Annotated in this window: 54 protein-coding genes and 1 tRNA gene (1 of these 55 cut by a window edge); 10 read left to right on the top strand and 45 right to left on the bottom strand. The window is 64.9% G+C overall.

Annotation, left to right across the window (positions count from 1 at the left end):
• Positions 1-186: the 3' end of an amino acid ABC transporter ATP-binding protein gene (locus BTN82_RS00510; RefSeq protein WP_075117232.1), read on the top strand. Its footprint begins 579 nt before the window's first position; only the last 186 of its 765 coding nucleotides appear in the window; its start codon lies beyond the left edge, outside the window; it ends in the stop codon at positions 184-186.
• Between the two features lie 119 nt (positions 187-305).
• Positions 306-1,598, top strand: coding sequence for an amidase (locus BTN82_RS00505; RefSeq protein WP_075117231.1), 1,293 nt, complete (start codon positions 306-308; stop codon positions 1,596-1,598).
• Positions 1,599-1,782: 184 nt separating this feature from the next.
• On the opposite strand, the gene BTN82_RS00500 is transcribed toward BTN82_RS00505, so the two are convergent.
• Positions 1,783-2,856, bottom strand: coding sequence for a fatty acid desaturase (locus BTN82_RS00500; RefSeq protein WP_075117230.1), 1,074 nt, complete (start codon positions 2,854-2,856; stop codon positions 1,783-1,785).
• 100 nt (positions 2,857-2,956) lie between these two features.
• Between BTN82_RS00500 and BTN82_RS00495 the strand changes: the two genes are divergently transcribed.
• Positions 2,957-3,961, top strand: coding sequence for an AraC family transcriptional regulator (locus BTN82_RS00495; RefSeq protein WP_075117229.1), 1,005 nt, complete (start codon positions 2,957-2,959; stop codon positions 3,959-3,961).
• 106 nt (positions 3,962-4,067) lie between these two features.
• Here the strand turns inward: BTN82_RS00495 and BTN82_RS00490 are convergent, their stop codons facing one another.
• On the bottom strand, positions 4,068-4,754 hold the full coding sequence (locus BTN82_RS00490) for a Crp/Fnr family transcriptional regulator (protein WP_075117228.1): 687 nt from the start codon (positions 4,752-4,754) through the stop codon (positions 4,068-4,070).
• Positions 4,755-4,856: 102 nt separating this feature from the next.
• Here BTN82_RS00490 and BTN82_RS00485 point away from each other — a divergent pair, with 102 nt between their 5' ends.
• Positions 4,857-5,381 (top strand): DUF962 domain-containing protein, encoded by a 525-nt coding sequence (locus BTN82_RS00485; protein ID WP_075117227.1) that lies wholly within the window; start codon positions 4,857-4,859, stop codon positions 5,379-5,381.
• Positions 5,382-5,451: 70 nt separating this feature from the next.
• Here BTN82_RS00485 and BTN82_RS00480 read toward each other — a convergent pair whose 3' ends face one another.
• The 6 genes from BTN82_RS00480 to dibA form a co-directional block, all read right to left on the bottom strand.
• Positions 5,452-6,441, bottom strand: coding sequence for a sulfate/molybdate ABC transporter ATP-binding protein (locus BTN82_RS00480; RefSeq protein ID WP_075117226.1), 990 nt, complete (start codon positions 6,439-6,441; stop codon positions 5,452-5,454).
• 3 nt (positions 6,442-6,444) lie between these two features.
• A complete protein-coding gene (cysW, locus tag BTN82_RS00475; protein WP_075117225.1) occupies positions 6,445-7,314 on the bottom strand; it encodes a sulfate ABC transporter permease subunit CysW in 870 nt (289 codons plus the stop codon).
• Between the two features lie 13 nt (positions 7,315-7,327).
• Positions 7,328-8,146 carry a sulfate ABC transporter permease subunit CysT gene (gene cysT / locus BTN82_RS00470; protein WP_007921521.1) on the bottom strand — a complete coding sequence of 273 codons (819 nt, stop codon included), beginning with the start codon at positions 8,144-8,146 and terminating at the stop codon, positions 7,328-7,330.
• 152 nt (positions 8,147-8,298) lie between these two features.
• Positions 8,299-9,309 carry a sulfate ABC transporter substrate-binding protein gene (locus tag BTN82_RS00465; protein WP_075117224.1) on the bottom strand — a complete coding sequence of 337 codons (1,011 nt, stop codon included), beginning with the start codon at positions 9,307-9,309 and terminating at the stop codon, positions 8,299-8,301.
• 174 nt (positions 9,310-9,483) lie between these two features.
• Positions 9,484-9,666: a sulfur starvation response protein OscA gene (gene oscA, locus BTN82_RS00460; protein ID WP_009041629.1), complete on the bottom strand. Its 183-nt coding sequence runs from the start codon at positions 9,664-9,666 to the stop codon at positions 9,484-9,486.
• A gap of 299 nt (positions 9,667-9,965) precedes the next feature.
• Positions 9,966-11,885, bottom strand: coding sequence for a phosphodiesterase DibA (gene dibA / locus BTN82_RS00455; RefSeq protein WP_075117223.1), 1,920 nt, complete (start codon positions 11,883-11,885; stop codon positions 9,966-9,968).
• 145 nt (positions 11,886-12,030) lie between these two features.
• Between dibA and desA the strand changes: the two genes are divergently transcribed.
• Positions 12,031-13,215, top strand: coding sequence for a delta-9 fatty acid desaturase DesA (desA, locus tag BTN82_RS00450; RefSeq protein WP_075117222.1), 1,185 nt, complete (start codon positions 12,031-12,033; stop codon positions 13,213-13,215).
• A gap of 242 nt (positions 13,216-13,457) precedes the next feature.
• Positions 13,458-14,450 carry a GGDEF domain-containing protein gene (locus tag BTN82_RS00445; RefSeq protein WP_075117221.1) on the top strand — a complete coding sequence of 331 codons (993 nt, stop codon included), beginning with the start codon at positions 13,458-13,460 and terminating at the stop codon, positions 14,448-14,450.
• An 88-nt stretch (positions 14,451-14,538) separates the two neighbouring features.
• Here BTN82_RS00445 and BTN82_RS00440 read toward each other — a convergent pair whose 3' ends face one another.
• From BTN82_RS00440 to BTN82_RS00390, 11 genes are all read right to left on the bottom strand, one after another.
• Positions 14,539-15,753 carry an HDOD domain-containing protein gene (locus BTN82_RS00440; protein ID WP_075117220.1) on the bottom strand — a complete coding sequence of 405 codons (1,215 nt, stop codon included), beginning with the start codon at positions 15,751-15,753 and terminating at the stop codon, positions 14,539-14,541.
• Between the two features lie 151 nt (positions 15,754-15,904).
• Positions 15,905-17,182 (bottom strand): 4-aminobutyrate--2-oxoglutarate transaminase, encoded by a 1,278-nt coding sequence (gene gabT / locus BTN82_RS00435; RefSeq protein ID WP_075117219.1) that lies wholly within the window; start codon positions 17,180-17,182, stop codon positions 15,905-15,907.
• A 192-nt stretch (positions 17,183-17,374) separates the two neighbouring features.
• Positions 17,375-18,817 carry an NADP-dependent succinate-semialdehyde dehydrogenase gene (gene gabD, locus BTN82_RS00430; protein WP_075117218.1) on the bottom strand — a complete coding sequence of 481 codons (1,443 nt, stop codon included), beginning with the start codon at positions 18,815-18,817 and terminating at the stop codon, positions 17,375-17,377.
• Positions 18,818-19,271: 454 nt separating this feature from the next.
• Positions 19,272-19,583, bottom strand: a complete 312-nt coding sequence (locus tag BTN82_RS00425; protein WP_075117217.1) for a RebB family R body protein — start codon at positions 19,581-19,583, stop codon at positions 19,272-19,274.
• Positions 19,584-19,633: 50 nt separating this feature from the next.
• A complete protein-coding gene (locus tag BTN82_RS00420) occupies positions 19,634-19,948 on the bottom strand; it encodes a RebB family R body protein (RefSeq protein ID WP_044460562.1) in 315 nt (104 codons plus the stop codon).
• Positions 19,949-20,032: 84 nt separating this feature from the next.
• On the bottom strand, positions 20,033-20,497 hold the full coding sequence (locus tag BTN82_RS00415) for a hypothetical protein (protein WP_075117216.1): 465 nt from the start codon (positions 20,495-20,497) through the stop codon (positions 20,033-20,035).
• Between the two features lie 34 nt (positions 20,498-20,531).
• Positions 20,532-21,170, bottom strand: a complete 639-nt coding sequence (locus BTN82_RS00410; RefSeq protein WP_075117215.1) for a hypothetical protein — start codon at positions 21,168-21,170, stop codon at positions 20,532-20,534.
• Positions 21,171-21,271: 101 nt separating this feature from the next.
• Positions 21,272-21,901: a hypothetical protein gene (locus BTN82_RS00405; protein WP_075117214.1), complete on the bottom strand. Its 630-nt coding sequence runs from the start codon at positions 21,899-21,901 to the stop codon at positions 21,272-21,274.
• Between the two features lie 18 nt (positions 21,902-21,919).
• Positions 21,920-22,147 (bottom strand): RebB family R body protein, encoded by a 228-nt coding sequence (locus BTN82_RS00400; protein WP_075117213.1) that lies wholly within the window; start codon positions 22,145-22,147, stop codon positions 21,920-21,922.
• 119 nt (positions 22,148-22,266) lie between these two features.
• The gene (locus tag BTN82_RS00395) at positions 22,267-22,797 is read right to left on the bottom strand and encodes an RNA polymerase sigma factor (protein WP_075117489.1); all 531 of its coding nucleotides are present in this window, start codon (positions 22,795-22,797) and stop codon (positions 22,267-22,269) included.
• An 89-nt stretch (positions 22,798-22,886) separates the two neighbouring features.
• The gene (locus BTN82_RS00390; protein WP_075117212.1) at positions 22,887-23,600 is read right to left on the bottom strand and encodes a Crp/Fnr family transcriptional regulator; all 714 of its coding nucleotides are present in this window, start codon (positions 23,598-23,600) and stop codon (positions 22,887-22,889) included.
• 233 nt (positions 23,601-23,833) lie between these two features.
• Here BTN82_RS00390 and BTN82_RS00385 point away from each other — a divergent pair.
• Positions 23,834-23,910: transfer RNA gene (locus tag BTN82_RS00385), tRNA-Arg, on the top strand.
• Between the two features lie 252 nt (positions 23,911-24,162).
• Here BTN82_RS00385 and BTN82_RS00380 read toward each other — a convergent pair.
• Positions 24,163-24,420: a hypothetical protein gene (locus BTN82_RS00380; RefSeq protein WP_075117211.1), complete on the bottom strand. Its 258-nt coding sequence runs from the start codon at positions 24,418-24,420 to the stop codon at positions 24,163-24,165.
• 355 nt (positions 24,421-24,775) lie between these two features.
• Here BTN82_RS00380 and BTN82_RS00375 point away from each other — a divergent pair, with 355 nt between their 5' ends.
• Complete coding sequence (locus BTN82_RS00375; protein ID WP_075117210.1) at positions 24,776-25,327, top strand: hypothetical protein; 552 nt, start codon at positions 24,776-24,778, stop codon at positions 25,325-25,327.
• Positions 25,328-25,338: 11 nt separating this feature from the next.
• Here BTN82_RS00375 and BTN82_RS00370 read toward each other — a convergent pair whose 3' ends face one another.
• From BTN82_RS00370 to BTN82_RS00275, 20 genes are all read right to left on the bottom strand, one after another.
• Complete coding sequence (locus tag BTN82_RS00370; RefSeq protein WP_075117209.1) at positions 25,339-25,518, bottom strand: hypothetical protein; 180 nt, start codon at positions 25,516-25,518, stop codon at positions 25,339-25,341.
• An 84-nt stretch (positions 25,519-25,602) separates the two neighbouring features.
• Positions 25,603-26,316, bottom strand: a complete 714-nt coding sequence (locus BTN82_RS00365) for a hypothetical protein (RefSeq protein ID WP_075117208.1) — start codon at positions 26,314-26,316, stop codon at positions 25,603-25,605.
• On the bottom strand, positions 26,313-26,894 hold the full coding sequence (locus BTN82_RS00360; RefSeq protein WP_075117488.1) for an RNA polymerase sigma factor: 582 nt from the start codon (positions 26,892-26,894) through the stop codon (positions 26,313-26,315). The genes BTN82_RS00365 and BTN82_RS00360 overlap by 4 nt, the downstream gene beginning before the upstream one ends.
• A gap of 37 nt (positions 26,895-26,931) precedes the next feature.
• Complete coding sequence (locus BTN82_RS00355) at positions 26,932-28,686, bottom strand: vWA domain-containing protein (protein WP_075117207.1); 1,755 nt, start codon at positions 28,684-28,686, stop codon at positions 26,932-26,934.
• An 87-nt stretch (positions 28,687-28,773) separates the two neighbouring features.
• Entirely contained in the window at positions 28,774-29,334 is a 561-nt protein-coding gene (locus tag BTN82_RS00350) for a YbhB/YbcL family Raf kinase inhibitor-like protein (protein WP_075117206.1), read from the bottom strand.
• A gap of 188 nt (positions 29,335-29,522) precedes the next feature.
• Positions 29,523-29,999 carry a poly-beta-1,6-N-acetyl-D-glucosamine biosynthesis protein PgaD gene (gene pgaD / locus BTN82_RS00345; protein WP_075117205.1) on the bottom strand — a complete coding sequence of 159 codons (477 nt, stop codon included), beginning with the start codon at positions 29,997-29,999 and terminating at the stop codon, positions 29,523-29,525.
• Positions 29,999-31,348 (bottom strand): poly-beta-1,6-N-acetyl-D-glucosamine synthase, encoded by a 1,350-nt coding sequence (gene pgaC, locus BTN82_RS00340; protein WP_075117204.1) that lies wholly within the window; start codon positions 31,346-31,348, stop codon positions 29,999-30,001. The genes pgaD and pgaC overlap by 1 nt, the downstream gene beginning before the upstream one ends.
• Before the next feature lie 3 nt (positions 31,349-31,351).
• A complete protein-coding gene (gene pgaB / locus BTN82_RS00335; RefSeq protein ID WP_075117203.1) occupies positions 31,352-33,349 on the bottom strand; it encodes a poly-beta-1,6-N-acetyl-D-glucosamine N-deacetylase PgaB in 1,998 nt (665 codons plus the stop codon).
• Between the two features lie 12 nt (positions 33,350-33,361).
• Positions 33,362-35,839 (bottom strand): poly-beta-1,6 N-acetyl-D-glucosamine export porin PgaA, encoded by a 2,478-nt coding sequence (gene pgaA, locus BTN82_RS00330; RefSeq protein ID WP_075117202.1) that lies wholly within the window; start codon positions 35,837-35,839, stop codon positions 33,362-33,364.
• Positions 35,840-36,153: 314 nt separating this feature from the next.
• The gene (locus tag BTN82_RS00325; protein WP_075117201.1) at positions 36,154-37,662 is read right to left on the bottom strand and encodes a YdgA family protein; all 1,509 of its coding nucleotides are present in this window, start codon (positions 37,660-37,662) and stop codon (positions 36,154-36,156) included.
• Positions 37,663-38,043: 381 nt separating this feature from the next.
• A complete protein-coding gene (locus BTN82_RS00320; protein ID WP_075117200.1) occupies positions 38,044-38,688 on the bottom strand; it encodes an NADH:ubiquinone oxidoreductase subunit N in 645 nt (214 codons plus the stop codon).
• A 93-nt stretch (positions 38,689-38,781) separates the two neighbouring features.
• Positions 38,782-40,230, bottom strand: coding sequence for an efflux transporter outer membrane subunit (locus BTN82_RS00315; RefSeq protein ID WP_075117199.1), 1,449 nt, complete (start codon positions 40,228-40,230; stop codon positions 38,782-38,784).
• Positions 40,227-41,123 (bottom strand): HlyD family secretion protein, encoded by an 897-nt coding sequence (locus BTN82_RS00310; RefSeq protein WP_075117198.1) that lies wholly within the window; start codon positions 41,121-41,123, stop codon positions 40,227-40,229. The genes BTN82_RS00315 and BTN82_RS00310 overlap by 4 nt, the downstream gene beginning before the upstream one ends.
• On the bottom strand, positions 41,120-41,329 hold the full coding sequence (locus BTN82_RS00305; protein ID WP_075117197.1) for a DUF1656 domain-containing protein: 210 nt from the start codon (positions 41,327-41,329) through the stop codon (positions 41,120-41,122). The genes BTN82_RS00310 and BTN82_RS00305 overlap by 4 nt, the downstream gene beginning before the upstream one ends.
• Entirely contained in the window at positions 41,326-43,410 is a 2,085-nt protein-coding gene (locus BTN82_RS00300) for an FUSC family protein (RefSeq protein WP_075117196.1), read from the bottom strand. Before BTN82_RS00300 ends, BTN82_RS00305 begins: the two co-directional genes overlap by 4 nt.
• Positions 43,407-43,835: a MarR family winged helix-turn-helix transcriptional regulator gene (locus BTN82_RS00295; RefSeq protein WP_075117195.1), complete on the bottom strand. Its 429-nt coding sequence runs from the start codon at positions 43,833-43,835 to the stop codon at positions 43,407-43,409. The genes BTN82_RS00300 and BTN82_RS00295 overlap by 4 nt, the downstream gene beginning before the upstream one ends.
• A 129-nt stretch (positions 43,836-43,964) precedes the next feature.
• Positions 43,965-44,195 carry a type II toxin-antitoxin system RelE family toxin gene (locus BTN82_RS00290; RefSeq protein WP_261792924.1) on the bottom strand — a complete coding sequence of 77 codons (231 nt, stop codon included), beginning with the start codon at positions 44,193-44,195 and terminating at the stop codon, positions 43,965-43,967.
• Between the two features lie 40 nt (positions 44,196-44,235).
• Positions 44,236-44,481 carry a type II toxin-antitoxin system prevent-host-death family antitoxin gene (locus tag BTN82_RS00285; protein ID WP_075117194.1) on the bottom strand — a complete coding sequence of 82 codons (246 nt, stop codon included), beginning with the start codon at positions 44,479-44,481 and terminating at the stop codon, positions 44,236-44,238.
• A gap of 64 nt (positions 44,482-44,545) precedes the next feature.
• Positions 44,546-44,791 (bottom strand): DUF2789 domain-containing protein, encoded by a 246-nt coding sequence (locus BTN82_RS00280; protein WP_044460525.1) that lies wholly within the window; start codon positions 44,789-44,791, stop codon positions 44,546-44,548.
• Positions 44,792-44,919: 128 nt separating this feature from the next.
• Positions 44,920-45,381, bottom strand: a complete 462-nt coding sequence (locus tag BTN82_RS00275; protein WP_075117193.1) for an aminoacyl-tRNA deacylase — start codon at positions 45,379-45,381, stop codon at positions 44,920-44,922.
• Between the two features lie 204 nt (positions 45,382-45,585).
• Here BTN82_RS00275 and BTN82_RS00270 point away from each other — a divergent pair, with 204 nt between their 5' ends.
• Both BTN82_RS00270 and BTN82_RS00265 read left to right on the top strand, forming a co-directional pair.
• Positions 45,586-46,971 (top strand): NfeD family protein, encoded by a 1,386-nt coding sequence (locus tag BTN82_RS00270; RefSeq protein ID WP_075117192.1) that lies wholly within the window; start codon positions 45,586-45,588, stop codon positions 46,969-46,971.
• 1 nt (position 46,972) lies between these two features.
• A complete protein-coding gene (locus BTN82_RS00265) occupies positions 46,973-47,731 on the top strand; it encodes a slipin family protein (protein ID WP_075117191.1) in 759 nt (252 codons plus the stop codon).
• Here the strand turns inward: BTN82_RS00265 and BTN82_RS00260 are convergent.
• From BTN82_RS00260 to BTN82_RS00240, 5 genes are all read right to left on the bottom strand, one after another.
• On the bottom strand, positions 47,697-48,683 hold the full coding sequence (locus BTN82_RS00260) for a sulfotransferase family protein (protein WP_075117190.1): 987 nt from the start codon (positions 48,681-48,683) through the stop codon (positions 47,697-47,699). The two genes, BTN82_RS00265 and BTN82_RS00260, sit on opposite strands and share 35 nt — an antisense overlap.
• Complete coding sequence (locus BTN82_RS00255) at positions 48,671-49,462, bottom strand: aspartyl/asparaginyl beta-hydroxylase domain-containing protein (RefSeq protein WP_075117189.1); 792 nt, start codon at positions 49,460-49,462, stop codon at positions 48,671-48,673. The genes BTN82_RS00260 and BTN82_RS00255 overlap by 13 nt, the downstream gene beginning before the upstream one ends.
• Complete coding sequence (gene cysC / locus BTN82_RS00250; RefSeq protein WP_075117188.1) at positions 49,459-50,061, bottom strand: adenylyl-sulfate kinase; 603 nt, start codon at positions 50,059-50,061, stop codon at positions 49,459-49,461. Before cysC ends, BTN82_RS00255 begins: the two co-directional genes overlap by 4 nt.
• Complete coding sequence (locus BTN82_RS00245; RefSeq protein ID WP_075117187.1) at positions 50,045-51,559, bottom strand: TolC family protein; 1,515 nt, start codon at positions 51,557-51,559, stop codon at positions 50,045-50,047. Before BTN82_RS00245 ends, cysC begins: the two co-directional genes overlap by 17 nt.
• Before the next feature lie 42 nt (positions 51,560-51,601).
• Positions 51,602-55,888: beta strand repeat-containing protein (locus BTN82_RS00240; RefSeq protein WP_261792921.1), on the bottom strand; the 4,287-nt coding region annotated here is incomplete at its 5' end.

Raw genomic sequence — 55,888 nt, 5'->3', positions numbered from 1 at the left:
GGCCTGGCCGAAGACGGCATGACCATGCTCTGCGTGACCCACGAAATGGGTTTCGCCCGTACCGTGGCCAACCGGGTGATCTTCATGGACAAAGGCGAAATCGTCGAACAGGCCGCGCCGAACGACTTCTTCGACAACCCGCAGAACGACCGCACCAGGCTGTTCCTGAGCCAGATCCTGCACTGAATAACCGAATACACATAGTGGCCGACCCCCTATTGGAGATGGAACTCGAAACTCCATCAGTTGGCTACAAGACAACCATTTAATTAGTCGTCGGGTTATCAGTGGCCCAAAGGAACAATATGCATAATTTTAGTAATTTTGATGCAACTGCCATTTCGCAACTGGTACGTTCGGATGTCGTGAGCAAAGAGACGGTAGTCGAATATTTTCTTGAACGTGTTGAGTCGCGAGAGCAGAGCATAAATGCTTTCGTTTCATTCGCCCCCGACTGGGTGCGGGCTCAAGCTAGCCAATTAACAACGACTAGAACAAAAGGTCTCCTGGAAGGTGTTCCAGTGGGGATCAAAGATAACTATGACACTGTGGATCATCCCACCCGTTTTTACTCTCCGATCTATGATGACAACTGCCCATCGCGGGATGCGCATGTCGTCTCACTCCTGCGCCAGGCTGGGGCAGTCATTATGGGTAAGACCCACACCACCGAATTTGCTTACATGCATACCGGCCCCACCCACAACCCACATGATCTAGACAGAACGCCTGGAAGTTCCAGTGCCGGATCGGCAGCGGGGATGGCTGCTGGTTTTTTCCCGGTTGCCTTGGGAACACAGACGGCAGGATCACTGATAAAACCCGCATCCTATTGTGGACTTTATGCCTTCAAGCCTTCGTATGGGTTGGTTTCTCTTGAGGGGGTAAAACCATTAGCACCAAGCTTCGACACGGTGGGCTGGTATGGCCGCTCCGTTCGTGACCTGGACCTGATCGCTCGAGTCTTGATTCCCGGTTTTCCGGAGCGCACTCATGAAAGCCGTTTACGGTCGTTCGGATTTTGTCGTACGGCCCGTTGGGATCAGATGGACAAGGATGTGGCCAAATCACTGGAAGCCGCTGTAGAAACTCTGCGATCGGCAGGACATCAAGTGAGCGAGGTACTGCTGCCCGAGGAGTTTTCCACTGTATTTGATGACCATCAAATAATAAACGATTGCGAGGGAGCCAGATCTCTCTCCACAGAACTAAAAATGCATCCGGACAAACTGAGCGTAGAACTGTTAGCAATGTTCGAGCGCGCTAGCCTAACAACCTGGGAGCAAGAGTCAGCGGCAAAAAGGCGTTTAGCAAAGTTGGCCACCGTTTTGGAAGAGATATTCAAGCCTTTTGACGCCGTCTTAGGCGCGAGCTGTGGCATCGTCGCCCCATTGGGCCTTGGAGCTACCGGGCCTTCCGATTTCATCAAGTTTTGGATGGCCTTTGGATTGCCTCAAATCAATATTCCTCTGGTTCGGGAAACAGGGGCACTTCCGGTAGGACTTCAAATGGTTGGAGGATTTAGAAACGACAGCACCCTGATACAAGCTGCCGAGCAGGTTGATGCGGTGCTGAGGGGGGGCCGGCTAATCGGTTGAACTCGGAATGCGCGGCCATTGGCAGCGGTATGCGGAGGAAATCGGGGTGGTCCTTAGCACGTCGCCGTTTCAGCCGGATTGATGGTGGCCGGTCAACCGCCATCGCGAGCAAGCTCGCTCCTACAGGTTATCCATGTACCTGTAGGAGCGAGCTTGCTCGCGATTGGCCCTCAACACCGCTACATCACGCCCTGACTCCCCTCGCCTCCTGCGGTGCCTCCAGCTCCTTGCGGGTAAAACGGTTGGCCCGGCCGAAGGTGCCGAAATCGTTGAAGCGCACCCCCATCTCGGCCATCACCTGGTGCGCCACCGGCGCGGTCAGCTGGCGGATGTAGAACGGTTCCTTGACCACGAAATGGTGGATGCCGTGGGTGCTGCCGAAGTTGCAGCAGAACGCCTGCAACGGCCACAGCCACCAGGGGTTGAGCACCTGGGTCTGCTGGATCACGTTGCCCGCTTCGATGTCGCCGTAGTAGTGCATGTTCGAGCTGACGAAGTGCAAGCAGAAGGTGCGCAGCACATTGGGACCGATGATCACCACCACGGCGATATCGATCACCTGCATCACGGCCAGGGTATTGGCCGACCAGTCGATAGGCGCGCCCAGCAACGCGGCAACGCCATTGACGGCGTGGAAACCGAGAAACACGTACCAGGCGCCCCAGTGCAACAGCGCCAGCGGCGCATAGACCTTCAGCGTGCGCTTGAGGATGTTGCGCTTGTGCGCCCAGGTCTTGGCCCGCAGGGTGCGGATCAGCGACGACATGACGTTGTCGCCGACCATCAGCAGGCGAGCAAGGCCCCAGGGCTCGCCGTTGGTGATCGCGCGCTCCTCCATGTCGGCCTCGGTGCCGGAGACCTTGTGGTGGTTGAGGTGCAGATGGCGGCGAATCCACGGGTTGATGGTGCTCGGCCGCGCCAGCCAGACCAGGCCCAGCATCAGGTTGTGGGGGATGCGCTGCTTGCGGAAATACATGCTGTGGATCAGGTCGTGTTCCAGCTCGTGGGTCAGCGAGGCGAAAAATGCGTTCAACAACAGGCACGCCCACCAGGCCATATAGCCGCCGACATAGAGCAGCGCCGAACCGCACATCCCGGCCAGGGCCAAGGCCAGGATGCCCGCGCCCAGGGCGTCCTGATGCTTGAGCACGGGGTAGCGCTCGCGCAGCTCGACGCCCCTGGCCAGCACCACCTCACGAATATGCGCCGATCGTTGCTGTGCATTCAGCCGGTCGGGACTTGCAGAAGTACCGTGCATGCTTCCATCCTCTGGTTATTGATGTTCGCATCCTGCCCTGCGCCCGTGCGCCGGGCGCTAGCCGCGGACGCCAACCTGTTGACCGGACGCGCCAACCGCCATGACCGAACCCACTTCCCTCGCCAGCTGGACCCGCGCCCTGCGCAAGCAGCTCGATGCCTTGGGCCTGGACAGCAACGCCCTGTGCCAGCAGGCCGGGCTCGACCCGCAACTGATGGACGACCCCAACGCCCGCTACCCGCTGTCGGGCACCACCCGCCTGTGGCACTTGGCGGTGCAGGCCAGCGGCGACCCGGCCATCGGCCTGCGGGTTTCGCGCTTCGTCAGCCCGACCACCTTCCATGCCCTGGGGTATGCGCTGGTGGCCAGCGGCAGCCTGCGGGAAGTGTTCGAGCGCATCGTGCGTTACCACCAGGTGGTCAGTGACGCCCTGGAGCTGGAACTGACCCGCACCGAGGACCGCTATCGCTTTCGCCTGAAGGTCCCCGAGGGCAACCCGGAGCCGGCGCCGGAGGCCATCGACGCCTTCGTCGCGATCTACGTGCGCACCTGCCGCAACCGCCTGGGCCGCGACTACGCGCCGCTGGCGGTGTACCTGCGGCGCGCCGAGCCGGCCGACCCCAAGCCGTGGCATACGGTGTTTCGCTCACCGGTGTTTTTTGCCGCCGACGAGGACCGCCTGGAATTCGGCCTGCACGATTTCGATAGCCACCTGGACGACGCCAACCCGGAGCTGGCCGAACACAACGAGGCGGTGCTCAAGCGCACCCTGGCCCAGCTGCAACCGCTGACGTGGGAGCGCAAGGTGCGCGGGGTCATCGAGGCCCAGTTGCCGGAAGGCGAACCCTCGGCCGAGCGCGTGGCCCAGGCCCTGCACCTGAGCCTGCGCAGCCTGCAACGGCACCTGGCGGACGAAGGCTGCCGCTTCGACACCCTGCTCGCCGAATGCCGGGAAAACCTCGCCCTGCTGCACCTGCGCGACCCGCAATGTTCCCTGAGCGAGATCAGTTACCTGCTGGGTTTCGCCGACGCCAGCAGCTTCAGCCGCGCCTTCAAGCGCTGGACCGGGATGACCCCGGGGCAGTTTCGCGATGGGTTGCGTTAGGCCGGGATTGGCGTTGGCAGTGCCGGCCTCATCGCGAGCAAGCTCGCTCCTACAGGTTATTTATGTACCTGTAGGAGCGAGCTTGCTCGCGATAGCGATCTGCAGGTCACCCCCCGGCCAGGAGCCGCAACCGATCTTCGTCGAGGATCTCGATCTCGCCGTAACCGAGCTTGAGAATGCCTTGGCCCTGCAAGTCCTTGAGGATCTGGTTGGTGGTCTGGCGCGACAGCGAGAGCATCAGCGCCAACTGCTCCTGGGGCAGGTGCAGGACCCGGCGCGGGGTGTCGGTCTCGCCGTAGCCGCGGGCGATCATCCACAGCCGGTTGGCCACCCGCGCCGGGGCCGGCATCAGGCTCAACTGTTCGAGGTTGATAAAGGTCAGGCGCAGTTTGTGGCTCATCAACAGCGCCAGTTGTCGCCAGTACTGCGGGTGCGCGTCGAGCAATTCGAGCAGCACCGTGTGCGGCACGTTGAGCAGCGCGCACTGGCCCACGGCATAGGCGTCGTGGGTGCGCGGCTGGCCGTCGAACAGGCAGATCTCGCCGAACCAGTGCGGCGCTTCCACCAGGCTCAGCAGCGCTTCCTTGCCCTCTTCGCTGACCGCGCCGATGCGCACCGTGCCTTCCAGCACCGCATACAGGCCGCAAGGCGGATCGCCGCGCTGGAACAGGCGCTGGCCCGGGCCCAGCACGCGCAGACGGGCGCTGCCCAGCAAACTATTCTGTAAATCAGCGGGCAAGTGGCTGAACCACTGGCCGCTTATCAGGCGCTCGCGCCAGACCTGCATATTCATCGATGGTTTTATCCAAACGGGCCGCGCGCCGATTGTCGCCTAGCCGACAGAACCGGCGACCGGCACAGGGCATGATTCGATCACCCTACAGGAGGAACAACAATGAAAAGCCTCGTCGACCATCTCAGTCAATACGCCGCCTACCATCGAGATCCGCGCAATATCGCCAGCCACTTTATCGGCATTCCGCTGATCGTGGTGGCGGTGGCGGTACTGTTGTCGCGCCCGGCCTGGCCGGTCGCCGGCCTATGGCTGTCGCCGGCGGTGCTGCTGGCCCTGGCGTCGTGCTGGTTCTACCTGCGCCTGGAACTGCGCCTGGGTGTGCTGATGAGCGTGCTGATGGGCCTGTCGGTGTGGGCCGGGCAGGCGCTGGCGCAATACAGCACCCCGGTCTGGCTGGCCAGCGGCGTGGGCATGTTCGTGGTCGGCTGGGCGATCCAGTTCGTCGGCCATTACTACGAAGGGCGCAAGCCGGCCTTCGTCGACGATGTCTCGGGGCTGATCGTCGGGCCGTTGTTCGTGGTGGCGGAACTGGCGTTCATGCTCGGGCTGCGCCAGGCGCTCAAGCAGGAGATCGAAGCGCGGGCGGGGGGTGTGCGGGTCAATCCGAAGCGCGCTGCCATTTAGATCGTTATCGCGGGCAAGCCTCGCTCCTACGGGAGCGAGCGGGCGGCGATCCGACTTGCCCGCAATGCTTTTAGATATTGGCGACTTTCTGCCAGACCTTGGGCTTGAAGAACAGCGTCTCGCCCTTGGCCAGCCCGACCAGGCTGTCATGGTCCTTCACCACTTCGGCCTCGATCAGCTCGCTCTGCCCTTCGACCTTCAGGGTCACCCGCGTGGTGGCGCCCAACGGACGGATATCGCGCACTTCGGCGGCGTGATGGTCGGCCAGTTCGGAGCGCGACAGCGACACTTCGTGCGGGCGGAACAGCACATGGTTGTCTTCGCCCAGGTGCAGGCGATTGGAGTCGCCGAGGAAGTGGTAGACGAAATCGCTGGCCGGGTTCTCGTAGACCTCGCCCGGCGAGCCGATCTGCTCGATCACGCCCTTGTTCATCACCACGATGCGGTCGGCCACTTCCATGGCTTCTTCCTGGTCGTGGGTGACGAACACCGAGGTCAGGTTGATGTCTTCGTGCAGCCGCGCCAGCCAGCGCCGCAGCTCCTTGCGCACCTTGGCGTCGAGGGCACCGAACGGTTCATCCAGCAGCAGCACCTTGGGCTCCACCGCCAGGGCGCGGGCCAGGGCGATACGCTGGCGCTGGCCGCCGGACAGCTGCTCCGGGTAGCGGTCGGCAAGCCAGTCCAGCTGCACCATGTTCAACAGCTCGTGGACCTTCTCGGCGATCCGGCTTTCGCTCGGACGCTGGTTTTTCGGCTTCATGCGCAGGCCGAAGGCAACGTTGTCGAACACGCTCATATGACGGAACAGCGCGTAGTGCTGGAACACGAAACCGACGTTGCGATCGCGCACGTCGTGGCCGGAGACGTCCTCACCGTGGAACACGATATTGCCGGCATCCGGGGTCTCCAGGCCGGCGATGATCCGCAGCAGGGTGGTCTTGCCGCAGCCGGACGGGCCCAGCAGCGCTACCAGCTCGCCGCTCTGGATGTCCAGGTTGATGCTGTTCAGGGCCTTGAAGGCATTGAAGTTCTTGCTGACGTTACGGACTTCGATCGACATGAATTATTCCTCCGCGGCGCTGGCGCGCAGGCGGTTGATTCGGGATTCGCTCCACTGCTTGAGCAGCAGGATGAACAGCGCAAGGATCAGCAACAGGCTCGCGACGGCGAACGCGGCGACGTGGTTGTACTCGTTGTAGAGGATCTCGACGTGCAGCGGCAGGGTGTTGGTCACCCCGCGAATGTGCCCGGAAACCACCGACACCGCGCCGAACTCGCCCATCGCCCGCGCGGTGCAGAGCACCACGCCGTAGATCAGGCCCCACTTGATGTTCGGCACGGTCACGTGCCAGAACATCTGCCAGCCGTTGGCCCCCAGCAGCCTGGCGGCTTCCTCTTCCTGGGTGCCCTGCTCCTGCATCAGCGGGATCAGCTCGCGGGCGACGAAGGGCACGGTGACGAAGATGGTCGCCAGGACGATGCCCGGCAGGGCGAAGACGATCTGGATGTCGTGGTCCGACAGCCACGGGCCGAACAGGCCCTGGGCACCGAACATCAGCACGTAGACCAGGCCGGCGATCACCGGCGAGACCGAGAACGGCAGGTCGATCAGGGTCACCAGGATGCTCTTGCCGCGGAAGTTGTATTTGCTCACGCACCAGGCGGCGCTGACGCCGAACACCAGGTTCAACGGCACCGAGATCAGCACCGCGATCACTGTCAGCTTCAGCGCCGACAGCGCATCGGGCTCGAAGATCGCGGCAAAGAACGCGCCGAAACCAAGCTTCAGGCCCTGGGACACCACGATAAACAGTGGCAGCAGCAGGAACAGGGCGAACACCAGCCAGCCGAGGCCGATCAGCACCCGCCGCGCAGCCGGGCTGCCACGACGGGCAGCGTTGACCGAAGAGGCCGCAATAGACGATTGGGACATGGTTCGCGCCTCCTTAAGGTCGTTCGATGCGCCGCTGCAGCAGGTTGATCAGCAGCAACAGGACAAAGGACACCACCAGCATCAACACGCCGATGGAGGTGGCGCCGGTGTAATCGTACTGGTCGAGCTTGACCATGATCAGCAGCGGCAGGATCTCGGTTTTCATCGGCATGTTGCCGGCGATGAAGATCACCGAACCGTACTCGCCGACGCCCCGGGCAAAGGCCAGGGCGAAACCGGTCAGCCAGGCCGGCAGCAGCGCCGGCACCAGGATATGGCGGAACACCTGCCAGGGCTTGGCGCCGAGGCAGGCGGCGGCTTCCTCGACTTCCCGGGGGATGTCGGCCAGTACCGGCTGCACGGTGCGCACCACGAACGGCAGGGTGACGAAGGTCAGCGCCAGGGTGATGCCCAGCGGGGTGTAGGCGATCTTGAAACCCAGGTCGGTGGCGAACTGGCCGACCAGGCCGGTCGGCGCGTACAGCGCGGTCAGGGCGATACCGGCCACGGCGGTGGGCAGGGCGAACGGCAGGTCGATCATCGCGTCGATGATCTTGCGTCCGGGAAAGCTGTAGCGCACCAGCACCCAGGCCAGCAACGTGCCGATCACGCCGTTGATGATCGCCGCGTACAGCGCCGTGCCGAAGCTCAGCTTGAGCGCGGCCAACACCCGCGGCGCCGAAACGATGGCCCAGAATTGATCCCAGGTGAGTTGGGCGGCGTGCACGAACATCGCCGCCAGGGGTATGAGCACAATCAGGCTGAGGTACACCAAGGTGTAGCCCAGCGTCAGCCCGAAGCCGGGTATGACGGGGGAGATACGACGCGACATAAAAGTCCTTGGTTAGCGGATAGTGACCACTACTGTAGGAGCGAGCTTGCTCGCGAAGCTCGTCAACGATACCGCGTGCATTCTGAACGATTGCGGTGCCCTTGCGTTCTTCGCGAGCCAGCTCGCTCCTACAGTTCGGTGGTTAATGCTGCTTACTGCGCCTGGTAGATCTGGTCGAACACCCCGCCGTCATTGAAGAATTTGGGTTGGGCAGTTTTCCAGCCGCCGAAGTCCTTGTCGATGGTCACCAGGTCCAGTTTCGGGAACTGCTGGGCATATTTGGCGGCGATATCCTTGTCCCGCGGACGATAGAAGTTCTTCGCCGCGATTTCCTGGCCGGCCGGGCTGTACAGGTGCTTGAGGTAGGCCTCGGCGATCTCGGTATTGCCCTTTTTCTCGGCGTTCTTGTCCACCACCGCCACCGGCGGCTCGGCGAGGATCGACAGCGAAGGCACGACGATATCGAACTTGTCGGCGCCGCCGTCTTCCTTCAGGGCCAGGAAGGCTTCGTTCTCCCAGGCCAGCAACACGTCGCCCTGGCCGTTGTTGACGAAGGTGATGGTCGAACCGCGAGCGCCGGTATCCAGCACCGGTACGTGCTTGAACAGTTCCTTGACGTATTCCTGGGCCTTGGCTTCGCTGCCGCCGGCTTTCAGGCCGTAGGCCCAGGCCGCGAGGAAGTTCCAGCGGGCGCCGCCGGAGGTTTTCGGGTTCGGGGTAATCACCGACACATCTTTCTTGATCAGGTCGCCCCAGTCCTTGATGCCCTTGGGGTTGCCCTTGCGCACCAGGAACACGATGGTCGAGGTGTAAGGCGTGCTCGCGTCCGGCAGGCGTTTCTGCCAGTCGGCCGGCAGGGTCTTGCCGAGCTTGGCGATTTCGTCGATGTCGCCGGCCAGCGCCAGGGTCACCACGTCGGCGCGCAGGCCGTCGATCACCGCGCGGCCCTGCTTGCCCGAACCGCCGTGGGATTGCTGGATCTTGACGTTGTCGCCCGGGTGCTCCTTTTTCCAGAAGGCGGTGAATTCGGCGTTGTAGTCCTGGTACAGCTCGCGGGTCGGGTCGTACGACACGTTGAGCAACTCGTAATCCTTGGCAACGGCGGAACCGGCAAAAACGGCGCTGGCGAGGGCGGCCAGGGCATAACGGCGAATCGACGACATGATGGAGCTCCCGAAAATTTTTTAGTGTGCTGGCATTTTTCTTATGGCGAATCAGGCCCGCATTCGCGAACGAACGCTGGGGCAATCATTGCTGGGGGTCATGAAGACGCCCTCCGGTGGTCCAGTCGGGCCTCTGCGGGCTCCTGCGAAGAGCCCGAGAGGGTGACGCGGAATTCAGCTCGGTTTATTGCCGGGGTTTTGCAGGCGGAATTTTTCCTTGCGCTCGATCTGCACGACCTGGGCGTTGTGCACGGTGATTTCCACCGCGCCAAAACGCAGGTCGCGCAATGCGCTTTGAATCTCGCGCAAGATGGTTTGTTCGTCCTGGCCGTCAACGCTACGAAGAGATGCGCTCATGGTGCTGCTCCTGAATGAGATGTGCCCCGGCAGTGGCGGCACTGCTTGTGGCGTGAGGGCAATAGTAGATAGGCGCGGATATTCTTAAAAATACTATTTAAGAATGTTTATATAACCAGAAAAAATTATTTGCCGTGGCGCGGGGTTGCGTCACTTCAGACGCCGAGAACCCTGTAGCCGCTGCCGCAGGCTGCGATCGGCCGGAACGGCCGCGGCAGTCATGAGGATGATGGAGGACCTGCGGTCCTGGCGCAGCCTGCGGCAGCGGCTACAGGGATGGAATCCATGCCGGCAAGGGGTCAACGGATCTCCGGCGCCCGCCCCCACTCCAGCCGTTCGGCCGGCACCGGGCGGCCGAACCAGTAGCCCTGGGCCAGGTCGCAGCCCTGGTCGAGGAGGAACCGCGCCTGCTCCACCTGCTCGATGCCTTCGGCGTGCACCTGCATGCCCATGCTCTGGGCCAGGGCGATGATCACCCGGGAAATCGCCGCGTCGTCTTCGTCCCACGGCAGGCCGGCGACGAAGCCCTGGTCGATCTTCAACTTCTGCACCGGCAGGCGCTTGAGCCGCAGCAGCGAGGAATATCCGGTGCCGAAGTCGTCGATGGCCAGGCGCAGCCCCAGCTCGCGCAGGCGATGCATCTGTTCCAGGGCCACCTCGGGGTCTTCCATGACCGCGCTTTCGGTGACTTCCAGCTCCAGGTAGGCCGGGTCCAGGCCGGTGTCGTGCAGCACCTGCGCCACCTGCTGGTACAGCTCGCGCCGGGCGAACAGGCGGCTGGACACGTTCACCGCGACAAAGGACAGCGCCACGCCCTCCGCCAGCCATTGGCACATCTGTCGGCAGGCCTGCTGCATGACCCAGGCATCGACCTCGGCGATCAACCCGGTGCGCTCGGCAATCGGAATGAACTCGCCGGGCGGCACCAGGCCGCGCTGCGGATGCTGCCAGCGCACCAGTGCCTCGACGCCGACCATACGGCCGCCGGCGAGGTCGTGCACCGGCTGGTAGAACACCCGCAGCTCCTGCTGCTCCAGGGCGCGGCGCAACTCGAAGGCGATCTCGACCCGTTGCTGGGCGTGGGCCGTCAGTTCCTCGGTGTACAGCGCGTAACTGTCGCGCCCCGCGCTCTTGGCCTTGAACAGCGCCGTGTCGGCATTGCGCAACAGTTGCTCGGCGCTCAGGGCGTCGCTGGGAAACAGGCTGATGCCGATGCTGGCATTGATGAACAGCTGGTTGTCGTCCATCAGGAACGGCTGCTTCAGGCCGTCGATGATGCGCTGCGCCAGTACCGCGGCCTGCCCCGGTTGGGCGCAGCTTTCGACCAGCACGGCGAACTCGTCGCCGCCCAGCCGCGCCAGGGTGATGCCCGGCCCGAACATGCCTTGCAGGCGCTGGGCCACGGCCTTGAGCAGACGGTCGCCGACGTTGTGCCCGAGGCTGTCGTTGATCATCTTGAAATGGTCCAGGTCGACCATCAGCAGCGCGCAGCCGCGTTTGTGGATCTGCGCCGACGCCAGGGCCTGCTCGGCCCGGTCGGTAAACAGCAGGCGATTGGGCAGGTCGGTCAGCGGGTCGTGGTGCGCCAGGTGGGCCAGTTCGTGCTCGGAGTCCTTGATCGCGCTGATGTCGGAAAACACCGCGACATAGTGGCTGAGCTGGTCGTCGTCATCGTGGATGGCGCGGATGGTCTGCCACTGCGGGTAGATCTCGCCGCATTTGCGCCGGTTCCAGATCTCGCCGCTCCATTCGCCCGTGGCCTTCAGTGTGTCGAACATCGACTGATAGAAATCCGCGCTGTGGTGCCCGGACTTGAACAGGCTCGGCTGGTGCCCCAGCACCTCGTCGCGCTGATAACCGGTGATCTCCATGAAGGCTCGGTTCACATGGACGATCTTGCCGCGGCGGTCGCTGACCAGTACCCCTTCGCGGGTGCAATCGAACACGGCGGCCGCCTGGCGCAGGCGCTCGCGGTCCTCTCGGCGGTGATGCAGCCAGGCGTCGGCCCCCAGCACACGCAACAAACGGCCCCGCGCGGCGAAGATCAAGGCGGCGCTGACCAGGGCCCAGGCATACCCGTTGATCTGCTGCCAGCGCGCCAGCTCGTTCGATTCATCGAAGAAACTGTTCAATAAATAACCACTGAACTGCAACCACGCCACAGACAGCAAGAAATAAAGCAGGGCGGCACGCAGAGCGTCGCGAGCAGAAACCGACATAAGGTCGTCAATGTCCTTACGAAAAACTTGGGATTATAGAGGAAGAAACATCTCGCCACTCTTATCTGAAAGGGCGACTGGTTTTCTGTGTCCGCTTGGTGATAATGCGACTGCTGTTTTTTCTTTATCGAGGGCCCTACAGCCTATGTGGTACGAAGGTTTTCTTGGCTTGTCGGCCTGGCAACTGGTCGCAGTCACCCTGGTCATGACCCACATCACCATCGTGGGCGTCACGGTTTACCTGCATCGCTATTCAGCCCATCGCTCCCTGGAGCTCAATGCCGGCCTGAAACATTTCTTCCGCTTCTGGCTGTGGCTGACCACGGCGCAGAACACCCGCGAGTGGACCGCCATCCACCGCAAGCACCACGCCAAATGCGAAACCGAGGACGACCCCCACAGCCCGGTGATCAAGGGCCTGTCCACGGTGCTGCGCAAAGGGGCCGAGTTGTATCGCGAAGAGGCGAAGAACCCGGAAACCCTGCGCATCTACGGCAAGAACTGCCCGGACGACTGGATCGAGCGCAACCTCTACTCGCGCTACAAGCTGGGCGGCGTGGCGCTGATGGCGGTGATCGACCTGCTGCTGTTCGGCACCATCGGCATCACCATCTGGGCGATCCAGATGATGTGGATTCCGTTCTGGGCCGCCGGCGTGATCAACGGCCTGGGCCATGCGGTCGGCTATCGCAACTTCGAGTGCCGCGACGCGGCGACCAACCTGGTGCCCTGGGGCATCCTGGTGGGCGGCGAAGAACTGCACAACAACCATCACACCTACCCCAACTCGGCCAAGCTGTCGGTGAAGAAGTGGGAGTTCGACCTGGGCTGGGCCTGGATCAAGGTGTTCAGCTTCCTGCGCCTGGCCAAGGTGCAGCGCGTGGCGCCGATCGCCCACCGGGTCGAAGGCAAGGGCCACCTGGACATGGACACGGCGATGGCGATCCTCAACAACCGCTTCCAGATCATGGCGCAGTACCGCAAGCTGGTGATCGCGCCGCTGGTCAAGCAGGAGCTGGACAAGGTCGATCACTCGGTGCGCCACCAGTTCCATCGCGCCAAGCGCCTGCTGTCGCGGGAAACCAGCCTGCTGGAAGAGCGCCACCATGCGCGTATCCAGAACATGCTGGAGCACAGCCAGGCACTGAAAGTGATCTACGAAAAACGCCTGGCGCTGCAACAGATCTGGGCCAAGACCAGTTCCAACGGCCACGACATGCTGGCCGCGATCAAGGACTGGGTCCACGAAGCCGAGGCCAGCGGGATCCAATCGCTGCGCGACTTCGCCAACCAGCTGAAGACCTACTCGCTGCGCCCCGCCAACGCCTGACGCCAAGCCCCCCGCCCCGCCATTGCGCCTCACCGGCCGTGGCGGGCGGACCTGGCCGCCAGGCCCCGGTTTTCAAGGGATTCCCCCCGGCGGAGTGACCGCCCAGCGGGAGCCTGCTTCCCGGCCACGGCCAACGGGAACTTCATCGCCAATCCCCTATCTCAAGCAACACTTCGCCATCCAGGCGGGCTTTGCGTGACCGCTGCATTTGTCCAGCGGCGTGCGTTTCGAGATCTGTGCCGATGGTCAACAAGAACCCACAACTCCCATCCGCGTTTCCCCAGTGGCCCGAGGCCGCACAAACCCTGATGGCGCTGATGCACGCCCAGGGCGAGGTCGCCCGGCTGACGGAGCGCGAACAGCTGTTCAGCTCCTTGCTGGTGAGCGTCAATGCCGTGCTCTGGGCATTCAACTGGGAAACCCGCCAGGTGCTGTATGTCAGCCCGGCGTACGAACGCATCTTCGGTCGCTCCGCGGGCCTGCTGCTGGCCGACTTCAACGAGTGGCGCGACAGCATCTACCCCGACGACCTCGAATACGCCGAGCGCAGCCTGGCCCAGGTGCTGGAAACAGGCGCGGTGGAAGACCGCGAGTACCGGATCATCGACGCCCAGGGCGACATCCGCTGGCTCAGCGACAAGTGCTTCATCAATCGCAATACCGAGCCGGGGGACCCGGTGATCATCGTCGGCCTCGCCGAAGACATCACCGAGAAAAAGCAGCTGGAAACCGAGCTGCAACGCCTGGCCACCACCGACGTCCTGACCCAGAGCAGCAACCGCCGGCACTTCTTCGAGTGCGCCAACCAGGAATTCGAGCAGGCGCGCCTGCAAGGCACGCCGCTGGCCTTCCTGTTGCTGGACATCGACGATTTCAAGGTGGTCAACGACACCTACGGCCACCCCGAAGGCGACAACGTCCTGCAACGTATCGCCGAGACCGGCCGCGCCACCCTGCGCCGCGGCGACCTGTTCGGACGGATCGGCGGCGAGGAGTTTGCCGCGATCTTCCCCGGCTGCGCCCCGGACATGGCGCGCCAGGTCGCCGAGCGCCTGCAACGGGAAATCCAGCGCTTGGTCTTCAGCCATGGCGAGGAGCCGTTCAGCATTACCGTCAGCCAGGGCCTGACCAGCCTCACCGCCGACGACGAAAACCTCGACAGCCTGTTCGCCCGCGCCGACGCGGCGATGTACGAGGCCAAGCGCCAGGGCAAGAACCGGATCGTTTCGGGGTAGGTTGCCGCGAGGGGCGCGGCGCCGGTATCGCGAGCAAGCTCGCTCCTACAGGTTATCCACGTACCTGTAGGAGCGAGCTTGCTCGCGATCAGCCTTTGCGCAGGCGAACCAGCTCCGGCAGACCGATCTTCAGCAGCCGCGCGGTCTTGCTGCTGGCCAGTTCTTCGAGGCCCTCGGAGGGCTGCAGGCGGGCGAGCTGGGCGGAGAGGTTCATCACCAGCGCCTCGCGCGAATAAACCCCACCGCCCAGCAGGTAGACCGAGGCAATCAGATCGCGCAACTCCAGCGGCAGGCGCCAGCGGGTGCGCAAGGCCGAACCGTAGCCGGCGCCGAACCGGGCCAGGGCGTCGCCAATTTCTTCCATGTCGTCCAGCGCGCCGCCGGCCTGCTTCCATTCTTGCAGGCAACGCAGCAACGCCAGGTCCCCCAGGCGATGCAGCATGCCCGCGCAATAGCAGCGCTCCTGGTCCAGATCCAGCAGCCGGGCCAGGGTCCGCCCATATTCCGCGGTGTGCAGCGACAGGTCCCAGTAACGCTCGGCATAGTCGGCCAGCGCCGGATCGTTCAGGTGTGCGCTGCGCTTGAGGGTCAGGCCGAGGATCAGGTTCATGCTCTGCCCGGAACCCAGCCGGTGCAGGGCCTGAGGCAGGGTCTGCACGGCGCTGCCATGGTGCTGGGCGGCGCTGTTGGCCGCGGCGATCAACACCGCGGTGATCTGCGGATCGGTACGCACTTCCTCTTCCAGCAACTTGAGGTCGAGGCCGTCGGGGTTGAGGCTGCGTTTCACCGCCAGCTGCACATCGGTGAGCAACGGCGCACCGTCGGCCTGATCGCGACGGCGTTCGAGAAAGGTCCACAAGGTCATGCCCGGCGCCAGGGCCGGAACCTCGCACGACACTTCCTGGCCAGCGTCCAGCAGCAGGTCCTGCAAGCGCTGGGTCAGGCCGTCCATGTCCAGCGGCTTGGTCAGGTAGGCCGTCGGCGCCAGCGGCAAGGCTTCGCGCACACTGGCGCTGTCGCTGCGATGGCTCAGGAGGATAAAGGGCAACACCGGATTGCGCTTGCGCTGGCGCACGCTGCGCAGCACGCCCAGGCCATCGACGCCGGGCAATTCCCAGTCGGCGATCACCAGGTCGTAGGGTTTTTCGGCCAGCAGCTGCAGGGCTTCCTGACCGTCGGCACAGACATCCAGCCGGGCATCGCAACGTACGTTCAGCAACACCTGTTTCAACAAGTCGCGTGCCCAGGGGTCCGCCTCGGCAATCAACACTCGCGGTACAGCGGGTAAATCCACAGCAGTCATGCAGCACGCTCCTTGGGCAATCCCTGCACCTTAGTCAAAGCCGACCGATCCATACAGCGCAAATGCCCTCGAACGGGCAGCCCGGCATAAAAAAACCCGCCGTAGCGGGTTTTTTGTCGATCGGCTCACAGGCAACCAGGCCCCTGCGGGATCAGAGCTCCGAGAAGCACTCTTCGATGATCGCCAGGCCTTTATCCAGTTGCTCGTCCGGCGAGGTCAGCGGAACCAGCACGCGCAACACGTTGCCGTAGGTGCCGCAGGACAGCAGGATCAGGCCCTTGTCGCGTGCCTTGGCCACCACGGCAGCCACGGCAGCGGCGTTCGGCTTGTGGAAGTCGCCGTCGTCGAACAGCTCGACCGCGATCATCGAGCCCAGGGCGCGCACTTCGCCGATCACCGGGTACTTGGCCTGGATGGCCTTGAGGCCGGTCACCAGACGCTCGCCGACAGCCTTGCAGCGATCCAGCAGGTGCTCTTCCTCGAACACGTCCATCACGGCCAGGGCCGCGGCGCAGGCGATCGGGCTACCGGCATAGGTGCCGCCCAGGCCGCCTGGAGCGATGGCGTCCATGTATTCGGCCTTGCCGCAGACACCGGCCAGCGGGAAGCCGCCCGCGATGGACTTGGCGAAGGTGGTCAGGTCGGCGGCGACGCCCATCTGTTCCATGGCGAAGAAGGTGCCGGTACGGCCAGCGCCGGTCTGCACTTCGTCGGCGATCAGCAGGATGCCGTGCAGGTCGCACAAGGCGCGCAGGCGCTTCATGAACTCTTTGGGCGCGATGTAGAAACCGCCTTCGCCCTGCACCGGCTCAATGATGATCGCGGCGATGTCTTTAGGCTCGGCATCGTTCTTGAAGATGCGCTCGATGCTGGCGATCGAATCGTCGACGCTCACACCGTGCAACTCGTTCGGGTACAGCGCGCGGAAGATGCCGCCTGGCATCAGGCCCATGCCGGCCGAGTACGGCACGACCTTGCCGGTCAGGCCCAGGGTCATCATGGTGCGGCCGTGGTAGGCGCCGGTGAAGGCGATCACGCCGGCGCGGCCAGTGGCGGCACGGGCGATCTTCACGGAGTTTTCCACGGCTTCGGAACCGGTGGTCACCAGCAGGGTTTTCTTGGCGAAATCGCCAGGCACCTTGGCGTTCACTTTTTCGCACAGTTCCACGTAAGGCTCGTAGGCCAGGACCTGGAAGCAAGTGTGGGTCAGCTTGTTCAGCTGCTCGGTCACCGCGGCGATGATTTTCGGGTGCAGGTGGCCGGTGTTGAGCACGGCGATACCGCCGGCGAAGTCGATGAACTCACGACCTTCAACGTCGGTTACCGTGGCGTTCTTCGCGGAATCGGCGAAGATCGGGTGAATCTGCCCTACACCGCGTGGAACAGCGGCAACACGGCGGGCCATCAAGTCAGCGTTAGTCTTGCTCATTACAGTCCTCATTCGCCGCTCATCGGTCGGCGTGGTTCAAGGATGACGCGGCGGGAAGACGAACTGCGACAGCATGCGATGATCGACTGCCACAGGGTTACCGGCCACAGAGAAAATTCAATCGGTGAAACGGCGCAAAGGGACAGCGCTCTCGTGCCCTTTGCGCTTGCAGCAATGCCTTGCCCTTCGAACTTAGATGCCCAGGCAGAGGTATTTGATTTCCAGGTAATCCTCGATGCCGTACTTGGAGCCTTCGCGGCCCAGGCCCGAGGCCTTGATGCCGCCGAACGGCGCAACTTCGTTGGAGATCAGCCCGGTGTTGACCCCGACCATGCCGTATTCCAGGGCCTCGGCCACGCGGAACACACGGCCCAGGTCGCGGGCATAGAAGTAGGAAGCCAGGCCGAATTCGGTGTCGTTGGACATGGCGATCACTTCGGCCTCGTCCTTGAAACGGAACAGCGGCGCCAGCGGGCCGAAGGTTTCTTCCTTGGCCACGGCGGCGTCTTTCGGCACGTTGACCAGGATGGTCGGCTCGAAGAAGTTGCCTTCGATGGACTTGCCGCCGGCCAGCAGGGTCGCGCCTTTGCCCAGGGCGTCGGCGATGTGTTCCTGGACCTTGGCCACGGCTTTTTCGTCGATCAAGGGACCGGTGGTGGTGCCCTCTTCCAGGCCGTTGCCGATCTTCAGCTTGGCCACCGCCGCTTTCAGTTTTTCGGCGAAGGCGTCGTAGACCGAATCCTGGATGTACAGGCGATTGGCGCAGACGCAGGTCTGGCCGTTGTTGCGGTACTTGGAGATGATCGCGCCTTCGACGGCCTTATCCAGGTCCGCGTCGTCGAACACGATGAACGGCGCGTTGCCGCCCAGTTCCAGGGAAACCTTCTTGATGTCCTTGGCGCATTCGGCCATCAGCTGGCGACCGATTTCGGTCGAGCCGGTGAACGACAGCTTGCGCACGATCGGGTTGCTGGTCAGCTCGCCGCCCACTTCGCCGGCGCTGCCGGTGACCACGCTCAGCACGCCTTTGGGGATGCCGGCGCGGTGGGCCAGCTCGACCAGGGCCAGGGCGGAGAACGGGGTCTGCGAAGCCGGCTTGATCACCATGGTGCAACCGGCGGCCAGGGCCGGGCCGGCTTTACGGGTGATCATCGCCGCCGGGAAGTTCCACGGGGTGATGGCCGCGGTCACGCCGATCGGCTGCTTGATCACGATCAGGCGCTTGTCTGGCTGGTGGCCGGGGATCACGTCGCCGTAGATGCGCTTGGCTTCTTCGGCGAACCATTCGATGAAGGACGCGGCGTAGGCGATTTCGCCCTTGGCTTCGGCCAGCGGCTTGCCCTGTTCCAGGGTCATCAGGCGGCCCAGGTCGTCCTGGTTTTCGATCAGCAGCTCGTACCAGCGACGCAGCTTGGTCGCCCGCTCCTTGGCGGTCAGCGCGCGCCAGGCCGGCAGGGCCTTGTCGGCGGCTTCGATGGCGCGACGGGTTTCCGCGGCGCCCATCTTCGGCACGCTGCCGATGATCTCGCCCGTGGCCGGGTTGTTCACTTTGATCGTCTGGCCATTGTCCGCGTCGACCCAAGCCCCATCGATGAAGGCTTGCTGGCGGAACAACTGGGCGTCTTTAAGCTGCATGTCGGTTTCCTTAACAGCACCGCGCGGGGCGGAGCGAATTGTGATTGTTGAAAGGCGCCTTGACAGGCTGCCGTCAGGAAAATCTTTTACCGGGCTCAAGTACAGAAACAGCGCCTATCAGAATAGACGTGTGGGTCGGCTCTTGGACAAGAGCGTTTGAAATCTCAAACGAATCCTAGGGTCAACCTCGGTAAAGGACAATAGTCCGTTCAAAAAAAAGAACGAAAACGCCGCTTTAGCAGAATTTTTCGGATCAACGACACCCCGCCTCCACGGTTGCAGCCCCCCTGTAGGAGCGAGCTTGCTCGCGATGGCGGCCTGACGGTCGACATCGCTGTTGAACGGGCGTTCTTTATCGCGAGCAAGCTCGCTCCTGCAAAGGGCTAGGGTGGCGATGCCGAAACGCAAAAACCCCGCAGCCGTGAGGCTGCAGGGTTCCGGGCGAGGCCAGGCCTTAAGTGAACGACTTGAGGATCGTCAGCAGGCTGGTGAGGTTATCGCCCACACCGCCCTGGGCCACTTTTTCGGTGGCCGCCGCGCCGGCGGTGGTGTCGACGCTGTAGATCTGCATCACGCCCTGGTTGGTGGCTGCCTGGGCCAGGGTGTTTTGCTGTTGCTGGGCCGATACCGAGTTCTGGAACAGGATCGCGACGGATTGCCCCAGGGATTGGTAGATGGTGCCCATCGACATGGCGGGCGCTTCGGCCACGACCTTGACGTTGGTCTGGGTGACGGCATCGGTGATTTGCGGACTGACTGTGCTCATAAGTGAAACTCCAGGTTAAAAAAGAACAACTTCCGTTAACGCTCACCCGATCAAGGGTTGAACGACTTGAGGACCGTCAGCAGGCTGGTCAGGTTGTCGGCCACGCCGCCCTGAGCCACTTTTTCGGTAGCCGCCGCGCCTGCGGTGGTATCGACGCTGTAGATCTGCATCACGCCCTGGTTGGTCGCCGCCTGGGCCAGGGTATTTTGTTGCTGCTGCGCAGAAACGGCGTTCTGGAACAGAATCGCCGTGGCCTGGGCCATGGACTGATAGATGGTACTCATCGCCATCGCTGGCGCTTCAGCCACCACTTTGACGTTGGTCTGGGTGACCGCGTCGGTAATTTGCTCGTTGACTAATGGCATGGTTCAACTTCCCTTGTTAGTACACGGCGGGTTCCGTGTTTATTAATGAACGCGGCAAAACGAACGCTGTGAAACAACCGGCCTTCAATGCTCCGCAGGCGCTTGCGCGGACTGGGCGAGATGGGCCAGCACCGCCTCGACCTGCTGGACCAACCCCTGCATCTGCGCCTTGACGGCCTCGTCGACCGTCTGGCGGATCAGCTCGGCCTGCTCGGCGCCCAGTGTCTGCGCGGGCCGCGCGCCCACCTCGGCGGCGGCCGCCTGCTGCTTGGCCGCCAGCCACTGGCGAATCACCGCTTCGCGCTGCTCGGTGTTCTTCTGCAACTCGCTTTCGCTGGCCTTGGCTTGCGCCATCAACTCGCTGGTGCGCAGCCTTTCGCTCTCGATCAGGTGCTGGGTCTGGTTGAGCACCTTGTCCATGACGCCGGTCTGCGGCTGGCTGCGCATCCAGGCTTCGAGGATGTGCTTTTCACCCGCCGACAGGCTCAGGTTGAGCGCATCGGCCAGCTGATAGAGGCCCGCGAGCGGGTCCTGGTTTTCCTGGGACATCCTGGCTTCCTCCTCAAGACGCGGCGCCATGCCGCTAAAGCCGCACCTCAATGCCGTCCTGCCAGAACCCGGCGAAATAGAACTTGCCGTCGCTGTCGCAGGACGAGGCCAGGTCCCAGGGCGTCATCGCGCTGGGGCGGGTGTCGAAGACCGCGGGCGGCGGGGGCAGTAGGTTGGCGTTGTAATAGAGGTTGCCGACCTCGTAGCTGTTGGCGACGAACTGCGAACAGAACGACACGTTGCCGATCGACACCGACTCGTTGATCCGCGCCTGCAGTTCGGGGGTGAACGGCGTGCGCTTGAACACCGACAGCGCCGCGTTCCAGACGCTGTAGCGGCCGCTGATCTGGGCGCTGCCGACGTCGCCGTTGAACTGCTCGGCGGCCACCGTGGCGGCCCGCGCCAGGTCTTCGTCGGCGCAGGAATAGACCATCGCCGAACGCTTGACCGCCTCGGTGGAAAGGTCGGTCACCTGGATGCCGCTGCCGACGCTTTCGATCACGCAGGTATCGCTGATCGCAATGGCCGCGTGCACCACGGGTACGTTCGGTGAACCGTCGCCGAACATCTTGGCCTTGATCCACTGCCCCGCGCGGATGAACGCGCGGGGAATGCTGGTGGACAGCTTGTCGTCCACTTGGGCCACTGAAAAAACAATATCTCCAGGCTGCATGATGTCGCTCCTCATTGAAGAAAAGTGCTGTTTGAACGTGCTGCTGCACAGTCCCGGAAGGGTTCCGGGACTCGATGCCCATGACGCCGGGGCGGCGTGAATCAGGGAGGTGACGCGGCGCGATTGGCCAGGGTGCTGCTGTACTTGGCGATGCTCTCGTCGATCTTGTCGATGGCCACGCCCGCCGCGGTCGCTTCCATGGCGCCGGCCGCCGCGGCGACGGCCGCGGCAGCGCCCACCAGCAGGTCGGTGGCCAGGGCGCCCAGGGCGTCCTCCGCGGCTTTTTCGGGCTGGTTGGCGACGATGTTTTTCGTCATCTGCTCGAGCAACACTGCCTGGGCCGCGAGCGCCAGCTTGCTGACCCCGTCGAAGTAGCCCGCCGCCGATTGCGCGACCAGGCCGGCGGCCTGGCTGATCATCATGTCCGGGGCAATGGCGATCTGCGCCGGGGCATAGCTGAAGGTCTGCGCGTTGGTGAACTGCACCGCCTCGACGATCTGGCTGTTCAGCGCGGCCGTGCTGCCGGTCGGCGGCGCCGCGACCTGCGCCAGCATGTGCTCGTTCATGCGGTCCATCACTGTGCGCGGGGGCGTGCCCGCTGCCGGGGGATCGGCAGCCTTGGAGCCGGCGGCCTTGGGAGTGGCCGTTTCGAGGTCGCCCAGCTTGGGATCGGCCGCTGGCGTGGCGTCCGTCGCCGGTTCGGCGGCAGGTTTCTTCTTGAACCAGAACATGAGGTTTCTCCCCAGGCGTCAGCCCTTCTCGCCGATCTGCATGATCAGCGAGACAGCCTTGGAGATCACCGCGTTGGAGATCTGATTCAACGCCTGCTGGCTGTTGACCGCATTCTGCAGGGACAGGCCCGCCGAATGGCTGGCCACCTGGTACAGCGAAGCAATGGCCTGGGCCGGAGCCTCGGCCACCACCTTGACGTTGGTTTGGGTTACGGCGTCGGTAATCTGGCTGTTGACCTCTGTCATACATCTCTCCTTGATGGAAGGCGCCAGCGCGCACGCGCTGGCGGTGAACCCGTCGGCGGTTTCAGGTGCTCATGAAACAAGAACGCCCGACATCCGCGACTGTGAATGCAAAAGCGTTTTCAACGCAGCGCCGCCCGCAGCAACTGCACGCGCTTGCGCACCAGGGGCTGGGCGATCCCCAGCTCGGCGGCAATCTGCGGGTAGGGCAATTCCTCGACAAACCGCATCTCGAACAGCCGCCGCTGGGGCAACGGCAGGCGCTCCACGCGACCGCCCAGTTGCACCAGCCGCTCGAGCTGCTCGGTGTACTCGAACACCGAAACGCAGGGCGCGGCGAGTAGGGCCTGGTGATCCTGCGCCAGGTCGATCGAGCGATCGAACAGCTGCTCTTCGCGCTTGCTGCGCCGCAGGCTGTCGAGAAACACATGGTCGAGCACCAGAAACAGAAAGCCCTGCGGTTCTCGTATGCGTTCGGGGGAACGCCTGAAGAACAGCAGGGCTTTGACGGCCGTGCTCGACAACCACTCCTGGGCCAGCGCCAGGTTGCCCCTGGCCCGTCGGTTGGCCCGGCGCATCAGCTCGGGGTACACCGCCCGCCAGCTTGCCTCGAACAACCGGTCGACCACCGCCACTTCACGCAAAGATCCCATCGCCAGCACTCCCTGTGCATTCCTTGATGAGCCGACAGTCTCCGATTGCACAACAGGGGTCCGCTGTTACCTGGGGAACAGTTGAACAATTAATTGAGCGAACAGGCCTTGCGCCGCAAATGCTCGACATCGTTGATCACCAGGTGGCCGCTCTGGCTGCTGATCAACCCCGAGCGCCGCCAGTCTTGCAACTGCACATTGAGCTTCGGCCGGCTGGTATTGAGCATGGCGGCGAGAATCCCCTGGTTGCGCGGCACCGCCGCGCAGGTCATGGGGGCCTGCGCGAAATCGTCGAGGTTGGCCAGCAGGAACCGCGCCAAGCGCGACTCCAGGCGATGCAGGCAAACCAGTTCGAGCAGCTCCAGGATCTTCATCAGCCGCGCCATCAACAGCATCAGCACGCGCTGCCAGAACAGCGGCTCGGCGTACAGCACGCGAAAATGCCGGCGCCCCAGCAGCAACACCCGGGTCGGCCCGCAGGCGAAGGCCGAGGTTTCCCGGACATGGCCCTCGACCAGCGCCGACTCGCCCACCACCTGGCCGACCGCGGCGCTGCCGACAATCTGTTCGCGCCCGTCCGGGCCATGGAGCACCGAATACACCTGCCCCTCGACCACCAGCGCGATGAAGTCCAGCGCTTCGTTCTTGAGGTAGAGCACATCCCGGTCATCCAACCTGCGCTCCACCGCATGGGTGGCCACATAGCGGATCAGAGTATCCGGCAGCCCCCGGAACAGATCGGAGCCGGCCAGCAGGGTTTGCCGCAACGAAAAATCGAGCATTACCGCGCTTTTTGAATGCATGCGTTCGCCTTGACTGGTAGGAAATAGCTGCGCAGATGCAGCAGGTAGAGCGCTTGAAGCCCATAGAGCAAAGCAAACAAAGGGACGTCTGGTGGACAGACTTGTGAATTGCGCGAAGGCGCTTTCGAGTATCGGAAATGACACGTCGAACCCGGGCGCGGCAGCCAATCATCCCGCCGCAGAAAACCGGCATGGACGCCCCCTGCCGACATGGGTATGATGTCGCCCGCACTGCATCCGTAGCTCAGCTGGATAGAGTACTGCCCTCCGAAGGCAGGGGTCGTGGGTTCGAATCCCGCCGGGTGCACCAGACAGAAACGCAAAAGCCCCAGGTCGAATGGCCTGGGGCTTTTTTGTTTCCATCGTATGGGCGGTCGCAAGATCAGTGAATATAGGTCTGCCGGGCTGGGCCGATATCGGGGCCTGATCTATGCCTACAACCCTTGCCCCGCTAGCTTCCTTAGTACCTTGCCAGCGTCTCCGAAGACCGCTCCGGCACGAGCGACTGATAGTGCTTTAACCAAGTGCAACATCTTAGCCAATGGAGCGAGGCTAACGGGGCTCACTCGACACCTCGTCGCACAACCTCCAATAAGTCCACCCCTTCCCTGAGCAGCAAATAAGCTGCGTTGGTCAGCCGATAAAGATCACCATCCTCGACGCCCTTGATCGTTACCGAAGTAAGGCTTTCCAAAAGGTCCGTCCCTGCCTTGATGCGGGCATAGGCACAATCAAGCACCGAGGCTACAGAGGCGTGGCTATCAATCAGCGTTACCTGAGCATCGGGGTGATTGGTATTGAAGGGGATGTACTGGCTCATAAGTCATTCCTGTTTGGCGAACAGCGCGATCAAGTCCAAAAGTCCGCTAGCCGATGCAGCTACAACGGGTCACGAACAAACACCTAACTTGAAAGCCGGATCGCCAAATCCGGTCGCTGATTTTCCAGCGGCAAGAAGAACTATAGGGATCAAGGTTTGGGAGGGACAAGGCGGATTGACTGCATTGGTTGTGAGGTATTTCGCTTCTTGGTGAAGCCTTTTCTTCCCGCCCCTCCCCCCGAAAACCCTTTAGGTATCACCGATCTTTTTTGCGATGATGCCAACCGCCCAGAGACCGCTCGCTGCCCGCAATCGAGCGGACAGCTGTTTTTCGCCTGACTCATGGAAGACCACGATGAACATTTCCAACCTCCCCAACCCCGCCGCGTCCTCTCACCTGGCGCGTTATTACTACGGGCCCAATTACCTGAAGATGTCCCTGGCGGGCTTGGTATTCGGCGGGTTTTCGCTGTTCGCGGTGCTCGGCACGCCCAGCGAGAACAGCAGCATGATCCGGCTGCTGGACGGCCTGGGGCTCAATGGTCATCTGGTCATGCAACTGATCGGCGTGCTGGGCCTGGCCATGACGGTCGCCGTCGCCGGCGCGTTGATCTTCCTGCGCGGCGCCGGCAACCGTTATGTGGTGCTGACGGACAAGAACCTGGTGGCTCCGGTGAGCAATTTCAGTTCGAAGGTCCGTGAAGTCCGCCTGATCAATATCGCCGGCGTCGAGCTGGTGGAGGTCTTCAACCAACGCTTTATCCGCGTCGAGCACAGCGACGGCAAGGTGGAGTTGGTGGAAAACATGTTCAAGAACCAGGCACTGTTCTACGACTGCTACAAGGCGATTGCCCAGGCCATCGAGACCAAGGGCCAGAACGTCAAGCGCGCCCCCGCTCGCCAGTAAAGCGCCGGGCGTCAGCCTGGCGCCGGGGCGTCCCGATCCGCGGCAGGCTCGGCCTGCTGCTCGTCTTCGTCGCCATCTTCTTCGGCCTCGAGCAGAAAGTCCTTGCGACTCTCCTTGATGGCCTGGCGGATATCCGCGCCCTTGGTCGGGCAATTCAGCAGTGCGGCGATGCGGTCGATGCGTGGCGCCATGGCCAGCCTCTCACTTTCAGAAAAACTGCCCCCGATAGTGCGCGCTTTCGGGGGCCCAGGCCATGACTTGCGCGCGTTTTGCCGTCAGCGTCGCTGCAAGGCGCGCAGGCGGGCGTCGATGTCTTCCTCGGGAAAACGTTGTTTCAGGGCGTTGACGTACTGCTCGGCGAGCGTGTGCTGGCCGGTCTCGCGCAGGTGCAGCACCTCGCGCAGCGCGTCCTCGAAGGGCGTCTGCGGCACTCCGTGTTCGGCCTGGGACTTGGCCGAGAACGAGGCCAGATGCCCGAGGGACTCGTGAGGGACGGCATCGAACGCGTGCGGGTCCCGGGTCAGCGGCAAGCCCGCCGCGGGGGCCGCCGGGGCCGGGACCGACAAGACCCTCATATCGGCATTCGGCGTGGCCGCCAGCTCGAAGTGCTGCTCGGCTTGCGCGGCGGACTCCGCGGCGACCGGAGCGGACTCGGCCTGGCGACGCGCCAGCTGGGGAGCGGCGGCCTTGGCCACGGGTGCCGGCGCCGGGGCGAACGCCTGGCTCGGGAGCGGTTCCGTAGGGCGCTGCAATACGCCCAGCAGCAGAGTCGCGCCGAACAAGCCGGCGAACGCCACTTGCCAGCGCGGCTGGCGGCACAGGTCGAACCAGCGTTGCCACAGCGACGGTCGGGGAGCCGGGGCTTCGCGGCGGGCCGTGGCCATGATCAGGGCGTCGAGGCCGGCTGGCGGCTCGCCCTGGCTGTGCTGGCGAATGTGTTCGAGCAGGCGCTCTTCTTCGGCGGGGGGAAGTTGTCGGGCGTCAGTCATGTCAGTACCTCTTCGGCCAGGAGCCGACGCAGTTTTTTCAGCGCATAACGGAAGCGGCTTTTCACCGTTTCCAGCGGCGTATCGGTAAGGCTGGCGATCTGCGGCAATTCCAGTTCGCCATGGGCGCGCAACAGAAAGACCTCACGTTGATCGGCGGGCAAGTCTTGCAGCGCGGCGTCGATGCGTTGCTTTTCGCGACTCAGGCTCAGTTGCTGCTCCGGGCCATCGGCGGCGTCGGCCTGGTCATGCAATTGCTCGTCGTAGCTGTCGTGCAACGGGTTGCGGATGCCGTGCCGGCGCCAATGGTCGATCAGGCGGTTACGGGCGATCCGGTACAGCCAGGTGCGAAAACTGGCCCGGCCCTGCGGTTCGCTGGTGGTGCGAATCAGGCTGAGCCAGGTGTCCTGATAGACCTCGTCGGCCAGCTCGGCCTTGTCGCACAGGCCCAGCAGGAAGCGGTACAGGCCCTGGCGATGGCGCTGGTAGAGCTGCTCGAAAGCCGCGCTGTCGCCGGCGCGATAACGCGCCAGCAGCGTTTCGTCGCTGCTGGCGGCCTCTGATCGATTCGCCACAGGCATGGCTGTGCTGAACTCCTTATGGTGGCTGGTCATCACGTTATTCACGGCGGCTCAACGCCTGTGCGGAAGCTTGCGATTGGTCCGCCGGGGCGGCCTGAGTCTGCAGGCTTTGCGCCAGTTCCACCAGTTGCACAAACTCGCCGCGCAGGCCGAAACGGTCTTCGCCGCGGGCTCCGCGCGCCAGGGCCTCGGTGTCCTTGAGCGCGAAAGTACCGGTATGGCGGGCGTCCTTGAGCTGCTGGGCGAACGCCGCCACCGCGGCGGCAAATCTTAGATCATCGCTGGCCTGGGCGAGTTTCCCGTGCTGCTGCGAGGCGAGGATCGGCCGCTCGATCAACCGGCTCTTGCCACCCTGCGGCGCCTGGTAGCGCACCCGCAACATGGCCAGTTCGTCGCTCTTGCTGCCCGACTCCGACGATGCCTGGACTTGGCCCTGGCCATAACGCAGCGGCTCCAGCCAGCCCGGCTCGCCCTTGGGCACGATTTCATACAGCGCGGTGACCGTATGCCCGGCGCCGATCTCGCCGGCGTCGACCTTGTCGTTGTTGAAATCCTCGCGTTTCAGGGCGCGGTTTTCATAGCCCAGCAGGCGGTATTCGCTGACCTGGGCCGGGTTGAACTCCACTTGTAGCTTCACGTCCTTGGCCACCACCGCCAGGGTCGAGGCGAGCTGGTCCACCAGGACCTTGCGCGCCTCGCGCAGGTTGTCGATGTAGGCATAGTTGCCGTCGCCGGCATCGGCCAGTTGTTCCATCAGGTGCTCGTTGTAGTTGTCCACGCCAAAGCCCAGGGTGGTCAGCGACACACCGCTCTTGCGCTGTTCGACGGCCATTTGCTTGAGGCGGTCGAAGTCGCTGATGCCGACGTTGAAGTCGCCATCGGTGGCCAGCAGGATGCGGTTGATGCCGTTCTTGATAAAGCCCTGGCGCGCCATCTGGTACGCCAGCTGGATGCCCGAGGCGCCGGCGGTGGAACCGCCCGCGGTCAGTTGCTCGATGGCCGCGCGGATCTTCGCCTTGTCGCGCCCGGAGGTCGGCTCCAGCACCACCCGCGACTCGCCGGCATACACCACCAGCGACACCCGGTCCTGCTCGCGCAACTGGTCCACCAGCAACTTGAGGGTGCTTTGCACCAGCGGCAGGCCTTCGCGGCGGTCCATGGAGCCGGACACGTCCACCAGGAACACCAGGTTGGCCGGCGCCAGCTCGGCCACCGCGCGATCCGAGGCCTTGATGCCGATGCGCAGCAGGCGGGTGTGCGGGTTCCACGGCGACGGCGCGATCTCGGTGGTCAGGCCGAACGGCGAACCGTCGGTGGGCAAGGCGTACTCGTAGGGAAAATAGTTGACCAGCTCCTCCAGGCGCACCGCGCCCTGGGGCGGCAGGCTGCCCTGGTTGAGCAGGCGCCGGACATTGGCGTAGGCGCCAGTGTCGACGTCGACGCTGAAGGTCGAGACCGGGGCCTGCGCCACGCTGTGGATCGGGTTGTCCGGCAGGTCCTGGTACTGCTCCCGAGGCTCGTCGCGATAGTCGGCGACCAGCGACTCGCGGTCCCCCAACAACGGCATGGGCGCCGGGACGGCCGCCTTGGCGTTATACCCGGCGAGCATCACGCCGGCGCGCCGGACCTCGGCCGAATCCGGCACGGCGGCCTCCGGTCGCGGCGCCCCTTGAGCGGGCGCCACGTATTCAGAGCTATCCGGCGAGGACTGGCCGCAACCGGCCAGGGCCAGCAGCAACCCGGCGGCGCATCCCTGGACGGCGGGGCGAAGGTGGAGCGGAGGAAGGAACATGGGGGCTGACCTCGGGGGAAATTGATCCATTCCCCCCTTCAGACGAAGCCCCTCGGCGATTCGGGTTAAGCCCCGAAAAATATTGTTCTAGCGCAGGTAGCGCCGTACCACGCTGCTGTTGCGCAGCACATGGCCGTTGATCTTTTCCAGCAGCTGGGCGCGGGTCAGGCCGGCCGGCAAGGCGTCGGGCGCCAGCTCCAGGGCATAGACCTGGATGATGTAGTGGTGCGCGCTGTCGCCCACCGGCGGGCAAGGGCCGACGTAGGTGGTGGTGCCTTTGCTGTTGGTGCCGCCCAGCCCTTCCAGGTTGCCCTTGGCCCCCACGCCCGCGGCGATCTGCCGGGTCGTGGCCTTGATCCCGTAGTGCACCCAGTGGTCCACGCCCTGGCCTTTGGCGCCGTCCGGGTCGTGCATCACGATGGCGTAGCTGCGGGTGCCTTCGGGGCCGGCGGTCCAGGCCAGCGCCGGCGACAGGTTACGCCCGCCGCAGCCCTTGGCGTCGCTGGCGCTGGCCGGGGTGAACAGACGGTTGTCCGAGACACCGGGCACGTTCAGGGTGAAACGCTCCTGGGCCTGAACCGGCACTTGCAGGCACAGCAAGGCGGCGCCGGCGGCCAGCCAGGTGGTGAGTGAGGCAAAACGGGTCATACGCGAGCACCTTCTGCGAATGGGTTCATCGGGGCCTGGAGACTATAGCCGCGCGGCGCAGCGTTGCGCGGGCGCGATACCGGAGCTGATTGAGCTTGAGCCGAAGCCGCTTGTAAACGAAAAAGCCCCGGATTTTTCAGTTCCAGGGCTTTTTTTCACAATCACCGGGATGTGTCCCGGCAGCCGGGTCAGCGCTCCAACGGCTCGGACAGCAGCGGCGGATGCAGCGAGTGCTCGGCCCCCAGGCTCAGGAAACCGTTGGTGACGTGGCGGATACCGCCCTCCTCGTCGTTATGCACCGTCATGACCCCGGGCTGGCGCATGCGCGAGAAGTTGACGGCGCTGAGCTTGAAGCTGTCGCTCAGGCGCTGGTCGTCCACCGCCGGCGACGGCAGGCGGCGCCGGGCGAAACTCTTGCTCTTGCGCTGCTGATAACGCGCCCACAGGACCAGCACGCCGGCATTGAGCAAGGCCACCCAGAGGTAGGTCTGCAAGGTGCCCAGCGCCTCGAGCATGCCGATTTCGATACGCGGGCCGTCGTGGGTTTCGATCAACGGCCACAGGCCGCGCGCCAGCAAGTACAGCAGGCCGGCCCAGGCCAGCACGGTGAACGCCGCATCGACGATCACCAGGAATGGGCGTTGACGGGTTCTGATGATTCTCATCAGCGAGCCTCCTCTTCATCATCCACAGGTTTGATGCCGCGGTCCGGGCTGACCCAGCGGGCACGTTGCTGGTGCTGGCTGAACAGCACCTTGGGGAAACTGACCAGGGTGGTGAACAGGCTCACGAACCAGAACACCAACGGGTACCAGACCACCCAGAACATGGTCTTGCCCAAGCCCTTCTCGTAGCGGCGGTCGATCAGGATGCTGACCGCGAACTGCAGCAGGCAGACCATCGCCAGCACCAGCCCGGTAAAGGCCGGCGGCATCAGCCGGTCCACGGCGATGGCCTCGGGCATGACAATGAACTTGCCCAGGCCCCAGAAGATCACCGACAGCAGGAAGGTGAAGGCCCAGCCGGTGGACAGGCAGTACTCGAACAGCAGCGGCCACAGGTAGCGGTGGCGCCATTGCCAGATGCCGCGGATGTTCTTGAACAGCACCTCGGCGCCGCCCTGGGCCCAGCGCAGGCGCTGCTTCCACAGGCCGCCGAGGGTTTCCGGCATGAGGATCCAGCACAGCGCGCGCGGCTCGTAGAAGATGCTCCAGTGGTCCAGTTGCAGCTTCCAGCTGATGTCGATGTCTTCGGTGATCATGTCCGGGCTCCAGTAGCCAACCCGGTGCAGGGCCGAGCGACGGAACGCGACAATCACCCCGGAGACCGTGAAGATCCGCCCGAACACCCGCTGGGTACGCTTGATCAGGCCGATGATCGAGGAGAACTCGCCGACCTGGACCCGGCCCACCAAAGTCGAGCGCGTGCGGATCCGCGGGTTGCCGGTCACCGCCCCCAGGCGCGAATTCTCCAGCAGCGGCGCCACCAGGTAGGCCGCGGTGTTCGGCGCCAGCAGCGCGTCGCCGTCGATGCACACCAGGTACTCGCTGCGCGCCGCCACGGCGCCCATGCGCAGGGCCACCGCCTTGCCCTGGTTCTCCGCCAGGTGCACCACCCGCAGCCGCGAGTCTTCCAGCGCCAGGGCGTCCAGCACCTGGGCGGTGTTGTCCTTGGAGCCGTCGTTGATCGCGATGACTTCGATGTTCGGGTAGTGCTGGCCCAGCGCCGCGTGGATGGTGTCGGCCGCGTTATCGCCCTCGTTGTAGCAAGGGATGAGGATGCTGATCAGCGGCTCGCCTTCCAGCGCCGGCGGCAGGGTGTCGTCCTTCCACGGCCAGTGGCGCTCCCAGTGCAGCCAGAAGTACAGGCCGCCGGCGATCCACAGGCCGGACATGAACAGCGGGTAGAAGAACACGAAGTCCATCAGGAACTGGCCGGTCACCAGGAAGATCAGGCCCAGGGGCACCCCGAGGACCAGCGCCAGGACGAACAGGGCTAAGAGTCGATCCAACATGATTCAAGGATTCCACTTGGTGGAGAGCGCGGGACGGATGGTCTTCAAGTCCGGCGAGTTCTCGAGAAAGTTGTCCGGGTAGTAACCGAAGCTGGTCGCGCCCTGGCGCTTGAGCCGGCCCATCCAGTCGGCCATTTGCGCGGCGTCGATATCGCGCGCCGGTTTTTGCGCCCAGTCCCGGGCCTGCAATTCGAAGACGGTGCGGTTCAGCGCGCCGGGGCGTGCCTTGACCGTGGCCACCAGTTGCTCCAGCCAGGCGCCGGACGCCTTGCGCTGCTGCCCTTCCATCAACGGCATGGCCATCGGCGCGGTCCAGTCGTAGTTGGCGAGGAAGTCGTCGAGGTTCTGCGCGAACCAGGCTTCGCTCGGCGGGTTGAGCATCGGCTCGGCGAACAGGTTGCGCGCGGTCTGTACCTGCGGCCCGCGGATCGCCTTGACCTTGGCGGTCAGCTCGTGGGTGAAGTCGATCAGGTAGCGGCTCTTGAAGCGGGTCCAGCGTTGCAGGGTCTGCGGGTCGGCGCGCAAGGCCTCGATCGAGCCGGGCAGGCCGTTGGCGGCATAGGTGCGCAGCGCCTCGGGGCTGGCGTCTTCGAAGTCCGAGAGCACCGCGTCGTCGTGGTAGAGGATGCCGTCCACCGAGGTCAGGCGTGCCACGTCTTCGTAGATCTCGCCGATGATGCGCCGCACCTTGGGGTCGAACGGCGACAGGCGCCGGTACTGGTCCGGGTCGACCGCGACCTGGCCGGTTTCCGGATCCCAGCGAGTCACCCGTGGCAGGCTCGGGTCGAGGGCGAAACTGAGCACCGGCATCCAGGCGAACACCTTGACGTTGGCCCGGGTACGCAACTGCCAGGCGACGCGATCGAAGATATCGGCGCGCACCGGCAGGTGGCGGTTGGCGAAGTACAGCGAATGCACCAGGCCATCGCCCTTGGGGTCGGCGAAGGCTTGCAGGAAGACCGTGTTGACCCCCAGGTCCGACATGCGCTGGACCAGCTTGCCGAGGTTGATTTCCTGCTGCTGCGGGTCCGGGTCGTAGACGTTGTCCAGGTCGACATGGGCCACGCGCATCGGGTTAGTGGCTTCCACGCCGACGATGCTGTTGGAGAAGTGGATGCCGTCCGGGTCCGAAGACACCAGAAAGCGCGGGCTGCTCATCAGGTTGTCGAGGGTATCGAGGCCGTCGTCGAGGGTCAGGGCCATGTCGTAGCCCTGCTCGCCCACCACCTTCAGCGCCGTGCCGTCGGCGGCGCCGTACGGCCAGACCCACACGCGCGGGTTGTAGCCGGTGGCGGCGCGGATCTTTTTCGAGATCGCCGCCACATCGCTGCGCAGGCGGGCCTCGAACTCGGCCTCGCTTTCATAGCGCCCGGTGCTGGCGTTGTAGAGCCGGGTGGCGGCGGCCGGTTGCAGGTTGCCCTGGGGATTGGCCAGCACGCCCTTGTGGTTGGCGTCGGTGTGGGCGGCGATTTCCACCAGGCCTGAACGGGAAATATCGCGGACCTGGTCCCAGGTCAGGAAGTCCGAGCGCTGGCGCGGGGTGCCGGCGAAGTCCACCGGCTGGTTCAGCGGGGTATCGACCCACACCCCCACCGGCGCCAGCAGGGCATGCCAGTTGTAGCTGCGCAGCACCGGCAGCACGCGGGTGTAGAAGCTGGCGTAACCGTCGTCGAAACTCAGCAATACGGCCTTGGCCGGCAGCTCGGGGCCACCTTTGCGCGCGGCCATGATCTGGTCCACGGTGACCGGCTGGTAGCCGTTTTCGCGCAGCCAGGCCAACTGCTCGATCATGCGTTCGGTGCGCACGGCCACCACCGCCTGGTCGGGGTCGCGGTCTTCGACGTCGTGGTAGGCAATGCCCAGCACGTGGTTTTTCGGCCATGGGGTTTCGTTGGCGGGCACAGGGCGTTGCGCCGGCGCCAGGAACTCCGCGGCGGGCTGGGCGCAGGCGCTGAGCACCAGGGCGCCGAGCAGGAGAAGGCAACGGGTCATCGGAGGCATCGTCAAACTCTTCTAGAAGCGATAGGTGAGGTCGAGGACCAGGCGCAGATCGGTTTCCCGATCGCCGTCGTAAGGCCGGTTGAGCACGCTCAGGACGGCGCCGGCCTCGAATACGTCGTTCCAGGTCACGCGCTGGCCGTAGCTGAGCAGGCCGATGGCCCCGGTGGAGTAGTCGCGCTGGCTGTAGGTACCGGCACCCGCCTGGAACTGCTGGCTCCAGGAGGTTTCGTAGCGCCGATAGAGCACGTGGTTGACGTTCACCGTCGGCAGGACCGTGAAGTCCGACTTGGGGTTGAAGTACGGCGTGTCGTCCTTGGTATTGCTGCTGGCGCCGACTTCCAGGCCCAGGTCGACCTGCACATGGGGCGTGGCATAGACGCCCTCGCGACCGGTGAGCAGCGCTTCGAAACGGTTGTTGCCGTCGCTGAAGTGCGACGGGCTCAGGGCCAGCCGCCATTCGCGGCTTTCGTTGGCGCGCCAGCGCAGGAAGGCGCTGCCGCCATTGGCGTAGATGTTGCTGTTGAGCGCCCGCAACGGCGTGTTGGCCGACAGGTACTCCAGGCTGCCGCCGTACTGCCAGTGGTCGTCGATATCGCGCGCCAGGGACAGCCGCGCGCCCTGCTTGTCGGCAAACCCGTAGGAGTGGTTGGAGACTTCCGCCTCCAGGGTCATGTCGCGGGTCCGGCGCTCCACGCCGACTCGCTGCCAGCGGTGGTGCCCGGTGCCTTCCTGGAAGTCGCCGGTGGCATAGCCGAGGCCACCGAACAGGCGCCAGTCTTCATCGATCGGTGGGCTGTAGAGCACCGTCTCGATCCCGAAATCCTTGCTGCCGGAGACCGCGCCGGCACCGTTGTTGCCGCCGCCGTAGCTCTTGCCGCCATAGGTCTCGACACGCAACTCGGCCATGTCGTGCACTTCGCGCTGGCGGGCCAGGCGCTGCACCTGGCGGTTGTCGGGGTAACGCGCCACCACGTCGTCGGTCAGCGCGTCGAGCTGCCGCCATTCCTGCAGGTCCTGGGCGGTGTGGCCCTGGGCGACCTCCAGGCCGACATCGCGCGGCGCCATGCTTTCGGTTTCCTTGAGCAGGCCCTCGGCGCGGCGCGGCCAGTCCCGGGCCTGGTACAGGTTGGCCTGGGCCACGCGCAGGCCGAGGTTGCCCGGCGCCTGGTCGACCAGGCTGGCCAGGCGCTGCTCGCTGCCCGGCAGGTCGGCGCTGTAGGTGCCGGACTGCGCGGCGAGCTGCTGGGCGTCCATCCATTCGTCGTTGGGGTTGCCCACCGGCAGCCCCTTGAGCTCGACCCGCGGTTTCTGGCTTTTCGCCAGGTCATCGGCCACCTGTTGCGCCTCGGCCGGGCGGTCGCTTTCCAGCAGGGCGTAATACAGCGCAGTGCTGTCTTCGACGCGATCGCCGACATCGGCGTCCGGCGCCTTGAGCACCTGGCGATAGAGGTCGCTGGCGATCTCCGGCTGGCGCTGGTCCAGGTAGGAGGCGGCCACCCAGCGCAAGGCATAGGTCGGAATGGGCACCCCTTGGGCGGTGAGCTTGCGGTATTCGTCGATCGCCTCGGCGGTGCGCGCCCGGGCCTTGAGCGCGCCCATGCGGTCGATGCGCCAGCGGGTCACGTCGTCCTTGGCGGCCGGGTCCGGGGTCCAGGTGGCGAGCAACTGGTCGTAGTCGGCCAGGGCACGGTCGGCGATGACATAGCGCTCTTTCTCGCTGCGGGTCGCCAGCTCGGCCAGGCGCACGCGCTCGGCGGCCAGGTCGCCTTGCAGGCGGCGCTCGACCACCGGATCGATCAGCCCCGGACGCTGGCGGGCCAGACGCAGGGCCGGCTCCGGCAAGCGCGCCCGTTGCAGGGCATACACGTATTCGCGGGCGACTTCCGGCTTGCTGCCGGCGCGGATGAACGCCTGGTCGAACTCGAACAAAGCGTCATAGGGCGAACCGGCGCGGCTCAGGGCATAGCCCAGGGCCAGGCGCCGGGTAGCGTCGTCGGGCTTGGCCGCCACCAACTCGCGGGCTCGGCGCACGGCTTCCTCGGGCTTGCCGGCGTCGGCCTGGGTCAGGGCCAGGCCCAGTTGCAGGTCGGCGTTGCGCGGGTCGCGCTCGAGGGCCAGGCGGTACACCTGGATCGCCGAATCCCAGCGCTGCAGATTGCGATAGGCGCGGGCCGTGGCCGTCAGGGCCTGGATCGGCAACACCCGGCCGCGGGCCTGGGTTTCATAGACCTTGACCACTTCGCTATCGAGGCCGGCCCAACTGGCGATCTGCAGGTGATCGCTGACCAGCCCGGCGGTCAGGCGGTCGCCCGGCACCTGGCGCAGGTGAGTCAGGGCCGGCGCATAGCTGCCGGCGCGGGCGTCGAGAATCAGCCGGTCGTACGCCAGGTCGGCGAGGGCCAACGTCGGCCACAGCAACTGGCTGCATAACGCCAGGCGGAACAGGGGTCGCAAACCACAGCGGCGAGCGGGACGAACAATGGACGGCATTGATTCAGCATCCTTACAAGGCTGGCCGGGGTCTTGAGTACCCCGCCCGATACGTGCCAGGAAGCCGAATCAGATGACTCGGCCAGATTGGGGCGGAGTCTTCCATGCAAGGCCGATGCAGAGGCCGAAATGCAATATTTATTCAGATTCGTTTCTTTGGGCCAGGCCACGGCTGGCGTGGCCTGTAGCGATGTTCGCAGTGGCTCTTGGCCGGTATTCTCACGCCGATTCCAGGCAAAAAAACGCCCGGCAAATCCGTGGTGACGGAGGCCGGGCGTTCTGGATTGAAACCCCCTGTCAGGGGCTTTTGCGACTTACTGGACGGTAACAGCCCCCAGTTTGCCCATGACAAAACCGAGGAACTGCTCAGGCGTCATTTTCTGCCCGTTGAAGTCCACTTCGTTGTTGGCATAACGCACCTTGGAGACGATGTCGCTGCCTTCCAGCTTGGCCAACTGAGTGCCCAATGCCATGCCGCTGACCATCTCGGCGGCCATGCTGCCCTGGTCGGCGATGGCCTTGGCGTCGCTCACGCCGTCCAGCTGCGCCTGCAGCGAGGCCACGTCGGCGATCATCGGCTTGGACAGCAGCAGGTTCAGGTCCAGCTGGGTGAGCAGTTGCTTGCCCAGTTCGGCCGGCGGCAGCTCCATGGACTGCGGTTTGTTCAGGTCCACCACCAGGCTCAGGCGGCTTTCGCCGTTGCTGGTCTTGAACGAGAGGTTTTCCAGGGCGATATGCGGCTGGGCGGCCAGCAGTTTTTCCAGGTCGGCCTTGACCTGGGCCTGTTCGGCCTCGCTCAGGTTCAGCTCGGGGGCCGGCTCGCCGGCGGCATCGGCCGCGGCGACCGCGTCTTCGTAGGGTTGCAGCTTGTTCTGGTAGACCTGCATCAGCGACATGCCGGAGGCGATGTCGAGGTTCTTCATGCTCCAGGCCATTTGCGCCGAACCGACCGCCTTGCCGTTGAGGGCCACTTCGCCAACCTTGTAGTCGGCACGGCCGGCCAGGTGGGCGCCGGTCTCGTCGGTCGAACTCTTGACCTCCGAGTCCTTGAAGCTGAGCACCGACTGTTTCTCGCCGAAGGTGGCCTTGGTGGTGCTCAGTTCCAGGGTGTTGTCGCCGACGTAGAAGCCGTAGCTGCTCTTGGTCAGGTTGCTGGCCAGGGTCAGGCCGTTGAGCTCGATCTGCACCGGCGTCTGGTCTTCGGCGACGCTGTTGAGCTTGAGGCTGTCCATATAGCCTTCGGCCTTGACCTTCTGCGCTTGGGCACTGGTCGAAACGTTCAGGGCCAGGCCGGAGAACTTGAGGGTCGACTTGTCGTCCAGGGCGGTTTCCAGCGGCAGCAATTCCAGGGTGCCGGTGGCGGAGCGGTCGTAGCCCAGGTTGACCACGCCCTTGAGTGGCGAGGCGTCCTTGGTGGCGGCGAACCATTTTTCGGTCAGGGCGTTCTTTTCCAGCTCGTAGTGACTGGTGGCCATGACCGGCAGCCATTTCAGCGTCAGCAGCCGCGAGAACGGCAGCGGGCCGTGTTCTATATGGTCGACGAACACCAACTCGACGCCCTCGGCGTCGCCACCGAACATTTCGCCCTGGCCCTTGAGGCGATAGCGCGCGGTGCTGCTGAACAGATTGCGCTGCAGCGACACCAGCTCCAGGCTGGCGGTACCGTTGGAACCGACCATGGCCGCCTGCAGCTCCTTGTTGGCGTCGGCGATGGAGGTTTGCAGCACACCCTCCAGCTTGGTCCCGGTATACCAGGCGCCGCCGGCACTGATAGCGCCTACCGCGACGACGATTCCTAACAGTACGCCTGCTGATTTATTCATTAGTTGACCCGATCGATCCGTTGCTTGAATGAGTGGTCGTCTTCCCTGAACCCGAGACGGGTCGTGGCTCGACTGTGCATAAAACTGCCGAAGATTAGCACCGGCCGAGCCTCACGGCCCAACCTTTCCATGTGAAAAGTTGCTAATGCGTGGGGCAGGAAACGCTGCCCGCGGGCGGCGGTACGGGCGGCGATTGGCGGCGTAGACGGTGGCGGCTGGGCCAGCGTGTTTTTCCAGGGGGATCGCGGATTCAGGGTTTGCGGTTGCTACGCAACCGTACGCAGCCTCGCGGGCTCGGCAGCGGCTACAGGTACCACGATTCCTGTAGCCGCTGCCGCAGGCTGCGATCGAGCGCGCAGCGGTCGCAGGTCGGTTAGCGTGTCAGGCTGCGTGTTCGGAGTATTCGACTTCCATTGCGTCGAGCTGGTGATCGAAGCTTTTCAGCCGCGCGGTCCAGGTGTAGACCAGCACTTCGAAATCGCGGTTGATCACCGCGCCGCCCGGCGCTTGCGCGCGCGGGTCGCAGAAGTCCAGTTGATAACGTTCGCGGGCCATGGCGGCGGCGACGTCGGACAGCTCGCGGGCATTGTTCAACCAATGGCGGCCGTCCGCGGCCTGCTTGTCGAGCTGCACGCACTGTTTTTTCAAGTCTTCGAGGCTTTTTTCCAGGGGCGTGCCGGTCAGTTCGCCCATGACTTCCTGGAAGGTCCGCCCCGGCTGCCAGTAACTGCCCCAGAAGTAACGGTCGAACACTGTCTCGACCCGGCGCAGGGCGACTTTGGTGTCCCAGATCGCCACCAGGGTCTTGCCCTGCTCCAGCTGTTTTTTCTTGATTTTCTGGGTCTGGAACGACGCCCAGGCGACAAACACGATGGCGGTCACCGCGACCAGCGCGGTGGCGCTGTCGAGAAACACCATCGCCTTGTCGATCTGATGCGCCAGCATGACGCCGTAGAAGTAAGTCGCCGAGAGCAGCACCAGTGCAACGATCGCGCACCAGAAGCCGAGAGCATAAGGGTTTTTCATTATTGGAATCCCCATGACCATCACGTGCCTTGAGCGCTGGCCGGACACTGGACGCAAGGTCTCCGGCCAACTGTTCAAAGCATAGCAATGGCCTCAGGGTTTGCCGGGGTTCGAGGCTTGCGTTCGTCCGCTTTCCCAGCCGCCGCCCAGGGCCAGGAACAGGTCGATCTGACTCATGGCCACCTGGGTGTTGGCCGCCGCCAGTTGGGCCCGCACGTCGGTATAGGTACGGGTCGCCTGGAGGTCGGCGAGGAACGAGGCGCGGCCGGCCTGGAAGAAACGATGGGTCTGGTCGGCGGCCTGCCGGGCCGATTGCTCGGCATCGGCCAGGGCGTCGCGGCGCTGCAGTTGCGCGCTGTATTGGGCAAGGCCCGTCTGGGTTTCGCGAATGGCGTTGAGCACCACCCCATCGAAATGCGCCAGGGCGCCCTGGCTCGCGGCCTCGGCCTCGCGGATGCGTTCGCGGGCGCCGTTGGACGGCACGCTCCAGCTGATCAGCGGGCCGAACCCCCAACGGTTGGTGGACGGTTCGCCGAGGTTGTCGAGAATGCCCACGGTGCCGATAGTGGCGCCGATGCTGATGTCCGGGTACAGCGCGCCGGTGGCCACGCCGATTTGCGCGGTGGCGGCCGCCAGACGACGTTCGGCCTGGCGCACGTCGGGGCGGCGCTTGAGCAGCGTCGCGCCGTCGCCCACCGGCAACAATTGCGCAATGTGCGGCAGCTCGGCGCAGCGGTCGGTGCCGGCCGGCATCTGGTCCAGCGGCTGGGCCAGGAGCATGGACAGGCGGAACAGGCCCGCCTGGCGCGCCGCTTCGTAACGCGGCAGTTCGGCGCGCAGGGATTTGAACTGGGTCTGCGAACGGGTGACCTGGGTCTCGTCGCCGCGCCCGGCGTCGCGCAGGCGCTGGGTCAACTCGGTGCTCTGGGCCTGCAAGGCCAGGGAATGCTCGGCGATCTCGCGCTCCTCGTTGGCCGCGCAGACCTGGGTGTAGGCCCGCACCACGTCGGCCACCAGGGTGATGCGCGCGGTGTCGGCCGCGGCCTGGGTGGCGTCGGCATTGGCCTTGGCGGCCTCGATGCCGCGTTGCAGGGTGCCGAACAGGTCGAACTGGTAAGAGGTGCTGATGGACAGGTTGCCGACGTTGGCCACCGGCACTTTTTCCGGCAGCAGGAAGGCTTCGCCGGACTCCTGCAAACGCTCGACCCCGGCCTTGGCCCCGCCGCTCCAGCCGCCGGCCGCCTGGGCCTCGTCGACCTGGGCGCGGGCCCGCGCGAGGTTGGCCGCGGCCACCCGCAGGTCGGTGTTGGAGGCCATGGCCTGTTGCACCAGCTGGTCCAGGCGCGGGTCCTGGTACAGGCGCCACCAGTCGGCCGGGACCGGCGCCGAGACCACGCTGTCGCTCGCACCGGCCAGCTGGCCCTGGAGATCGTTGCGCTGCACCGCCGCGTCTTTCGGCAACTGGTAATCCGGGCCGACCATCTGGCAGGCCGACAGCAGCAGGCCGAGCCCGGCCGCGGCCAAACGCGCCGCCGTGTTCATTGCGCCGACTCCGACCGGGATCGGGCCTGGTCGTCGATGATCGAGACGGTGGCGGTGCGCCCGGCGATCATGCGGAAGTCCTCCGGCACCTCGTCGAAGGCGATACGCACCGGAATCCGCTGGGCCAGGCGCACCCAGCTGAAGGCCGGGTTGACGTTGGGCAACAGGTTGGAGCCGCTGCTGCGGTCGCGGTCCTCGATCCCGGCGACGATACTCTCGACATGCCCGCGCAGCCGCGCGCGGTCGCCGACCACGCGGATATCGACGCCCTGGCCGACATGGATGCCGTCGAGCTTGGTTTCCTCGAAATAACCGTCGATGTGAAAGGAGTTGCTGTCCACCACCGACAGCACCGGGCGCCCGGCGGTGACGAATTCCTGGGTACGCGGCGCGCGGTCGTTGACGTAGCCGTCCACCGGGCTGCGGATCACCGAACGGTCGAGGTTCAACTGGGCGCTGTCCACCGCCACCTGGGCTTCGGCCAGGGCCGACTGGGCGCGGGCCACGCGCGACTGGCTTTCTTCCAGTTGCTCGCGCGGCACCAGGTTGCCCAGGCCGAGGTTGCGCCTGGCCTCGCGCTGGGCCTGGGCCAGGGTTTCCTGGCGGTCGGCCAGGGCGGCCTTGGCCTGGCGCAGGGCCAGGCCGAAGCGGTCCTGGTCGATGCTGAACAGGACCTGGCCGCGCTTGACCAGCTGGTTGTCGCGCACCTCGACCTGCTGGATCAGCCCGGAGACGTCCGGGGCGATCTGCACGATGTCGGCGCGGATATGCCCGTCCCGGGTCCAGGGCGCGAACATGTAGTACATCACCATGCGCCAGACCACCACGACCGCGAAGCTCACCACCAGCAAGGTCAGGACGACACGGCCAAGGGTCAATAAAGGTTTTTTCATGTCATCAGGTATCGACTGAGTGAATCCACCGCGCCGAGCAGCAAGGCGTAGAGACCCACATTGAACAAAGCCCGGTGCCAGACCAGACGATAAAAGTGCAGGCGCGTCAGCAGCCCGTGCACCACCAGGTACACGCCATAGGTAATGCCCATCAGCACCAGCAGCGTGGGCAGGAACACCCCGCTGATATCCAGGTCACCGATCATAAAGGCGCTCCGTCGATGCCATGGGGAAGGGGTTCGGCCAGCTCGCCGCCGCCGACGAACTCCACGCCGGGCAACAGCGCCAGGCGCAGGCCGCTGAGGGCATGCAGCAGGTGCAAACGGGTTTGCCGGTCGTCCTGGCTGTGGGCATCCAGCGCACGGCGGGCGCGGTCCAGGGTCATCAGCAACGGGCCGGGCGCCGGCAAGCGTTCGCCGGCCTCAAGGCAGGCCTTGAAGTAACCGCCGACCTCGGCCACCACCTGGCGCAGCAGCGCCTGGGCATTGCCCTGGGCCTGCGGCGCGTAGGCCAGCAGGTCCAGCAGGTTCAAGCCGACGCGCACTTCGCGCAGGGCAGCGCCGGTGTCCTGGCCGGTCATGGCCAGGCGCGGCAGGTGCTGCATCAGGCGGTCGAGCATTTGCACGCCCAGGTGCCGGTGTTCGGCCAGGTTCGCCGGTTCCGTCATGCCGACAATGTCCTGCCAGCTGAAACGCGTCAGGCGCTTGGCCGCCAGCTCCGCGCCGAACGGCCGGGCGACCAGGGTCCAGACGAAGGCGAACAGCAGCCCCATGGGCCCGGCCAGGTTGGAGTTGGCGAAACTCAGGAAGTCGGCGTCGTAGGCACCCTGGATGCTGATGAAGGACGAGGTGTTGACGATGGTCAGCAGCATGCCCAGGTAGAAGCGCGGCTGTACCGTCAGGGTGCCGACGCAGATGAACGGCACGGCGAAGGCCAGCACCAGCATCGGGAAATCATGCAGGTTGGGCAGGATCAGGAACAGGTAGAGGCTGGCGAACAGCACCGACATCGCGGTCCAGAAGAAGAACCGGTAGATCTGCGGCGCCGGGTCGTCCATCGAGGCGAAGAAGCTGCAGGCCACCGCCGCCAGGATTACCGCGCTGCCGCCGTCGGTCCAGCCCAGGAGAATCCACAGCACCGAGGCGACAATGATCGCCAGCACCGTGGAGGCTGCCGAATACAGCATCAGCCCGCGGTCGAGGAACGGCGTCAGGCGGCCCAGGCGCCAATGGCGATAGACCGCGCGCCAAGGCTCCTGGCTTTCGCCTTGGATGGCCTGCTGCAGGCTGCGGCAGTCCTGCCACAAATCGATCCACTCGCCGAGGCGGTACAGGGCGTTGGAAAACAGCAGCTGGCGCCGGTCGTCCAGGCTCTCGGCGTCCGGCTGCAAGGCTTCGAGCCGGCCACGCAGGGCCTGCCAGCGTTCGACCGGCGCGCCCTGGGCAGTGCCTTGCAGCCACTCGCCGGCCTCGGCCAGCAGCGGCGCGAACCGCTCCACCAACTCCGGGGTGCGCCGCTCCAGGGCGTACAGCGCATCGTCCAGGGCGTCCACCACCGGCAGCAGGTGGATCATGCGCCCGCGCAGCTCCTTGGTATTGCGCACGGTCTGCGGACGCGCGCCTTCGTGGGGCAACTGGCCGATCATCAGTTCCAGGCTGTTGAAGGTGGCGACCATGGACGCGCGCAGGGCGCTGACTTCCTCGGGCTGCACGTTGCGGGCGAGGAAACGCTGGCTGTAGGTGGACGCGTCGCTGAACCATTTGCCCGCCGAATCGACGAACACCGGCGCCAGCCGCCGCGGCCAGAACAGGCTGCCGACCACCGCCGCGCAGACGATGCCGAGGAAAATCTCCTCGGTGCGGGCCTCCGCCACATCCCACACCCCCAGCGGGTTATCCACCACCGGCAGGGCGATCAGCGGCAGGGTGTAGCCGGCCAGCATCAGCGCATAGCTGTTGGCCGTGCGCAGGTGCAGGGACAAAAACAGCAGGATGCCGGTCCACAGGGCGATGATCACCACCAGCAGATAGGGGCTCTGCACGAACATCGGCACGAACAACACCGCCGCAGTGGCGCCGAGAAAGGTCCCGACCGCGCGGTACAACGCCTTGGAACTGGTGGGCCCGACGAAGGGGCTGGAGACGATGTACACCGTGGCCATCGCCCAGTACGGCCGCGGCATCTGCATGAGCATCGCGATGTACAGGGCGATCATCGACGCGGCGAAGGTCCGCACCCCGTAGAACCAGTCCCGCGCCGGCGGTACGCCGGTAAAGAATCCGTTCAAGAAGGCACCGCCGGCAGCTGGGCAGCCGACTCGAAGGCACGGATCACCCGCAGCGCCGCTTCCAGGTCCGCCGGCGGGATGCCCGCCAGCACTTCGCCGCGCAGGCGCACCAGCTCGGCTTCCACCGACTGCACCAGTTCGCGGCCGGCGTCGGTCAGGCTCAGGCATTTGGCCCGGCGATCGTGGGGGTCTTCCGTGCGCAGGGCGTAACCGGCGCTGCACAGCTGGTCCAGCAGGCGTACCAGGGACGGGCTTTCCATCCCCGCCGCTTGCGCCACCGTCACCTGGCGCACGCCTTCGCCCAGGCGCCCGATCATCAGCAGGGGCACGGCACAGGCTTCGGAGATTCCATAGTTGACCAGCGTGGTCTGGCAGATCCGCCGCCAATGCCGCGCGGCGACCACCATGCCACTGCTGATGTTCATCTGGAGCGATTCGAGAGAGTCGGGCACAAGAGCATTCGCACACTGTTAGTTTGCTAACTATCAATGGTGCATGAGGGGGATAAATTCAGTCAAGTTTTGAAACAATTGAGCGACCACTGGCGAAACGCCTCAGCGTTTTCGGGCAGGCTCATACACGGCACCGCGTTCACGCTTACCCACGGCCACCACCGAAACCACAATCTGGTCTTCGATCACTTGATAAACCAGGCGATAACCAGAGGCCTTGAGTTTGATCTTGTAGCAATCCGCCATACCGTGCAGGGCATCCGCGGGAACCCGTGGCAACTCCAGCCGCTCGGCCAGCTTCTTCTTGAATTGCTCGCGCAGGGTATGGCCCAGCTTGTCCTATTCCTTGCGCGCCGAGGGCAGGAACTGGAGCTTATAAGTCATCCAGATTTACCGGGACCGGCGTCTCATGGCGACGGGACCGGACAATCTCCGCCAGCTCGAGATCGTCGAGGCGCTCCATCATGGCCTCGAACACATCGGCCGGGACCATATACCCCATGACCCGATTGTGATTGAGCACCGCAACCGGGCCACCGTGCGCGCCGTTCAGGACAGCCGAGGGATTTTTTTTCAACTCAGACACGCTGACAGCTTTATCAGCCAATACGCTTTGCATAATCAAGACCTCAAATTTGGTCTCGATTTTGGTCTATTTACACGACGACATCAATCTGCTCGCCTCAACCTCCCCGCCCCTTCCTCAACAACACATCCAGCTGATCCACCACTTCCGCCCAGTCGGCGTCGTCGAGAATCTCGTTACGCAGGAAATCCGCCTGGCTGCGGGTCCAGAAAAATGCATCCGCCAGATGCAACTCGGGCTTGAGTGGCGAATGGGTGGCGATGAAACGATCGATGCCGACGGGGTCGTCGGGCAGGCCCAGTTGCTTGAACAGGGCGGGCAGGCTGTGGGATGGGGATTCCATGGGGGCTCCTGATGCGGTTCAGAGGGATGTCGGACGACTGCTGCGCAGTCGGGCGCGAGCAAGCTCGCTCCTGCACGGGCAGGCATTTTCCTGTAGGAGCGAGCGTGCTGGCGAAAAGTTTCAGCGGACTAGTCACTGAGCTCGCACACCTGTGCATGGGGCACCATTTTCAGGTACTCGTCCATGCTCAGGTGCAGCAGGTTGTTGTGGTTGCCGGCCTCCACATAGATGTCTTTCTGCCGGGTCAGCAGCGGGTCGATCACCACGTCCAGGCCGTAGGCCTCGCCCAGGGCCGGCACCGCGCCGCGCTCGCAGTCGTTGAACAGATGCGCCAGGGTGCTTTCCCGGGTGATCTGCCATTCGCCGCTACCGCGCACCTTGCTCAGGTCCAGGTGCCGGCTGGCCGGCAGCACCGCCATCAGATAGTGGCCGTGATGGTCGTCGAGGATCACCGACTTGGCCACGCGTTCGGCGGGAACGCCCGCTACCCGAGCGGTCTCCAGGCTGCTCGCCGAATGCGGGTGAGCCACCACGTCAAAGTCGCAATGCGCCCGTTCCAGGCTGCGTTGCACGGTTCTTGCCATACGCATGATGCACCTCGATGTCCTCGCGACGTTGCAGGACGGTGGGTTAACGACGGGTACTCCCTACGGAAAGTCTAGGCCCCTGCGCGCCCCGGCCACCGGCGAACTTCCGAACGGCGCGACGGTACAAAACTTGATCGACCCCGGGCTCAACTAGACTCAAGGACAGGACCAACGAGTGGCTGGCGCATGCCGCTCCGGGAGGGTCGGATGAACGGGCGCGGGTGGCGGACAGGGCTGAAGGCATGGCTGCTGGGGTTGCTGATCGGTTTACCGACCGGGCACGCCCAGGCCGTGGACCCGGTGGTGGTGCTCACGGTCAACGATGTGATCAGCCCCGCCAGCGCCGACTACATCGTGCGCGGGCTGGGCAAGGCGGCCGACGAACACGCGCAGCTGGTAGTCCTGGGGATCGACACCCCGGGCGGCCTCGACACCTCGATGCGCGCGATCATCAAGGCGATTCTCGCCAGCCCCGTCCCGGTAGCCGGTTTCGTCGCCCCCAGCGGCGCCCGGGCCGCCAGCGCCGGCACCTATATCCTGTATGCCAGCCACATCGCCGCCATGGCCCCGGGCACCAACCTCGGCGCCGCGACGCCAGTACAGCTAGGCATGCCGGGGCAGCCCGATCCCGGCGCCAATCCGCCCGCCGCGCCGCGCTCGGACAAAACCCCGCAAGCGCCAACCGACACCCTCACCCACAAGCAGATCAACGACGCCGCCGCCTACCTGCGCGGCCTGGCGCAATTGCGCGGGCGCAACGCCGAATGGGCCGAGCAGGCGGTGCGCCAGGCCGTCAGCCTGCCGGCCCAGGAAGCCTTGAAGCTCAAGGTGGTCGACTACGTGGCGGCCGACCTCGACGGCCTGCTCAAGCAACTCGACGGCAAGACCTTCAACGCCGCCGGCCACGAAGCGCAGCTGCATACCCTCGGCGCCGCGGTGATCCATCACGACCCGGACTGGCGCACCCAGCTGCTGTCGGTCATCACCCACCCCAGCGTGGCGCTGATCCTGATGATGATCGGCATCTACGGGCTGTTCTTCGAGTTCGTCAACCCGGGCACCGCGGTGCCCGGCGTGCTCGGCGGCATCTGCCTGCTGCTCGGCCTGTACGCCTTGCAACTGCTGCCGGTGAACTACGCCGGCGTGGCCCTGATCCTGCTGGGCATCGCCTTCATGGTCGCCGAAGCCTTTCTGCCGACCTTCGGCGTCGTCGGCTTCGGCGGGATCGTCGCCTTCGTCGTGGGCGCGGTGATCCTGATGGACACCGACGTCCCGGGTTATGGCATTCCCCTGCCGCTGATCATCGGCCTGGCGCTGATCAGCGCACTCTTGCTAGTGGCGTTGGCGAGCATGGCGCTACGCGCGCGACGGCGCCAATCGGTGGCCGGCGATGCCGGGTTGGTGGGCAGCGTCACGCCGATCACCGCCGTGCAACCGGGCAACCCCTACAACGGCTGGGTGCTGTTGCAGGGCGAACACTGGCAGGTCCTCTGCGCCACGCCGCTGCACGCCGGGCAAGGGGTGCGGGTGGTGGCGCGCAAGGGCCTGCTGTTGGAAGTGACGACGGCCGAGACCGTGCCGCGAGGAGGATGAAATGGGTCTGGAATTGGGTTTTGGCGCGCTGCTGGCGTTGTTCCTGGCGCTGGCGGTCTCGACGTTTCGCATCCTGCGCGAATACGAACGCGCGGTGGTGTTCCAGCTGGGACGCTTCTGGCGGGTCAAGGGGCCGGGGCTGGTGCTGCTGATTCCGATAGTGCAGCAGATGGTTCGCGTCGACCTGCGCACCGTGGTGCTCGATGTGCCGCCGCAAGACGTGATCACCCGCGACAACGTCTCGGTCAAGGTCAACGCCGTGCTGTACTTCCGCGTGCTCGACTCGCAGAAGGCGATCATCCAGGTCGAGGACTTCCTCATGGCCACCAGCCAATTGGCCCAGACCACCCTGCGCGCGGTGCTGGGCAAACACGAGCTGGACGAGCTGCTGGCCGAGCGCGAGCGCCTGAACGCCGATATCCAGCAGGTGCTCGACGCCCAGACCGACGCCTGGGGCATCAAGGTGGCGAACGTCGAGATCAAGCATGTCGACCTCAACGAGTCGATGATCCGCGCCATCGCCAAGCAGGCCGAGGCCGAACGCGAACGCCGGGCCAAGGTGATCCATGCCGAAGGCGAACTGCAGGCCTCGGAAAAACTCATGCAGGCCGCCGAAATGCTCGGCCGCCAGCCCGGGGCCATGCAGTTGCGCTACATGCAGACCCTGGGGTCGATCGCCGGGGACAAGAGCTCGACCATCGTCTTTCCGCTGCCCATCGAATTGCTCAAGGGCATGGCGGACTTGTCGCGCAAAGAGTGAGCCCGGTACCCGCGCCGCGCCATTGCTCCAGCGCCGCGTAAGGCGCCTGCGCCCAGCACTCCAGCTGCTCCCGGAGCCCGGCTGAGGCCTGGGCCTGCTTGCCCTGGCGGTCGTCGGCGAAGGCCTGCGCCGGCTGCTTGGCATGCTGGCCGACGCACTCGAACGCCGCTCGACGCTGAGCGGCGCTCAGGCCGAAAAAGTCGCCCAGGTGGCCGTCCATCGCGGCAGGCAACTCGCTGTAGTTCAGCGCCAGGCCGCCGTGCTCGCGGCAATGCTCCAGCCCCAGTTGCAACAGGCGCCCCAAGCGCCGGGCGATCCAGCTTTCACGGTCGCGCAACGGCTCGCCATCGTCCAGCGCGCAAGGCCCGAGCAGCCCCGGAGTCATGTGCAGGCCGCTGCGGCGCAGGTGCGACACGGCGATTTCCAGCGGGTCGCGGTACAGGAACAGCCACGGCGTATCGGCATGGCACTGGCGCAGCAGCGGCAGCTCGCCGATGTTCCAGGCATCGAGCTTGATCACCAGCCGCCGTTCGCCGCCAGCGCGCACCTGCCCATAGGCCGACAGCAGCCCCCGGACCGCGACGGCCCGTTCGGGCGTAGGCAGCGAGCTGCGCAACAGGGCATCCAGCGGCGGCGGTTCGGACACCACGATGTGGTCGTCGAGCCGGGCGAGCATCTGGCTGACCAGGGTCGAGCCACAGCGCGAGGCGTGAAAAATAAAGGCGCTGGGTGCCAGGCCCGGGCTGCGCTGCTGCCATTGCGTGAGGGCCGCTAGAGGCGTCTGGCGGCGAAACGCCTGGTTGAACGGCAGGCGCAGCGCCTCTTCGACCGCGTCGCGGAAAAACGGCTGGCGCAGCGGCCGGTCGCCGAACCAGCACCAGTCGACCGTCCATTCGCCCTGGGGCTGCCAGATGCGAATCGGCAACCAGCCGTGCAGGTTCAGGCCGTCCATTGTTCGTTCCAGCGGCGACGTCCCTGGCGCATGGCCGAACGCAATTCTTCGCGGCCGAACAGCAGCCCGCGTTCGGCCGCCAGGGCCAGGGTGCGCTCGATGAAGGTTTCGCTGTCGGTCGCATCCTGCAAGGCCCGGCACAGCGCGGCGTCGTTTTCCAGCAAGCGGCAAAACTGCGCGAAGGCCAAGGCAGCACGGCCCACGCCGGGCGCAGGAGTGGTCGCAAGGCCTTGGCCGATCGCCTGTTCCAGCCACGGTCCGGGGCGACAGTCGAGTACCAGGTGAACGCGGGCCTCGCGGTCGTGATTGTCGACCCGATGCGGGAGCGACAGGTCGAGAAACCAGCATTCGCCCGCGGCCATGGGCATGCGCTGGCCGTCGAGCAAGAAGTCCACCTCGGGCGGGCTGAGCAGCGGGATATGCAGGCGCAGGTCGGCGTCCGGGCCGCCCAGGTCGTAGTCGCGGTGCTCGTGGATGCGCGCCCCCGGCCCCAGCCGCAGCAGGCGCGCCGAGACGATCCGCACAGGCAGTGGCTGCAACGCGTGCTGCCAGTCGGGGTCGTGCTGCCAGGGCCCGCGCTGCACCGGCAAGCCCCTGCCCGGCGCCAGTTCCGACGGCGCGTCGGCCGCCGAGATCAGCGCCACGCCGCTCCACTCGCCGTCGTAATAGTCGCCGTTGAAATGGCCCTGCCAGGCGTTCGCGTCGATGCGCGACAAGGCGCGCAACAAGCGCGGCAGATCCACAGCGACAGGCAACCGGGCAAACGCCGGGCGGTTCATGAGGCGGGCAGCACCTTGCGTTCCGCCAGCCAACCGAGCAGTTGCTCCAGGCAGGCGTCGACCGACTGGCCGCCGGTGTCCAGCTCCAGCGCGGCCCGCGGCGGTTCGTAGGGCGCCGAGATACCGGTGAAACCGGGCAGCGCGCCGCTGCGCGCGCGGGCGTAATGGCCCTTGGGATCGCGCCGCTCGCACACCGCCAGCGAAGCGCTGCACCAGACTTCCAGGTAGTCCTCGCCCAGGCGCCGGGCGAACAGTTCGCGCTGCTCGATCAAAGGCGCGATCATCGCCAGGATCACGATCTGCCCGTTGTCCACCAGCAGGGCCGCCAACTCGCTGGCCCGGCGGATGTTTTCCCGGCGGTCGGCTTCGGCGAAACCCAGGTCGCGGTTCAGGCCGCCGCGCAGGGCGTCGCCGTCCAGCACCAGGCTCTGCCGGCCTTGCTGGAACAGCTCGGCCTGCAGCGCCTGGGCCAGGGTCGACTTGCCCGCCGCCGGCAGGCCGGTCAGCAGGATCGCCACGCCGCGATGACCGTTGCGAGCCTCGCGCCGGGCGCGACTGACGCTGGCCGTGGGCGCCAGCAAGTTACTGTCTTGGGGCATGGGCCGGCGGCACCGTGATGTTGCCCGCCGCCCAGTCGGCTTCGCGGCTGGCCAGCGCCGTGGCGATGGACTGCACCTGGGTCGACTGCACCTCGTTGGGCAACGGGTCGAGCCCGGCGCTGGCGAAGATCTGCCCATAGGCGTTGCGCAGGTCGGCATAGGCCAAGTCGCGGCGCAGGTCCGCCTGCAAGGTGTTCAACTCACCCTGGATCAGGTCCAGTTCGCCGATGCCGTTGGCCTGGTAGCGGTTGCGCAGCTGGCCGACGATCTGCCCGTCGATGTCCGCCAGCTCCTGGCTGGTCTTGAACTGGCGCAGCGCGTCGCGGTAGTTGGCGTTGGCCACATAGACCTGGGCCAGCACGGCGATGGACATCGCCTGGCGGCGTGCCGCGGCGACATCTTCACCGGCCTTGGCGGTGTCGATGGCGGCCGGCGCGGACAACACGTTGAACAGGTTCCAGGTGACCTTGACCCCGTAGTCGGCCCACTTGTCGTTGACCAGGAACGAGTTGCTGTCGTAATGCCCGCCGGCGGAGAACTCCAGGCCCGGCAGCAGGCGCAGCATGGCCTTGCGGGTTTCCGCGGCGCTGATGCGGCTCTGGTAATCCTGCTCGCGCAGCTCCGGACGGCTGGTCAAGGCTTCGTGTTCGAGGCGCGACAGCTCGACCTTGAGCTCCGGCACCGGATAGTCGTCCGTGGTCGCCAGGGTCAGGTTGGTGCCCATCGGCAGGTTGATCAGGGTCGCCAGCTCGGTCTTGGCCAGGGACAGCGCCCGGCGCTGCTCTTCCAGCTGGCGCGTGGCTTCGATCAGCGAGCGCTGGTAGGCCAGGGCCTGCACCGGGTCGCCGATGCGCTGCTGGCTCATGCTCTGGCTGTTGTTGCGGGCCTGGTCGACCCGGCCCATGAGGCTGTCGATCTGCTTGAGCAGGCGTTCCGCCGCCACCGCCCGCCAGTAGGCCGAGCGTACGTCCTGGACGATGGTGTTGATCACCTTGCGCCGGCGTTCCTGGACGATCAGCCGCTGGTCGCCCTGCTGCTTGGCGTTGATGTAGCTGACGCCGAAGTCCAGCACGTTCCAGACCATGGTCAGGTCGGCCACGTTGCGGTCGCGGTCCTGGGAGGTCGACGGTTCCAGGGACTGGGTGCCGGTCTGCACGCTCTGGCTGCTGGAGGCACTGACGTTATTGCGCCCCACGTAGCCGGCGGACAACGCCATGCGCGGCAGCATGTCGAAACTGGCCAGGTCCAGCTGACGCTTGGCCAGGGCCTCCTCCATGATCTTCAAGCGGCCTTCGAGGTTGTATTTCACCGCCCGGGCCATGGCCTGGTGCAGGGTCAGGGGGCCGCTCAGCGGCTCCTGGTCCTTGAACATGCTCTGCAGGTCGCTCCTCGCGCGCTGCTCGCTGTCGCTGCGTTCGATCGGTTTACTGCTGACGGCACAACCGCTGACCATCAGCGCCAACAAGCTGACACCAAACAACTTTTGACTTGTATTCATCCTTGTTTCGCCCCTGGGTGCCGCATCGTATTAAGTGTTGTTTCAAGCCTGCATTTCGCTGATGCCGGCCCATTCGAAAGCGTTGGCCAGATCGCGGATCTGCCGTTGCTCGCTGTCTTGCATCCATTGCAATTGCTGGGTCAGCGACGGTGCTCCAAACACACCGCGCAAACCGTGGGAAACATCGCCGGCCTTGATCGACGTATCGCCAAAGGCCTTGAAGGAATTGCCGTCCGCGGCCGTCTCTTGGCTAAACAGCACCGATAGCGTGCTCTGCCCGAACACCCCGCCGTCGCCACCGCCGAAGCCCAGGAAACCGTGGCCGTTGCCGTCGCCGCCGGCCTCGCTGCTGCCGAACACCTGGGCAATGAAGCTCGGCGCCAGGGCCCCGCGGTTGATGAAGATGTCTCCCAATGGGCGGATACCGTCCCCCAGCACACGCTGCTCGAACAGCGGCGCGAAGGTCAGCGGCGAACCGAGGTTGCCGACCGGCGGCGCGGCGATCGTCGGCTGCAGCGGCACGTAAGGCGGCAACGCCGGGATCACTGGGTCGCTGGCGCGGAACTCCGGATCGCCGACCGGCAACGGTGTGGTCGGGCTTGCCGGCGGCACGGTGTTGATCGCGTAGTTGTTGGAGTCGGTGGTACCGCTGCCGGCGTTGCCGAACGCATCGCTGACCCCGCCGTTGTTGAGGGTGATCAGGTTGCTGGTGTCGCTGATGTTGGCGGTCGGCGTCAGGGTCGCGGTCCAGGTCCGGCCGCCGTCGCTGCTGCTCAGGGCGCTCAGGGTACCGTTGGCCACCGTCAGGTCCGAGTTGGTGAAGCCGCTGATCGCTTCGCTGAAGGTGATGGTCACCAGGCTGGTCTGGCCGACGCCGAGGCTGCTGTTGGCGACCACGACGGTCGCGGTCGGCCGCTGGGTGTCGATCAGGTAGTTGTTCGAATCCGTGCTGCCCAGCCCGGTGTTGCCCGAGGCGTCGCTGACCCCGCTGTTATTGAGGGTGATCAGGTTGGTGGTATCGCTGACGTTGACGGTCGGAGTGAAGGTCGCGGTCCAGGTGATGCCGCCGTCGCTGCTGCTGACCGCGCTCAGCGTGCCGTTGGCCACCGTCAGGTCGCTGTTGTCGAAGCCGCTTACCGCTTCGCTGAAGGTGATGGTCACCTGGGACGTCTCGCCCACGGCCAGCATCGGGTTGGCGACCACCACGGTCGCCGTTGGGCGAGCGGTGTCGATGACGTAGTTGGCCGAATCGGTGGTGCCGCTGCCCGTGTTGCCGACCGCATCGATCACGCCCGCATTGTTCAGGGTGATCTGGTTGCTGCTGTCGCTGATGTTGACGCCCGGGGTGAACGTGGCGGTCCAGATCACCCCACCGTCGCTGCTGCTCAGGGCGCTCAAGGTACCGTTGGCCACCGTCAGGTCCGAGTTGGTGAAACCGCTGATGGCCTCGCTGAAGGTGATGGTCACCGTGGTGGTTTCGCCGGCCTTCAGGGCGCTGTCGGCCAGCACGATGGTGGCGGTCGGCCGCTGGGTGTCGATCACGAAGTTGTTGGAATCGGTGCTGCCGTTGCCGGCATTGCCCGCCGCGTCGCTGACCCCGCTATTGTTGAGGGTGATCAGGTTGGTGGTATCGCTGACGTTGGCGGTCGGCGTGAAGGTGGCGGTCCAGGTGATGCCGCCGTCGCTGCTGCTGACCGCGCTCAAGGTACCGTTGGCCACCGTCAGGTCGCTGTTGTCGAAACCGCTCACGGCTTCGCTGAAGGTGATGGTCACCAGGCTGGTTTCGCCGATCGGCAGGATCGGGTTGGCCACCACGATGGTCGCCGTTGGGCGAGCCGTGTCGATGACGTAGTTGTTGGAGTCGGTGCTGCCGCTGCCGGCGTTGCCGGAGGCGTTGGTCACGCCGCTGTTGTCCAGGGTGATGACGTTGCTGGTGTCACTGACGTTGCCGTTCGGGGTGAAGGTGGCGGTCCAGGTGATACCGCCGTCGCTGCTGCTGACCGCGCTCAAGGTGCCGTTGGCGATGGTCAGGTCAGCGTTGCTGAAACCGCTCACCGCTTCGCTGAAGGTGACGGTCACCAGGCTGGTCTCGCCCGCCTTCAGGGCGGTGTCGGCGACCACGATAGTGGCCGTCGGCACCAGGGTTTCGATGCTGTAGTTGCCGGAGTTGGTGGTGCCGGTCCCGGCGTTGCCCGCCAGGTCGCTGACCCCGGTGTTGTTCAGGGTGATCAGGTTGCTCAGGTCAGTGATGCCCGCCGTCGGGGTGAAGGTCGCGGTCCAGGTGATGCCGCCGTCGCTGCTGCTGACCGCGCTCAAGGTACCGTTGGCCACCGTCAGGTCGCTGTTGTCGAAACCGCTGACCGCCTCGCTGAAGGTGATGGTTACCAAGGACGTTTCGCCAGCCTTGAGGGTCGGGTCGGCCAGGACGATGGTGGCGGTCGGACGCTGGCTGTCGATGACGTAGTTGTTGGAGTCGGTGCTACCGCTGCCGGTATTACCCGCCCCGTCCGTCACACCGGTGTTGTCCAGGGTAATCACGTTGCTGGTGTCGGTGATGCCGGCGGTCGGCGTCAGGGTCGCGACCCAGGTGATACCGCCATCGCTGCTGCTGACCGCGCTCAGGGTGCCGTTGGCGATGGTCAGGTCGGCGTTGGTGAAGCCGGTTACCGCCTCGTTGAAGGTAATGGTCACCAGCGAGGTTTCGCCGACGCCCAGGGCGCTGTCGGCGACCACGATGGTTGCGGTTGGGCGCTGGGTATCGATGGCGTAGTTGTTGGAGTCGGTGGTGCCGCTGCCGGCGTTGCCGGAGGCATTGGTCACGCCGCTGTTGTCCAGGGTAATCACGTTGCTGGTGTCGGTAATGCTCGACGTCGGGGTAAATGTGGCGGTCCAGGTGATGCCGCCGTCGCTGCTGCTGACCGCGCTCAGGGTGCCGTTGGCGATGGTCAGGTCGGCGTTGGTGAAGCCCGTCACCGCCTCGCTGAAGGTGATGGTCACCAAGGACGTTTCGCCGACGCGCAAGGCGTTGTCCGCCACCACGATGGTCGCCGTCGGCAGCACGGTGTCGATGCTGTAGTTGCCGGAGTTGGTGGTGCCGGTCCCGGCGTTGCCCGCCAGGTCGCTGACCCCGGTGTTGTTCAAGGTGATCAGGTTGGTGCTGTCGTTGATGCCCACCGTCGGAGTGAACGTGGCGGTCCAGGTGATGCCGCCGTCGCTGCTGCTGACCGCTGTCAGGGTGCCGTTGGCCACCGTCAGGTCGCTGTTGTCGAAACCGCTGACCGCCTCGCTGAAGGTGATGGTCACCAAGGACGTTTCGCCAGCCTTGAGGGTCGGGTCGGCCAGCACGATGGTGGCGGTCGGACGCTGGCTGTCGATGACGTAGTTATTGGAATCGGTGCTGCCGCTGCCGGCATTGCCCGCCCCGTCCGTCACTCCGGTGTTGTCCAGGGTGATCAGGTTGCTGGTGTCGGTGATGCCCGCTGTCGGGGTGAGGGTCGCCGTGTAGGTGATGTTGTCGCTGGTGCTCAAGCCGCTCAGCGTACCGTTGGCCACGGTCAGGTCGGCCAGGGAGAAACCTGTTACCGCTTCGCTGAAGGTGATGGTCACCAGCGAGGTCTGGCCCACGCCCAGGGCGCTGTCGGCGACCACGATGGTCGCGGTCGGACGCACGGTATCGATCGCGTAGTTGTTGGAATCGGTGGTGCCGCTGCCGGCGTTGCCGGAGGCATTGGTCACGCCGCTGTTATCCAGGGTGATCAGGTTGCTGGTGTCGGTAATGCTCGCCGTCGGGGTGAAGGTAGCGGTCCAGGTAACGCCGCCGTCGCTGCTGCTGACCGCGCTCAAGGTGCCGTTGGCGATGGTCAGGTCGGCGTTGGTGAAGCCAGTTACCGCCTCGCTGAAGGTAATGGTCACCAGCGAGGTGTCACCGATCTTCAAGGCCGTGTTCGACACCACGACGGTCGCGGTCGGCAGCACGGTGTCGATGCTGTAGTTGTTGGAGTTGGTGGTGCCGCTGCCGATGTTGCCGGCCACATCGCTGACCCCGGTGTTGTTCAGGGTGATCAGGTTGGTGCTGTCGTTGATGCCCACCGTCGGGGTGAACGTGGCGGTCCAGGTGATACCGCCGTCGCTGCTGCTCACCGCCGTCAGGGTGCCGTTGGCGATGGTCAGGTCGGCGTTGGTGAAGCCGGTCACCGCCTCGCTGAAGGTGATGGTCACCAGCGACGTTTCGCCGGCCACCAGGGTGCTGTCGGCGACCACGATGGTCGCGGTCGGGCGCTGGGTATCGATCGCGTAGTTGTTGGAATCGGTGCTGCCGCTGCCGGCGTT

Origin of the sequence: Pseudomonas chlororaphis, from assembly GCF_001921865.1 — a bacterium.
In the GTDB taxonomy this organism is placed as follows: domain Bacteria; phylum Pseudomonadota; class Gammaproteobacteria; order Pseudomonadales; family Pseudomonadaceae; genus Aquipseudomonas; species Aquipseudomonas chlororaphis_D.
The sequence above is the reverse complement of the archived record's forward strand: the minus strand, read 5'-3'. Positions and strand labels throughout refer to the sequence as shown.

Coding starts and splice junctions, on each gene's coding strand:
- BTN82_RS00245 (WP_075117187.1), bottom strand. CDS start 51,559: ATGAATACAAGTCAAAAGTTGTTTGGTGTCAGCTTGTTGGCGCTGATG.
- BTN82_RS00325 (WP_075117201.1), bottom strand. CDS start 37,662: ATGAATAAATCAGCAGGCGTACTGTTAGGAATCGTCGTCGCGGTAGGC.
- BTN82_RS00295 (WP_075117195.1), bottom strand. CDS start 43,835: ATGAACATCAGCAGTGGCATGGTGGTCGCCGCGCGGCATTGGCGGCGG.
- oscA (WP_009041629.1), bottom strand. CDS start 9,666: ATGAGCGCATCTCTTCGTAGCGTTGACGGCCAGGACGAACAAACCATC.
- BTN82_RS00355 (WP_075117207.1), bottom strand. CDS start 28,686: ATGTTCCTTCCTCCGCTCCACCTTCGCCCCGCCGTCCAGGGATGCGCC.
- BTN82_RS00415 (WP_075117216.1), bottom strand. CDS start 20,497: ATGTCCCAGGAAAACCAGGACCCGCTCGCGGGCCTCTATCAGCTGGCC.
- BTN82_RS00315 (WP_075117199.1), bottom strand. CDS start 40,230: ATGAACACGGCGGCGCGTTTGGCCGCGGCCGGGCTCGGCCTGCTGCTG.
- dibA (WP_075117223.1), bottom strand. CDS start 11,885: ATGTCGGTTTCTGCTCGCGACGCTCTGCGTGCCGCCCTGCTTTATTTC.
- gabD (WP_075117218.1), bottom strand. CDS start 18,817: ATGCAGCTTAAAGACGCCCAGTTGTTCCGCCAGCAAGCCTTCATCGAT.
- BTN82_RS00425 (WP_075117217.1), bottom strand. CDS start 19,583: ATGAGCACAGTCAGTCCGCAAATCACCGATGCCGTCACCCAGACCAAC.
- BTN82_RS00495 (WP_075117229.1), top strand. CDS start 2,957: ATGACCGAACCCACTTCCCTCGCCAGCTGGACCCGCGCCCTGCGCAAG.
- BTN82_RS00365 (WP_075117208.1), bottom strand. CDS start 26,316: ATGACTGACGCCCGACAACTTCCCCCCGCCGAAGAAGAGCGCCTGCTC.
- BTN82_RS00500 (WP_075117230.1), bottom strand. CDS start 2,856: ATGCACGGTACTTCTGCAAGTCCCGACCGGCTGAATGCACAGCAACGA.
- BTN82_RS00260 (WP_075117190.1), bottom strand. CDS start 48,683: ATGGACGGCCTGAACCTGCACGGCTGGTTGCCGATTCGCATCTGGCAG.
- pgaA (WP_075117202.1), bottom strand. CDS start 35,839: ATGCCGTCCATTGTTCGTCCCGCTCGCCGCTGTGGTTTGCGACCCCTG.
- BTN82_RS00255 (WP_075117189.1), bottom strand. CDS start 49,462: ATGAACCGCCCGGCGTTTGCCCGGTTGCCTGTCGCTGTGGATCTGCCG.
- BTN82_RS00485 (WP_075117227.1), top strand. CDS start 4,857: ATGAAAAGCCTCGTCGACCATCTCAGTCAATACGCCGCCTACCATCGA.
- BTN82_RS00395 (WP_075117489.1), bottom strand. CDS start 22,797: ATGGGATCTTTGCGTGAAGTGGCGGTGGTCGACCGGTTGTTCGAGGCA.
- BTN82_RS00490 (WP_075117228.1), bottom strand. CDS start 4,754: ATGAATATGCAGGTCTGGCGCGAGCGCCTGATAAGCGGCCAGTGGTTC.
- BTN82_RS00265 (WP_075117191.1), top strand. CDS start 46,973: ATGGGTCTGGAATTGGGTTTTGGCGCGCTGCTGGCGTTGTTCCTGGCG.
- BTN82_RS00375 (WP_075117210.1), top strand. CDS start 24,776: ATGAACATTTCCAACCTCCCCAACCCCGCCGCGTCCTCTCACCTGGCG.
- BTN82_RS00410 (WP_075117215.1), bottom strand. CDS start 21,170: ATGCAGCCTGGAGATATTGTTTTTTCAGTGGCCCAAGTGGACGACAAG.
- gabT (WP_075117219.1), bottom strand. CDS start 17,182: ATGAGCAAGACTAACGCTGACTTGATGGCCCGCCGTGTTGCCGCTGTT.
- desA (WP_075117222.1), top strand. CDS start 12,031: ATGTGGTACGAAGGTTTTCTTGGCTTGTCGGCCTGGCAACTGGTCGCA.
- BTN82_RS00305 (WP_075117197.1), bottom strand. CDS start 41,329: ATGATCGGTGACCTGGATATCAGCGGGGTGTTCCTGCCCACGCTGCTG.
- cysT (WP_007921521.1), bottom strand. CDS start 8,146: ATGTCGCGTCGTATCTCCCCCGTCATACCCGGCTTCGGGCTGACGCTG.
- cysW (WP_075117225.1), bottom strand. CDS start 7,314: ATGTCCCAATCGTCTATTGCGGCCTCTTCGGTCAACGCTGCCCGTCGT.
- BTN82_RS00405 (WP_075117214.1), bottom strand. CDS start 21,901: ATGTTCTGGTTCAAGAAGAAACCTGCCGCCGAACCGGCGACGGACGCC.
- BTN82_RS00270 (WP_075117192.1), top strand. CDS start 45,586: ATGAACGGGCGCGGGTGGCGGACAGGGCTGAAGGCATGGCTGCTGGGG.
- BTN82_RS00320 (WP_075117200.1), bottom strand. CDS start 38,688: ATGAAAAACCCTTATGCTCTCGGCTTCTGGTGCGCGATCGTTGCACTG.
- BTN82_RS00480 (WP_075117226.1), bottom strand. CDS start 6,441: ATGTCGATCGAAGTCCGTAACGTCAGCAAGAACTTCAATGCCTTCAAG.
- pgaB (WP_075117203.1), bottom strand. CDS start 33,349: ATGCCTCCGATGACCCGTTGCCTTCTCCTGCTCGGCGCCCTGGTGCTC.
- BTN82_RS00505 (WP_075117231.1), top strand. CDS start 306: ATGCATAATTTTAGTAATTTTGATGCAACTGCCATTTCGCAACTGGTA.
- BTN82_RS00285 (WP_075117194.1), bottom strand. CDS start 44,481: ATGCAAAGCGTATTGGCTGATAAAGCTGTCAGCGTGTCTGAGTTGAAA.
- BTN82_RS00400 (WP_075117213.1), bottom strand. CDS start 22,147: ATGACAGAGGTCAACAGCCAGATTACCGACGCCGTAACCCAAACCAAC.
- BTN82_RS00350 (WP_075117206.1), bottom strand. CDS start 29,334: ATGACCCGTTTTGCCTCACTCACCACCTGGCTGGCCGCCGGCGCCGCC.
- cysC (WP_075117188.1), bottom strand. CDS start 50,061: ATGCCCCAAGACAGTAACTTGCTGGCGCCCACGGCCAGCGTCAGTCGC.
- BTN82_RS00420 (WP_044460562.1), bottom strand. CDS start 19,948: ATGCCATTAGTCAACGAGCAAATTACCGACGCGGTCACCCAGACCAAC.
- BTN82_RS00275 (WP_075117193.1), bottom strand. CDS start 45,381: ATGCGTATGGCAAGAACCGTGCAACGCAGCCTGGAACGGGCGCATTGC.
- BTN82_RS00380 (WP_075117211.1), bottom strand. CDS start 24,420: ATGAGCCAGTACATCCCCTTCAATACCAATCACCCCGATGCTCAGGTA.
- pgaD (WP_075117205.1), bottom strand. CDS start 29,999: ATGAGAATCATCAGAACCCGTCAACGCCCATTCCTGGTGATCGTCGAT.
- BTN82_RS00360 (WP_075117488.1), bottom strand. CDS start 26,894: ATGCCTGTGGCGAATCGATCAGAGGCCGCCAGCAGCGACGAAACGCTG.
- BTN82_RS00390 (WP_075117212.1), bottom strand. CDS start 23,600: ATGCATTCAAAAAGCGCGGTAATGCTCGATTTTTCGTTGCGGCAAACC.
- BTN82_RS00310 (WP_075117198.1), bottom strand. CDS start 41,123: ATGAAAAAACCTTTATTGACCCTTGGCCGTGTCGTCCTGACCTTGCTG.
- pgaC (WP_075117204.1), bottom strand. CDS start 31,348: ATGTTGGATCGACTCTTAGCCCTGTTCGTCCTGGCGCTGGTCCTCGGG.
- BTN82_RS00280 (WP_044460525.1), bottom strand. CDS start 44,791: ATGGAATCCCCATCCCACAGCCTGCCCGCCCTGTTCAAGCAACTGGGC.
- BTN82_RS00465 (WP_075117224.1), bottom strand. CDS start 9,309: ATGTCGTCGATTCGCCGTTATGCCCTGGCCGCCCTCGCCAGCGCCGTT.
- BTN82_RS00440 (WP_075117220.1), bottom strand. CDS start 15,753: ATGACTGCTGTGGATTTACCCGCTGTACCGCGAGTGTTGATTGCCGAG.
- BTN82_RS00445 (WP_075117221.1), top strand. CDS start 13,458: ATGGTCAACAAGAACCCACAACTCCCATCCGCGTTTCCCCAGTGGCCC.
- BTN82_RS00370 (WP_075117209.1), bottom strand. CDS start 25,518: ATGGCGCCACGCATCGACCGCATCGCCGCACTGCTGAATTGCCCGACC.